The 57,671-nt window shown below is 34.1% G+C and carries 57 protein-coding genes and 2 tRNA genes (1 of these 59 running past the window's edge); 8 read left to right on the forward strand and 51 right to left on the reverse strand.

Annotated elements, in window-relative coordinates:
* Window positions 1-1,217: 1,217 nt before the first annotated feature.
* The 8 genes from LXH21_RS15380 to LXH21_RS15415 all read right to left on the reverse strand — a co-directional run bounded on the left by LXH21_RS15380 (window position 1,218) and on the right by LXH21_RS15415 (window position 6,023).
* Window positions 1,218-1,291: transfer RNA gene (locus LXH21_RS15380), tRNA-Thr, on the reverse strand.
* A 186-nt stretch (window positions 1,292-1,477) separates the two neighbouring features.
* Window positions 1,478-1,551, reverse strand: a tRNA-Thr gene (locus tag LXH21_RS15385).
* A 77-nt stretch (window positions 1,552-1,628) separates the two neighbouring features.
* Entirely contained in the window at window positions 1,629-1,895 is a 267-nt protein-coding gene (locus LXH21_RS15390) for a hypothetical protein (RefSeq protein WP_239867941.1), read from the reverse strand.
* 57 nt (window positions 1,896-1,952) lie between these two features.
* Window positions 1,953-2,915 carry a type I phosphomannose isomerase catalytic subunit gene (locus LXH21_RS15395; protein ID WP_239867944.1) on the reverse strand — a complete coding sequence of 321 codons (963 nt, stop codon included), beginning with the start codon at window positions 2,913-2,915 and terminating at the stop codon, window positions 1,953-1,955.
* Window positions 2,912-3,388, reverse strand: coding sequence for a peroxiredoxin (locus LXH21_RS15400; RefSeq protein ID WP_239867947.1), 477 nt, complete (start codon window positions 3,386-3,388; stop codon window positions 2,912-2,914). The genes LXH21_RS15395 and LXH21_RS15400 overlap by 4 nt, the downstream gene beginning before the upstream one ends.
* Window positions 3,388-3,798: a 6-pyruvoyl trahydropterin synthase family protein gene (locus LXH21_RS15405; RefSeq protein ID WP_239867950.1), complete on the reverse strand. Its 411-nt coding sequence runs from the start codon at window positions 3,796-3,798 to the stop codon at window positions 3,388-3,390. The genes LXH21_RS15400 and LXH21_RS15405 overlap by 1 nt, the downstream gene beginning before the upstream one ends.
* Before the next feature lie 55 nt (window positions 3,799-3,853).
* Window positions 3,854-4,381 carry an isopentenyl-diphosphate Delta-isomerase gene (gene idi, locus LXH21_RS15410; protein ID WP_239867953.1) on the reverse strand — a complete coding sequence of 176 codons (528 nt, stop codon included), beginning with the start codon at window positions 4,379-4,381 and terminating at the stop codon, window positions 3,854-3,856.
* Window positions 4,382-4,457: 76 nt separating this feature from the next.
* Window positions 4,458-6,023, reverse strand: coding sequence for an NAD(P)/FAD-dependent oxidoreductase (locus LXH21_RS15415; RefSeq protein WP_239867957.1), 1,566 nt, complete (start codon window positions 6,021-6,023; stop codon window positions 4,458-4,460).
* A 175-nt stretch (window positions 6,024-6,198) separates the two neighbouring features.
* Here LXH21_RS15415 and LXH21_RS15420 point away from each other — a divergent pair, with 175 nt between their 5' ends.
* From LXH21_RS15420 to LXH21_RS15430, 3 genes are all read left to right on the forward strand, one after another.
* On the forward strand, window positions 6,199-6,438 hold the full coding sequence (locus LXH21_RS15420) for a hypothetical protein (protein ID WP_239867959.1): 240 nt from the start codon (window positions 6,199-6,201) through the stop codon (window positions 6,436-6,438).
* 135 nt (window positions 6,439-6,573) lie between these two features.
* Complete coding sequence (locus LXH21_RS15425; RefSeq protein WP_239867961.1) at window positions 6,574-7,329, forward strand: DUF547 domain-containing protein; 756 nt, start codon at window positions 6,574-6,576, stop codon at window positions 7,327-7,329.
* 90 nt (window positions 7,330-7,419) lie between these two features.
* Window positions 7,420-8,328: a 1-acyl-sn-glycerol-3-phosphate acyltransferase gene (locus tag LXH21_RS15430; RefSeq protein ID WP_239867964.1), complete on the forward strand. Its 909-nt coding sequence runs from the start codon at window positions 7,420-7,422 to the stop codon at window positions 8,326-8,328.
* A gap of 1 nt (window position 8,329) precedes the next feature.
* On the opposite strand, the gene LXH21_RS15435 is transcribed toward LXH21_RS15430, so the two are convergent.
* From LXH21_RS15435 to LXH21_RS15450, 4 genes are all read right to left on the reverse strand, one after another.
* A complete protein-coding gene (locus LXH21_RS15435) occupies window positions 8,330-9,358 on the reverse strand; it encodes a VOC family protein (RefSeq protein ID WP_239867966.1) in 1,029 nt (342 codons plus the stop codon).
* Window positions 9,359-9,380: 22 nt separating this feature from the next.
* Complete coding sequence (locus tag LXH21_RS15440; RefSeq protein WP_239867968.1) at window positions 9,381-10,169, reverse strand: SDR family oxidoreductase; 789 nt, start codon at window positions 10,167-10,169, stop codon at window positions 9,381-9,383.
* Window positions 10,159-10,857: a TIGR04283 family arsenosugar biosynthesis glycosyltransferase gene (locus LXH21_RS15445; RefSeq protein ID WP_239867970.1), complete on the reverse strand. Its 699-nt coding sequence runs from the start codon at window positions 10,855-10,857 to the stop codon at window positions 10,159-10,161. Before LXH21_RS15445 ends, LXH21_RS15440 begins: the two co-directional genes overlap by 11 nt.
* Window positions 10,858-10,931: 74 nt before the next feature.
* A complete protein-coding gene (locus LXH21_RS15450) occupies window positions 10,932-13,127 on the reverse strand; it encodes an ATP-dependent DNA helicase RecQ (protein ID WP_239867972.1) in 2,196 nt (731 codons plus the stop codon).
* An 85-nt stretch (window positions 13,128-13,212) separates the two neighbouring features.
* Here LXH21_RS15450 and LXH21_RS15455 point away from each other — a divergent pair, with 85 nt between their 5' ends.
* The 3 genes from LXH21_RS15455 (at window position 13,213) to lptB (ending at window position 15,812) form a co-directional block, all read left to right on the forward strand.
* A complete protein-coding gene (locus LXH21_RS15455) occupies window positions 13,213-14,178 on the forward strand; it encodes a KpsF/GutQ family sugar-phosphate isomerase (protein ID WP_239867974.1) in 966 nt (321 codons plus the stop codon).
* Window positions 14,178-14,987: a twin-arginine translocase subunit TatC gene (gene tatC, locus LXH21_RS15460; protein ID WP_239867976.1), complete on the forward strand. Its 810-nt coding sequence runs from the start codon at window positions 14,178-14,180 to the stop codon at window positions 14,985-14,987. Before LXH21_RS15455 ends, tatC begins: the two co-directional genes overlap by 1 nt.
* 84 nt (window positions 14,988-15,071) lie before the next feature.
* Window positions 15,072-15,812, forward strand: a complete 741-nt coding sequence (gene lptB / locus LXH21_RS15465) for an LPS export ABC transporter ATP-binding protein (protein WP_239867979.1) — start codon at window positions 15,072-15,074, stop codon at window positions 15,810-15,812.
* Between the two features lie 88 nt (window positions 15,813-15,900).
* On the opposite strand, the gene LXH21_RS15470 is transcribed toward lptB, so the two are convergent.
* From LXH21_RS15470 to LXH21_RS15480, 3 genes are all read right to left on the reverse strand, one after another.
* On the reverse strand, window positions 15,901-16,281 hold the full coding sequence (locus LXH21_RS15470) for a PH domain-containing protein (RefSeq protein WP_239867982.1): 381 nt from the start codon (window positions 16,279-16,281) through the stop codon (window positions 15,901-15,903).
* 133 nt (window positions 16,282-16,414) lie between these two features.
* Window positions 16,415-17,278 carry a glycoside hydrolase family 25 protein gene (locus tag LXH21_RS15475; protein WP_239867984.1) on the reverse strand — a complete coding sequence of 288 codons (864 nt, stop codon included), beginning with the start codon at window positions 17,276-17,278 and terminating at the stop codon, window positions 16,415-16,417.
* A gap of 9 nt (window positions 17,279-17,287) precedes the next feature.
* Window positions 17,288-18,001: a CDP-alcohol phosphatidyltransferase family protein gene (locus LXH21_RS15480; protein WP_239867987.1), complete on the reverse strand. Its 714-nt coding sequence runs from the start codon at window positions 17,999-18,001 to the stop codon at window positions 17,288-17,290.
* A 182-nt stretch (window positions 18,002-18,183) separates the two neighbouring features.
* Between LXH21_RS15480 and LXH21_RS15485 the strand changes: the two genes are divergently transcribed.
* Window positions 18,184-19,254 carry a putative type IX sorting system protein PorV2 gene (locus tag LXH21_RS15485; protein WP_239867990.1) on the forward strand — a complete coding sequence of 357 codons (1,071 nt, stop codon included), beginning with the start codon at window positions 18,184-18,186 and terminating at the stop codon, window positions 19,252-19,254.
* A gap of 38 nt (window positions 19,255-19,292) precedes the next feature.
* Entirely contained in the window at window positions 19,293-20,438 is a 1,146-nt protein-coding gene (locus LXH21_RS15490; protein WP_239867993.1) for a lipoprotein N-acyltransferase Lnb domain-containing protein, read from the forward strand.
* Window positions 20,439-20,516: 78 nt separating this feature from the next.
* Here the strand turns inward: LXH21_RS15490 and LXH21_RS15495 are convergent, their stop codons facing one another.
* From LXH21_RS15495 to LXH21_RS15670, 36 genes are all read right to left on the reverse strand, one after another.
* Window positions 20,517-21,914, reverse strand: a complete 1,398-nt coding sequence (locus LXH21_RS15495) for an exopolysaccharide biosynthesis polyprenyl glycosylphosphotransferase (protein ID WP_239868443.1) — start codon at window positions 21,912-21,914, stop codon at window positions 20,517-20,519.
* A gap of 64 nt (window positions 21,915-21,978) precedes the next feature.
* Window positions 21,979-23,328, reverse strand: a complete 1,350-nt coding sequence (locus tag LXH21_RS15500; protein ID WP_239867996.1) for an O-antigen ligase family protein — start codon at window positions 23,326-23,328, stop codon at window positions 21,979-21,981.
* Complete coding sequence (locus LXH21_RS15505) at window positions 23,325-24,404, reverse strand: glycosyltransferase family 4 protein (RefSeq protein ID WP_239868001.1); 1,080 nt, start codon at window positions 24,402-24,404, stop codon at window positions 23,325-23,327. Before LXH21_RS15505 ends, LXH21_RS15500 begins: the two co-directional genes overlap by 4 nt.
* Window positions 24,401-25,519 carry a glycosyltransferase family 4 protein gene (locus LXH21_RS15510; protein ID WP_239868004.1) on the reverse strand — a complete coding sequence of 373 codons (1,119 nt, stop codon included), beginning with the start codon at window positions 25,517-25,519 and terminating at the stop codon, window positions 24,401-24,403. Before LXH21_RS15510 ends, LXH21_RS15505 begins: the two co-directional genes overlap by 4 nt.
* A 17-nt stretch (window positions 25,520-25,536) precedes the next feature.
* On the reverse strand, window positions 25,537-26,487 hold the full coding sequence (locus LXH21_RS15515) for a hypothetical protein (protein ID WP_239868007.1): 951 nt from the start codon (window positions 26,485-26,487) through the stop codon (window positions 25,537-25,539).
* A gap of 5 nt (window positions 26,488-26,492) precedes the next feature.
* Entirely contained in the window at window positions 26,493-27,494 is a 1,002-nt protein-coding gene (locus tag LXH21_RS15520) for a glycosyltransferase family 2 protein (protein ID WP_239868010.1), read from the reverse strand.
* A 138-nt stretch (window positions 27,495-27,632) separates the two neighbouring features.
* Complete coding sequence (locus LXH21_RS15525) at window positions 27,633-28,655, reverse strand: glycosyltransferase family 47 protein (RefSeq protein WP_239868013.1); 1,023 nt, start codon at window positions 28,653-28,655, stop codon at window positions 27,633-27,635.
* Between the two features lie 9 nt (window positions 28,656-28,664).
* Window positions 28,665-29,456: a glycosyltransferase family 2 protein gene (locus LXH21_RS15530; RefSeq protein WP_239868016.1), complete on the reverse strand. Its 792-nt coding sequence runs from the start codon at window positions 29,454-29,456 to the stop codon at window positions 28,665-28,667.
* Complete coding sequence (locus tag LXH21_RS15535) at window positions 29,443-30,993, reverse strand: glycosyltransferase family 2 protein (protein ID WP_239868019.1); 1,551 nt, start codon at window positions 30,991-30,993, stop codon at window positions 29,443-29,445. Before LXH21_RS15535 ends, LXH21_RS15530 begins: the two co-directional genes overlap by 14 nt.
* The gene (locus tag LXH21_RS15540) at window positions 30,990-32,138 is read right to left on the reverse strand and encodes a glycosyltransferase family 4 protein (RefSeq protein WP_239868022.1); all 1,149 of its coding nucleotides are present in this window, start codon (window positions 32,136-32,138) and stop codon (window positions 30,990-30,992) included. Before LXH21_RS15540 ends, LXH21_RS15535 begins: the two co-directional genes overlap by 4 nt.
* Before the next feature lie 10 nt (window positions 32,139-32,148).
* On the reverse strand, window positions 32,149-32,931 hold the full coding sequence (locus tag LXH21_RS15545) for an FkbM family methyltransferase (protein ID WP_239868023.1): 783 nt from the start codon (window positions 32,929-32,931) through the stop codon (window positions 32,149-32,151).
* A 1-nt stretch (window position 32,932) separates the two neighbouring features.
* Window positions 32,933-33,820: a hypothetical protein gene (locus tag LXH21_RS15550; protein ID WP_239868026.1), complete on the reverse strand. Its 888-nt coding sequence runs from the start codon at window positions 33,818-33,820 to the stop codon at window positions 32,933-32,935.
* 129 nt (window positions 33,821-33,949) lie between these two features.
* Entirely contained in the window at window positions 33,950-35,383 is a 1,434-nt protein-coding gene (locus LXH21_RS15555) for an MBOAT family O-acyltransferase (RefSeq protein ID WP_239868029.1), read from the reverse strand.
* Between the two features lies 1 nt (window position 35,384).
* Window positions 35,385-36,782, reverse strand: a complete 1,398-nt coding sequence (locus tag LXH21_RS15560; protein WP_239868032.1) for a CDP-glycerol glycerophosphotransferase family protein — start codon at window positions 36,780-36,782, stop codon at window positions 35,385-35,387.
* 164 nt (window positions 36,783-36,946) lie between these two features.
* Window positions 36,947-37,822 (reverse strand): N-acetylneuraminate synthase family protein, encoded by an 876-nt coding sequence (locus LXH21_RS15565; RefSeq protein ID WP_239868035.1) that lies wholly within the window; start codon window positions 37,820-37,822, stop codon window positions 36,947-36,949.
* A 1,074-nt stretch (window positions 37,823-38,896) separates the two neighbouring features.
* The gene (locus tag LXH21_RS15570) at window positions 38,897-40,054 is read right to left on the reverse strand and encodes an acylneuraminate cytidylyltransferase (protein ID WP_239868038.1); all 1,158 of its coding nucleotides are present in this window, start codon (window positions 40,052-40,054) and stop codon (window positions 38,897-38,899) included.
* 32 nt (window positions 40,055-40,086) lie between these two features.
* Window positions 40,087-40,965: a glycosyltransferase family 2 protein gene (locus LXH21_RS15575; RefSeq protein ID WP_239868041.1), complete on the reverse strand. Its 879-nt coding sequence runs from the start codon at window positions 40,963-40,965 to the stop codon at window positions 40,087-40,089.
* Window positions 40,965-42,113, reverse strand: coding sequence for a glycosyltransferase family 4 protein (locus LXH21_RS15580; RefSeq protein WP_239868044.1), 1,149 nt, complete (start codon window positions 42,111-42,113; stop codon window positions 40,965-40,967). Before LXH21_RS15580 ends, LXH21_RS15575 begins: the two co-directional genes overlap by 1 nt.
* Window positions 42,110-43,042, reverse strand: coding sequence for a glycosyltransferase (locus LXH21_RS15585; protein ID WP_239868048.1), 933 nt, complete (start codon window positions 43,040-43,042; stop codon window positions 42,110-42,112). Before LXH21_RS15585 ends, LXH21_RS15580 begins: the two co-directional genes overlap by 4 nt.
* 2 nt (window positions 43,043-43,044) lie before the next feature.
* The gene (locus LXH21_RS15590; protein WP_239868050.1) at window positions 43,045-44,136 is read right to left on the reverse strand and encodes a glycosyltransferase WbsX family protein; all 1,092 of its coding nucleotides are present in this window, start codon (window positions 44,134-44,136) and stop codon (window positions 43,045-43,047) included.
* Window positions 44,120-44,983, reverse strand: a complete 864-nt coding sequence (locus tag LXH21_RS15595) for a glycosyltransferase family 2 protein (RefSeq protein WP_239868053.1) — start codon at window positions 44,981-44,983, stop codon at window positions 44,120-44,122. Before LXH21_RS15595 ends, LXH21_RS15590 begins: the two co-directional genes overlap by 17 nt.
* 74 nt (window positions 44,984-45,057) lie before the next feature.
* Window positions 45,058-45,864, reverse strand: a complete 807-nt coding sequence (locus tag LXH21_RS15600) for an FkbM family methyltransferase (RefSeq protein WP_239868057.1) — start codon at window positions 45,862-45,864, stop codon at window positions 45,058-45,060.
* Between the two features lie 63 nt (window positions 45,865-45,927).
* Complete coding sequence (locus LXH21_RS15605) at window positions 45,928-46,959, reverse strand: acyltransferase family protein (protein ID WP_239868059.1); 1,032 nt, start codon at window positions 46,957-46,959, stop codon at window positions 45,928-45,930.
* A gap of 16 nt (window positions 46,960-46,975) precedes the next feature.
* Window positions 46,976-47,881, reverse strand: a complete 906-nt coding sequence (locus tag LXH21_RS15610; RefSeq protein ID WP_239868061.1) for a beta-1,6-N-acetylglucosaminyltransferase — start codon at window positions 47,879-47,881, stop codon at window positions 46,976-46,978.
* Between the two features lies 1 nt (window position 47,882).
* Window positions 47,883-48,662 carry a glycosyltransferase family 2 protein gene (locus LXH21_RS15615; protein WP_239868063.1) on the reverse strand — a complete coding sequence of 260 codons (780 nt, stop codon included), beginning with the start codon at window positions 48,660-48,662 and terminating at the stop codon, window positions 47,883-47,885.
* An 84-nt stretch (window positions 48,663-48,746) separates the two neighbouring features.
* The gene (locus LXH21_RS15620; protein ID WP_239868065.1) at window positions 48,747-49,469 is read right to left on the reverse strand and encodes a class I SAM-dependent methyltransferase; all 723 of its coding nucleotides are present in this window, start codon (window positions 49,467-49,469) and stop codon (window positions 48,747-48,749) included.
* A gap of 52 nt (window positions 49,470-49,521) precedes the next feature.
* A complete protein-coding gene (locus LXH21_RS15625) occupies window positions 49,522-50,388 on the reverse strand; it encodes a glycosyltransferase family 2 protein (protein ID WP_239868067.1) in 867 nt (288 codons plus the stop codon).
* A 1-nt stretch (window position 50,389) separates the two neighbouring features.
* Window positions 50,390-51,172, reverse strand: a complete 783-nt coding sequence (locus LXH21_RS15630; protein ID WP_239868068.1) for a glycosyltransferase family 2 protein — start codon at window positions 51,170-51,172, stop codon at window positions 50,390-50,392.
* A gap of 1 nt (window position 51,173) precedes the next feature.
* On the reverse strand, window positions 51,174-52,127 hold the full coding sequence (locus tag LXH21_RS15635; protein WP_239868070.1) for a glycosyltransferase family 2 protein: 954 nt from the start codon (window positions 52,125-52,127) through the stop codon (window positions 51,174-51,176).
* Window positions 52,128-52,140: 13 nt separating this feature from the next.
* Window positions 52,141-53,097: a glycosyltransferase family 2 protein gene (locus LXH21_RS15640; protein ID WP_239868071.1), complete on the reverse strand. Its 957-nt coding sequence runs from the start codon at window positions 53,095-53,097 to the stop codon at window positions 52,141-52,143.
* A 3-nt stretch (window positions 53,098-53,100) separates the two neighbouring features.
* The gene (locus tag LXH21_RS15645; protein WP_239868072.1) at window positions 53,101-54,009 is read right to left on the reverse strand and encodes a glycosyltransferase family A protein; all 909 of its coding nucleotides are present in this window, start codon (window positions 54,007-54,009) and stop codon (window positions 53,101-53,103) included.
* A gap of 13 nt (window positions 54,010-54,022) precedes the next feature.
* Complete coding sequence (locus LXH21_RS15650; protein ID WP_239868074.1) at window positions 54,023-54,925, reverse strand: glycosyltransferase family 2 protein; 903 nt, start codon at window positions 54,923-54,925, stop codon at window positions 54,023-54,025.
* Window positions 54,926-54,961: 36 nt separating this feature from the next.
* Complete coding sequence (locus LXH21_RS15655) at window positions 54,962-55,957, reverse strand: glycosyltransferase family A protein (protein WP_239868076.1); 996 nt, start codon at window positions 55,955-55,957, stop codon at window positions 54,962-54,964.
* On the reverse strand, window positions 55,945-56,760 hold the full coding sequence (locus LXH21_RS15660; RefSeq protein WP_239868079.1) for a glycosyltransferase family 2 protein: 816 nt from the start codon (window positions 56,758-56,760) through the stop codon (window positions 55,945-55,947). Before LXH21_RS15660 ends, LXH21_RS15655 begins: the two co-directional genes overlap by 13 nt.
* A gap of 2 nt (window positions 56,761-56,762) precedes the next feature.
* Complete coding sequence (locus tag LXH21_RS15665) at window positions 56,763-57,434, reverse strand: class I SAM-dependent methyltransferase (protein WP_239868082.1); 672 nt, start codon at window positions 57,432-57,434, stop codon at window positions 56,763-56,765.
* Window positions 57,431-57,671, reverse strand: the final stretch of a protein-coding gene (locus LXH21_RS15670; RefSeq protein WP_239868084.1) for a class I SAM-dependent methyltransferase. It continues 509 nt past the right edge of the window; 241 of the gene's 750 nt are visible here — the last part of the coding sequence; its start codon lies beyond the right edge, outside the window; its stop codon occupies window positions 57,431-57,433. Before LXH21_RS15670 ends, LXH21_RS15665 begins: the two co-directional genes overlap by 4 nt.

Raw genomic sequence — 57,671 nt, forward strand, 5'->3', positions numbered from 1 at the left:
GACTGAAGGTCTAGTGGTTATTTCTGAATCTCTCGATTCTATTACTCTTATTCTTTTGTTTTAAGATCTCTCTTAAAACGGCTGTCAATTCAATATGTCTAGGAACGTGTTCTTATCTTGTTTCTCGTTTCGTTATCATGTTAAACATGTTTCTCGAAGCGTGTGCAAAAGTAGAAAACTATTTCGTTTCTCGCAAGAAAAATTTAAAGTTTTTTTAAGAGATGAATCTCTTTTTCCTTATTCTTTCTTACCAGTCTTTCAAATAACTTTCATTGTTTTACCTCACTTAACTTTTATTCATAAAAAGTGTTCGATGAACTTCGTTTGCGGGGTGCAAAAGTAATTCGTTTACTTTAATCTCACAAGCTTTATTTGATATTTTTTTTTAGAAGAATTTCTTCCTTTATATCAGTATCGCTTGCCAGTGTGTCAGTGAACTTGTTCGTTGTTGCGGGTGCAAAAGTAGTGAGTCTTCACCGTTATTCAATACTTTTTCTTAACCTTTTTTTAATCTATTTTTTAATTAGCTGGAAAAGTGTAACTTGAGTTTTGATTGTTTTTAATTTTGTACGATTTTGGAGTTTATTTTAGTGGGTTTGGGTTAGTTTGCCCCACTACTCCATTGCAACATCGCCTATATATAGGTATCCGTTATTTGCATTTGCTGGGTTTATTGTGATTATTACCTCCATTTATTACAAACCTACAGCATGATTAAGTAGTTTTGATTTGACTTGACTTCGATATACAACTCCTAATAGGATCTAGAAAAATATTCTGGGGTTAGTTTCTGCTACTATATATAAAGGTACAATTATCGAATGCCTATATTTTGTTCTCCATGATACCAAACACTATACTTCTAAATAAACCAAATCTACTCTCTTAGCCCCGATAGAAGTGACATCCTGTTGTGTTGCGATAGCATAAACAACAGATACAACGGATAGCGGGACGATGCTTACTGACAAAAACTAATCTCTCTGCTCCTGAAAAGAAACAGAACTTAAAATCAACAAGATTAGACAAAAAAACAGATAGATTGATAGAAATACAAAACCAAGAAATGCGCAAGGCTTTAAAAACTTAAACCAACAAAAACAATCGACTGAAAAATTAAAAAGGAAGATGTCATAGATTCCAGTCCAGAAATACAACAAACTGACCTGACTAAAAACAAAAAAACCACCTAACAAAAGTTAGATGGTTTTACGATGAGCCGGCGGAGGGACTCGAACCCACGACCTGCTGATTACAAATCAGCTGCTCTAGCCAACTGAGCTACGCTGGCGTCTCATTTCGGGTGCAAATATAAGCATCATTTTGAAAGATGCAACAAAACGTTTAATTTTTTTTAAAATTATTTTTGAAGCCGCTTTTTAAGCATTACAGTATGATTAACTATCATAATAAAACAACAAACAAACAGTTTTAAAATAAAAAAACCACCTAACAAAAGTTAGATGGTTTTACGATGAGCCGGCGGAGGGACTCGAACCCACGACCTGCTGATTACAAATCAGCTGCTCTAGCCAACTGAGCTACGCTGGCGTCTCATTACGGGTGCAAAGATATACATGATTTTGAATTTACCAAAATATTTTTACAATTTTCCGTAATTTTATTGACTACAAATCGTTGATTTTTGCAATTAATTGATTTGCAGTTTGTTCCAATTCAACATTGATTTGTTTGAAATGTGCTTTTTTATTTTCAACGTTCTTAGCGTTCACTTTTGCGATCAAAACATCGAATGCAGCGATAGCTTCATCAATCAAATTGTTCGTTTCATCAGTTGGTTTTCCTGAAGTAGAAATTTCGAATAAATAAACTGCTTCAATAATATCACCTAAAACGTAGTTGATGTCTTTTTTTAAATTCTTAACGTTTGCCATTTTTTTTTTAATTTTAATTTGCGTGTGCAAAAATACACATAATCTTTCTATTCCCTACTATGAAATGTAAATTTCTAAAAGAGAAGCTTTTCCGCTTAATTCATAGTTCTTCAAACCAGCTGGAATAAGTACTGTGTTACCTTTCTGGAAGTTATACTTTTGATTATTAGCCGTAATCTCAAATGCTCCTTCGATACACATGTACACTGTAAAAGTTTCACCTGTCTTATCAATCGTCACAACACCATCCAAAGGAATTGAATTAGTCGTGAAATATTTACAATCAACAATTGTATTTGACTCATTAACGGTATCACTATAACTTTTAAATGTATCTACCTTATTGTAATTGATTGCATCTAAAGCCAAATCAACATGTAGCTCTCTGGTATTACCACTAGCATCTACCCTATCAAAGTCATATAGACGATAAGTTATATCTGAAGTTTGCTGAATTTCTGCTACTACAAGCCCTGCTCCTATTGCATGAACTGTGCCTGTCTCTAGAAAAAATACATCTCCTTTTTTTACCGCTACTGTGTCTAATATATTTAAAAGAGTTTTGTTCTCCAGATTTTCTACATACTCTTTTGCATTTGAATCTTCTTTAAATCCGACAATGATTCTAGCGTCTTCATCGGCTTGCATAATATACCACATTTCAGTTTTACCAAAAGAGTTGTGACGTTCTTTTGCCAATGCATCATTTGGGTGAACTTGAATAGATAAATCTTGTTTCGCATCTAAATATTTAAACAACAAAGGAAAGTCGGTACCAAATTTCTCATGTACATTTGTCCCTAAGATTTCATTTGGATTTACTTCAATCAATTCTGTCAATGATTTTCCAGCTAAGTCACCATTTGCCACTACACTTACATCTCCCTTCACATCAGATAACTCCCAACTCTCTCCTGTGATGTTAGAAGTAATCGATTTATTAAGTACTGTTTTTAACTTTTCTCCTCCCCAGATTCTTTCCTTTAAGATTGGCTCAAATTGTAATGGATAAAGATTCATGTCTTGTTATTTTTAATATTAATTAATTCTTTTACTTTCTGTAATGCTTTTGAAATATGATTTTTTCCTAAAACTGAATCGAAAATCATTTGAATTATTCCGTCGTCGTCAATAACAAATGTTATTCTATTTGACAAGAAACCAAAAAAATGTGAAGATACACCATATTTTTTCTTTATTTCCTGACTTTCATCAGATAATAAAAGAAAAGGTAGCTTAAATTTGTTTGCAAATTCTTGATGAGAAGCAACGTCATCACTGCTAACACCAATTACATCTGCACCTAGATTTTGAAAATCCTGATAACTATCTCTAAAGCTACAGGCTTGTGCTGTACAAATTGCGGTATTATTTTTTGGATAAAAGTAAAGCACTAAAACCTTTTTCTCTATTATGGATTGACTTTCAAAATTTTTTCCATGAATATCTTTCGAACTAAAATGGGGTGCTTTGTCGCCGACTTTTAAAATCATTATTCCCCTCTATAGGTTACAAAATTACGCGGTGTTTCATATAAAACAACTTCCAAATCAAATTCAAGTTGAATTCTTTTTCGAATTTTATTCCAGATCACGACGACAATATTTTCTGCAGTTGGGTTTAAATCTTGAAATTCGGGAACATCAATATTTAGATTTTTATGATCGAATGGATTTTCAACTTCTTCCTTAATGATATCTGCCAAGATTTTTACATCCATAACAAAACCAGTTTCGGGATCAATGGCTCCTGTAACACTCACGATAAGTTCATAGTTGTGTCCATGAAAACTAGGATTGTTACATTTTCCAAATATGGCATCGTTTTTTTCAAAAGACCAATCTTTACGATACAATCGATGTGCAGCGTTGAAGTGTGCTTTTCTACTTATTGTTACTTTCATATATAGGAATACTATTTTTTAAACAAACAAAACTTCCAATCTAAGGTAGCTTTAATTAGATTTTGTGATCTTCAAGAAAATGATAAAACTCTTCAAAAATGATTTTGAACCAGACAGTATAAAGTTCCGGATGATTTTTCATGTCTTCCTGCACTGCTCCGATACTCATCCATTTCCAACTTTCGGCTTCATCAACGTTAATATTTGGCTCTTCATTATAATGACCTATCATTACATGATCTAATTCATGTTCTGTTAAACCATTATCAAAAGGCGCTTTGTATATAAAGTGAAACAATTCTTTTAAATCGGTCTGAAAGCCCATTTCTTCAAACAGCCTGCGTGTTCCCGCTTGCAAATTTGTTTCACCTTCCCGTTGATGGCTGCAACAAGTATTTGTCCACAGTAATGGAGAATGGTATTTATGAGCGGCACGCTGCTGGAGCATGATCTCATTTCTATCATTTAAGATAAAGACCGAAAAAGCACGATGCAAGAGGGCTTTTTCATGCGCTTCAAGCTTTGGCATTAAGCCAATCTGTTCGTCTTTTTCATTAACTAATATTACATTTTCTTCTATCATAATTATTTTTAGCCTCACAAAAATACAAAAAGATCTGCTATTGTTTGAGGGTTACTAAAGGGATAACGAAATTTAACTATTGTTTATTTAGACTTTTTGCAATCATAAGTGCACATTTTTCACCATCAATCGCAGCAGAAATTATCCCACCTGCATATCCTGCTCCTTCGCCACAAGGATACAAACCCTTAATTTGAAGGTGCTCCAATGTAAGGCCGTCACGAGGAATACGAACTGGTGATGAAGTTCTGGATTCGGGCGCATGAAGAATCGCTTCATTTGTCAAATAGCCTTTCATCGATTTTCCAAATTCAGAGAATCCTTCTCTTAGAATCTGACTTAAAAAACCTGGGAATACCTGCCCCATCTCTACAGAAGTTGTGCCTGGGACGTATGATGTCTTGGGAATTTCAGAAGATACTTTATTCTGTACAAAATCGATCATTCGTTGTGCGGGAACCTTTTGACTTTCTCCTGCCAAATGCCAAGCTTTTTGCTCAATACTTTTTTGAAATTCCATTCCTGCCAAAGCTCCAAATTTTTCAAAAGGTTTGAAGTCTTCCAATTTTAATTCGATAACAATTCCCGAATTTGCAGTTGCCTGATCTCTTTTTGACGGAGACCAACCATTTGTCACTACTTCTCCTGGGCTTGTTGCACATGGCGCGATGACTCCTCCAGGACACATACAAAATGAGTACATGCCACGACCGCCCACCTGTTTCACTATACTATAAGGAGCGGGAGGTAAAAGTTCTCCTCTAAAATCGCAGTTGTATTGAATTTGATCAATCAATGATTGAGGATGTTCGGCACGCACGCCTAGAGCAAATGCTTTGGCTTCGATAAATATTTTCTTTCTATCTAATAGTTCAAATACATCACGAGCAGAATGTCCTGTTGCTAATATTAATTTATTAGCCAGTATAGTCTCTCCTGCTTGCGTAACAATACCTTCTATTTCATTATTTTTAGTCAATATATCTGTAACTCTTGTTTCAAAAAGCACTTTCCCACCACACGCTATTATTTTTTCTCGAATGTCTTGAATAATTTGCGGCAATTTATTGGTTCCTATATGTGGATGTGCCTCTACCAATATATCTGGTGTAGCCCCAAATGCCACTAACAATTCTAAAATGCGAGTAACATCACCTCTTTTTTTAGAGCGTGTATATAGTTTTCCATCAGAGTAAGTACCTGCTCCACCCTCTCCAAAGCAATAATTCGAATCTTCATTTACAATATGATCTCTATTTATCGCTTTCAAATCACGTCTACGCCCTTTGACATCTTTCCCTCTTTCTACAACAATTGGTTTTAAACCTAATTCTACCAATTGCAACGCTGCGAAAAGTCCGGCCGGACCTGCACCAACAACAATCACTTCTTGTGCATTAACAACAGAAGGGTAGTCTGGTAATTCTATTTTATTTTCTTGAAATAGCTCTCCCTTGGTGTAAACAGCCACTTTCAAATTGATCTTAATTGCTTTCTGACGGGCGTCAATAGAGCGTTTGAGAATGACAATATGCTGTAATTCGGCAAAAGGTATGTGAGATTTTTTGCTGATAAAATCTTTTAATAAAGAATCGTTACTGGCAATCTCTGGAGTGACTTGTATAAGAAGTTCTTGAGGCATTTTATGAATTGGTTACTTATTGCTTGTTAAATTTTCGAATTTCGAAAACAGCATGAAAGCACAAAAATAGTATATTGAATCGAATTTCTATTCTTTATAAAGAATTCCATTTTCATTATTTCACATAGCACTAGTCTTTGTATCTTTGATTTTAAAAATAATAGGAAGCATACTTATGTCTAGAAAAATAAAAATGATTTGGGATTTTCGTGGCCCTGCAAGTGAAAAAACTGCCGAACATCATGAAATTCATCTAAAAGAATACATAACAATTGAAAAAATTGAATTGAATATCACTGGCTTTGAAGTTAAGAATGAAATGCATGCGATTGCTTTTATGGTAGTAACTGATGAGCATATGTTACAAGTACGTGACAATTTGAAACCTCACCGAGCTGAATTGTATACTTTATAAAATGTGACTGTAAAGACGTAATAAATGTAGATAGATATGACGGTATAACATTTTGTAGAACCTATCTATCTTTACAATTTTAACCAAAATAAAAACCATAACAGTGATATTACGTATATTAATAAAAACACAATCATGAAAAATTTACTATCAGCTATATTGCTACTACTTATTATGCCTCTCGGTTTCTCCCAAACTATTGATTATGTAGGGATTTCAAGTAAACTTGTCGCATCTGCAAAAAGTCAAAACGGAAAAGAATCTGAATTGATGGATATCATTGCTAAGGCTGATGAAACTATTTTATTAGAGCAGTTAAAAAGTGACACCGAAAAGAAAGCTTTTTTTATAAATGTTTATAATGCCTTTACTAATATTTCTTTACGTAAAAATCCTGATCAATATAAGGATCGAGGTGCATTTTTCAAATCTGAACAATTTACTATTGCCGGTAACAAGGTGAGTCTTGACAATATTGAACATGATTTTCTAAGAAGGTCTAGCATTAAATGGAGTTTGGGTGCTTTACACAAAATTTTTCCATCTAAATTAGAACGTAAATTTCGAGTTGAAGATGTAGACTACCGCATTCATTTTAGCTTAAATTGTGGTGCAAAAAGTTGTCCTCCAGTTGGAATTTATGACGCAAAAAACCTTGATAAACAGTTGGACGCATCAACAGACAAATATTTAAAAGCAAATTCATCCTATGATGCGAAAACAGATAAATTAATTGTACCTGCTTTGATGAGCTGGTTTAGAGGAGATTTTGGAAATAAGAGAGGTGTTTGGGAAATTTGCAGAAAATTCAATATTATCCCAGAAGACGCTAAGCCTAAATTAAGTTATAAATACTATGACTGGACATTGGATATTGATAACTTCCTGTAGTACAATTGAACGATTTACAGATCACAAACTGAGTTAATTAAACATCTATCTAATTTGTATTACTTTTTTAAAACTGGAGCAAAACTTGCGTTGAAAATTTATTGTGGTAAGACCGTAGTACATTTTGATTCAAACACGTCATACGATTCTCCAAAGATAATAGCATCAAATCATCCCAATTCATTTTTTGATGCTATAGTCATCGCTGTTAACTATCCCAAACCAATCTATTTTTTGGCACGTGGAGATGCTTTTAAGAATCCACTTGCTGCGAAATTTTTAAACGCTATTCATTTAATTCCAATCTACAGATTAAGTGAAGGAAAAAGCAATTTAAGTAAAAATGAGGCAACATTCGAAAGATGCATATCACTATTTAAACAAAATAAAACCATTTTAATATTTTCAGAAGGTTTATGTGTCAACGAATGGCAATTGCGTCCTATAAAGAAAGGAACAGCTAGATTAGCATTGATGGCCTTGAAAGATAACATACACGATTTAAAAATTCAACCAGCCAACATCAATTACTCTTCTTTTACTAAGAACCCAAAAGATATTCTATTACATTTTAATAAGGAGTTTTTTATCGAAAGTGATTCTGACTTGAAAGAAAGTGTTTTTTATAACTCCTTTAATTCCCAGTTACGAAATGGAATTCTAGAAAAGATGATTTTACAATCTACAAAAGTTACTGTTCAACTATTCGAATTAAGAAAATCAGGATTGAAAAAGATCGGTCTTTCCGTACCAGCGCTTATTGGTTATGCTCTTAATCATTGGTTTTATACTATTTTTAAAAATATAACGCGTAAAAAAACCAAAAATACTGTTTTCTATGATTCAGTTCTTTTTGGTTTATTATTAATTTGCTATCCAGTGATGGTAACAATAGTGGCTATAATTGCAGGGCTGCTACTGAATTTTAAAATTGGGCTATTCCTATTTATTAGTTTTCCATTGACGGCATACTGCTATAGTGCTTATAAAGCAAACTGATTTATTTTACCTTACTAATTGCTAGTAATTTTATCATCCACTTTGGAAGAGGCTTTTCTATATTACGTTTTCTTAGATCCAAATACCATCCGATTTTTTTTAGTATTGGTACTTTGTGTGTTTCTACAAGCTCAATTAATGTGCCATCTGGATCTTCGATATAACAAAATCTACCCGATGCATTATCCATTTCAAAACTGTTACTACTATCCACAGAAAGGCTACAATTATTCATTTCTAAATGACTTTTTAGACTATCCATATCTAGTACATCAAAGCACAGATGTATAAATCCGCAATCTCCCCAATATCTATTTTCATAAATCTTTTTGGTTGCTTTATTTAATGCTTGCACCAATTCTATGGTAACATCACCCAACAACTCATTAAAAGCTCCTTTACCTGTAGCTTTCTTTCTTATCCCAACTTTCCTATAAGTAGTATTAAGTTCGGAATATTCAAAATCATATAAAACAACATCGAGTCCGATACAGTTTTTATAGAAAGCGAGCGATTTTTCCATATTACTTACACCAATGACTCCTCCTACTACGCCTCCTAAATCATGCAATCCAGTCTGAAACCAATTCTCAGTCGGAATGATCTTGAACTTATTATTGCAACTATCAGTAACCCAAAAGCAAATACCACTGTGTTCACAATTAATAATTTCTGAAACCTTTACATCTTTAACGGCAGATAATCTCGCATGGGATTTCGTAATGTCTTGCGATTTTAAAATAGCAGCATAGATACCTAAATCGCCAAAAGCTATTAGGTTGTTTTCTTCAGGAGTTCGGTCTAAATATTGCCATATCTCTAGACCGCCACCTCCTTGTAAGTTCATAGTTAATATCGCTTGTCTATTGTAAACTTTACCTCCTGTGTACTGAGTCATCAATCTTGCTTCGGCTTCATCATTAAAGATAAGAACGTCCATTCCAAACAAATGCTTGTAGGTATGCATTGCCTTTTCAGCGTTTTTTACTCCGATTCCAATTTGTTGTATTCCTGATAGATACTGATGCATTCTTAATTTAATTTTTAATCGATTACTGAACCCCTTTTTTATGGGCTATTTTATAGTATAAATTTGGAATAAACCACCATAGCCAAAATAATAATCTTTCCGCTTTTAAAATGTATATCACTTTTTTCTTTTTCAAAATTCCTGATATTATTTTTTTTACACAAAGATCAACTTCCATTCCAGCATCGCTATTTTCATCTGTATCTCCAAATCGCTGACCATCACCTGATAAAGCATTTTTTGATATATCTGTATTTATCCTACCAGGATATACGATAGAAACATGGATATTGGTTTTATAAATTTCACATTGTAATGTTTCTAAATATCCTTTAATGGCATGCTTTGATGCTGAATAACTCGACCGTAAAGGAAAGCCAATTAATCCAGCTATACTACTTATAACTGTCATACTGCCTGCATCCCGTTTAATAAAATGTGGAAGTATTGCTTGCGTTAAGGCTACAGGAGCGAAGTAATTTAAATTCATCAGTCGTTCGTAAACTCCCATTCCAGTATCTACTGCCATTGATCGCTGGCTTTGTCCTGCACTTTGAATTACAAAATCGATTTGTCCGTTTATTGCGATAGCATCAGAAACCAACTGAGGAATAGCATCTATTTTAAGTAAATCAAACGGTAAGATATCAACTTTAGAATTTGCTAACTCTACTTTTAACTGCTCCAAGGCTGATTTATTTGTAGCTGTCAAAATTAAAATTGCACCTTGCCGAGAAAGTTGGTAAGCAAGTTCTTTACCGATCCCAGAAGATGCTCCCGTGATCCAAACAATCTTATTCTTAAAATGCATTTTTTCTATAACTTAAAAGTTCTTTATATTTGGTCAACATTTCGTTTTGGGTTGCCCCTTTTTTATACATTTTAACAATTTCAAGATTTGCTAACTGGACAGTTAACCAAGAATTATCTACGTACTTACGTGCAGACACAAGTGTCGCTTTGGGAACTAATTTAAATCTTCCGTGTTCCCATATTCGAGCCAAGAAATCATAATCTTCCATTATTAGCATTTCTTCTTTAAATGTTCCGACTTTTTCCCACAATGCTTTGGTAACAAATATACTTTGGTCCCCACCACGGAAGAAAAGGTAATTAAATCGAGTAAAAAAAGCATTAAATTTTAATAATAGCATAGAATTATCAAACGTTGTTCTAAAACTGCCACAATCAAAATTTTTGCCAATAGCTTGTTCTATATCGGTGTAAAAACTAGGTATTGGTAAACTATCTGCGTGTAAAAAATAATAAACATCACCAGAAGCGTTTTTTACTCCATAATTCATCTGTCCGGAGCGACCCTTAATAGGCGAAATTAAAACTTGTGCACCTGCTGACCTTGCGATTGTAACTGTCTCATCAGTACTACCACCATCTGAGATAATGATTTCATACTTTTTCTCTCGAAGATTCTCTTTTAAATGAGAAATAATTGAAGCGATCGTTGCAGCTTCATTGTATGTAGGAATGATAATGCTCAAAAACATTTTTAACAGTTATAAATTTATATTTTTTCAAAAAAAAAAGAAGTTATATCAACTTCTTTTTTTTATTTCTAATTGGCTACTTCACTTATAAACTTAATACGCATGAACCGCAGTTCATCGATATCATAATCGCCATCAAATTCTTTAAGAGCGCCATCAATTTTATCTGACTCCGATTCCATGAAGTAATCGTAAATTTCTTCTTGTTGATCCTCATCAAGTAAATCATCAATCCAATATTTGATATTTAACTTGGTACCCGCATAAACGATTTGCTCCATTTCCTTAATTAAGGAATCCATAGTTAAACCTTTTGCCTTTGCAATATCATCGAGAGATAGCTTTCTATCGATATTTTGGATGATGTATAATTTATTTACCGAGTTGGTACCTGTAGATTTAACGACTAAATCATCTGGGCGAACAATATCATTGTCTTCAACGTATCGCGTAATTAAATTTACAAATTCTTTTCCGTACTTTTTAGCTTTCCCTTCTCCAACTCCATGAATGTTGACTAACTCTTCAACAGAAATTGGATATTTCAGAGCCATATCTTCTAAGGATGGATCCTGGAAAACTACAAAAGGCGGAACTCCAATTTTCTTCGCTTCTTTTTTACGCAACTCTCGTAACATGTTCATCAGATTTTCATCGATGGCTGCAGTAACTTTCGAAGCTGAAACTATCGCTTCGTCTTCCGTTTCATTGTATTCATGATCCTCAGACATCATAAACGATGAAGGATTTTTTATAAAATCCAATCCCTTGTCATTGATCTTTACAATTCCATAGGTCTCAATATCTTTTGCTAAATAACCTGCCACTAAAACTTGACGTAATAATGCCATCCAATATTTTTCGTCAAATTTATTACCGCTTCCAAAAAAGGGTTGCACATCTGTACGGTGCGCTTTGATCATAGCATTAACTCTTCCTATTAACGTAAATACGATCTCTTTGGATTTATAAATATGCCTAGTATCTCTAACTATTTCTAATAGCTTGACAACTTGATCTTGAGCTTCAATTTTTGTTTTGGGATTGCGTACATTATCATCCATGTCGGCACCATCTCCATTCTCGTCATCGAATTCTTCTCCAAAATAATGAAGCAAGAATTTCCTTCTCGACATAGAGGTCTCCGCATAAGCAACAACCTCTTGTAGTAAAGCAAAACCAATTTCTTGCTCTGCCACCGGTTTTCCAGACATGAATTTTTCTAACTTTTCAACATCTTTGTAAGAATAATATGCAAGGCAATGCCCTTCTCCACCATCACGTCCTGCGCGACCTGTTTCTTGGTAATAACTTTCTAATGATTTTGGAATATCGTGATGAATTACAAAACGTACATCTGGCTTGTCAATACCCATTCCAAATGCAATGGTTGCAACCACTACTTCTACATCTTCCATAAGGAACATGTCTTGGTGCTTTGCTCTCGTCTTAGCATCCAGTCCAGCATGATAGGGAACAGCACTAATACCATTTACCTTTAAAACCTCTGCTACTGCTTCTACTTTTTTACGGCTTAAACAATAGATAACCCCCGATTTCCCCTTATGTTGACGAATAAATCGAATGATGTCTGATTCTACATTTTTAGTTTTGGTCCGTACCTCATAATAGAGATTGGGCCTGTTAAAGGATGCTTTGAAAGTTGTTGCATCAGACATGTCTAAATTTTTAAGAATGTCTTCTTGCACTTTTGGAGTGGCCGTAGCGGTAAGTCCGATAATTGGCACATCTCCTATTTGTTTGATTATATTTTTTAAATTTCTGTATTCTGGTCGAAAGTCATGACCCCATTCTGAAATACAGTGTGCTTCATCTATAGCTACAAATGATATCGTAACACTTTTTAGAAAATTAACATTCTCTTCTTTCGTCAAAGATTCAGGAGCGACGTAAAGCAACTTTGTCAAACCAGAAGTTATATCTTTTTTGACTTGTGTGATTTCTGTTTTTGTTAAAGAGGAATTTAGAACATGCGCTACACCATTCTCTGATGACAAACTTCGAATAGCATCAACTTGATTTTTCATTAAAGCAATTAAAGGAGACACTACAATCGCAGTTCCTTCTCTTGTTAAAGCGGGCAATTGATAGCAAAGGGATTTACCTCCGCCGGTGGGCATAATTACAAATGTATTCTGCTTATTGAGCAAACTTTTAATTACCTGTTCTTGCAGTCCTTTAAATTGGCTAAAACCAAAATATTTCTTTAATTCCTTATGGATATCAATTTCGTTTGAATTCATTCTTTATTATATGGTATTTTATCTAAATTTGCACCTTATAAAGATAAACATTTCTTTCATAATTACAAATTTTAACCATTCTGTTTTGATAACAAAAGAAAATATATTGGCAATTGCCAAGAAAACAATTTTATCTGAAAGTGATGCAATTGCCAACTTAACCAATTTCCTTAATGACAGTTTTTATGACGCTACACAAGCCATTTTCAAGTCTAAGGGAAGGCTAATTGTCACAGGTATAGGTAAGAGCGCCATCATTGCACAGAAACTGGTAGCAACATTTAATTCAACTGGAACACCATCATTATTTCTGCATGCTGCTGAAGCCATTCATGGTGATCTAGGCATGGTACAAAATGAGGATGTGATTATCTGCATTTCTAAAAGTGGTAATAGTCCCGAGATAAAAGTATTAGTGCCTTTATTAAAGCGCTTTGGCAATACTTTAATCGCTATAACTGGAAATATGACTTCATTCTTGGCAAAAGGTTCTGACTTTGTTTTGAATACTACTGTAGACCAAGAAGCCTGCCCTATTAATCTGGCTCCAACCAACAGCACAACTGCTCAACTAGTAATGGGAGACGCACTTGCTGTTTGCCTAATGGAACTTAGGGACTTTAAACCCGAAGATTTTGCAGTCTATCACCCAGGTGGTGCACTTGGTAAGAAGCTCTTACTTAAAGTGAGCGATATGTTGGAGCATACACTAAAACCTATTGTAGCACCCGATGCTTCTATCAAGCAAGTAATTTTTGAAATTTCAGAAAAAAGGTTAGGGGTTACTGCCGTTGTAGAAGACAATCAAGTTATTGGAATTATTACCGATGGAGACATTCGTAGAATGTTGAGTGACCGCGATACTTTTGCCGATTTGACTGCAAAAGACATTATGACTAAAAACCCAAAATTGATTCAGTCTCAAACTATGGTTGCTGAAGCACTGAATATTTTAGAAGATTTTAAAATCACACAACTGATTGTTGTGGACGATAAAGAATACAAAGGAGTACTACATTTACACGATATTTTAAAAGAAGGAATTATATAATGGCAAAGAAAAACCTAAACGAGATGTCCTTTTTGGATCATCTAGAAGATTTGAGATGGTTATTGGTACGAAGCACAATTGCTATTATTATCATGGCAATATTAACTTATTTTATAAGTGACTATCTTTTCGATACCATTATTTTTGGTCCAACAAGACCCTCATTTTTCACTTATACATACATGTGTGAGCTATCACACCAAATAGGTTTTGCAGAAAGCATTTGCGTTACAGAGATGCCTTTTATCATTCAAAATACGGAAATGGAAGGGCAAGTAAATGTATTCATCTGGATTTGTCTTCTGGCTGGTTTTATTTTGGCTTTCCCCTTCATATTGTGGGAAATATGGAAATTTATTAGCCCTGCACTTTATGACAACGAGAAGAAAAACGCTAAAGTTTTTATATTTTTCTCCTCGCTACTTTTCTTCCTAGGAGTTCTATTTGGTTATTTCATCGTAATTCCGATGTCTGTAAATTTTGTTGCAACGTTTACAGTAAGTAGCGTCGTACTAAATCAATTCACATTAGACTCGTATATCGGTATGGTAAAAACATCTGTGATTGCTAGTGGTTTGTTTTTTGAGATGCCTATCATCATTTATTTCTTGACAAAGCTTGGACTTGTTAATCCGAAATTCTTGAGAGATTATCGCAAATATGCCATTGTATTGGTACTAATTATTGCTGCCATTGTTACACCACCAGACGTTGTGAGTCAAACAATCGTAGCGTTACCGATGTTATTAATTTACGAAGCTAGTATCTTTTTATCTGTGCTAGTACATAAGAAAGAAAATCAATCGTAACATATATTTATGATTAAATGCTGTAGTTTATTCGTTTATTTGTAATGTCTAAATACAGAAAATTAGAACACTCAAACATATACCATGATTTTAAGAGCTGATAATTTAATAAAAACATATAAAGGAAGAAGTGTTGTAAAAGGTATTTCGGTAGAGGTAAATCAGGGAGAAATCGTAGGTTTACTAGGTCCTAATGGAGCCGGAAAAACAACCTCTTTTTACATGATTGTAGGATTGGTAAAACCTAATGCAGGTAATATTTATCTCGACGATTTGGACATTACAGATTATCCTATGTACAAACGTGCTCAGCAAGGAATTGGCTATTTGGCTCAAGAGGCGTCTGTTTTTAGAAAACTAAGTATCGAAGATAATATCCTGAGTGTTTTGCAGCTTACAAAACTTTCTAAAGAGGAGCAAGTTGCTAAAATGGAAAGTCTTATCGAAGAATTTAGTTTGGAACATATACGAACAAATCGTGGCGACTTACTGTCGGGTGGTGAACGCCGTCGTACTGAAATTGCCCGATGTCTAGCGACCGATCCTAAATTCATTTTACTAGACGAACCTTTTGCGGGAGTTGACCCTGTAGCTGTAGAAGACATACAGCGTATTGTAGCGCAGTTAAAGAATAAAAACATTGGTATTCTTATCACAGATCATAATGTGCAAGAAACGCTGGCTATTACCGACAAAACCTATTTGATGTTTGAAGGTGGGATATTAAAAGCAGGAGTACCTGAAGAGTTAGTTGAAGACGAAATGGTGCGTAGAGTCTATCTAGGTCAAAACTTTGAATTGCGTAAGAAGAAAATTGATTTTTAGGCTTTCGTTATAAAAAAAAATTAAAAAGGTTCTGAGAAAAAAATATCTCAGAACCTTTTTTGCTATGATAAAAACTACTCGTACTCTTTTATTTCAGTACATGGGCTGCCAGTACATTGTGCACATCATAAACATTTACTGATTTATTAAATTGCTTTTTGATACTTGGCATTTGTTCACTCGAAACCCATATTTTCAATTCTGCATCCAGATCAAATGTTCCTGCTGTTTCAATACTAAATCTTGATATGCTTTTATATGAAACTGATTTGTATTCTATTTTATTACCTGTCAATCCTTGTTTATCTACTAGAATCAATCTTTTAGTTGTAAAGATAAATGTATCTCTAATTAGTTTAAATCCCAATTCAATTTGCTCTCCTTCAATTAGCAATTTGCCGTAATCTTTTTGCAAATCCTCTTGACTAACTGTACCCGCATTTCCTAATATTGCTGAAAAAATTCCCATCGTATTGTATTTTATAATAATCCTACTCCTTTGGCCTTTCGGTTACGCCCTGTCTTTTTTGGTTTCCAGTATCCATTTTATTTTCAAATATAAAACTTTTCTGTCATGAAGTACGATTTCGAATTAAAAAACATTAATCGACTGTAATAAACTGCAATTGTTGCAAATCACCATTGTAAATATTGACATCTACATTGCCGTCTATACCTGGTACCGACGCTTTTTCGGAAAACTGCCAGAACAGCCAATCGTCTTCCATTTCTTCTCGATAGAAGTTGTAGTTAGCTATCCAAAATAAGTAGTCACTGAACTCCTCTTTCAAGAAATCATCATAATATTTTTCTCCCGTATAAATAATTGGACGTACATGGTAGTGCTCTTCTACCCTAGTAAGCCAACGTTTAAGACCAATCTTTAATCTTTGTAATGACTGATTTTTCGGCAACCTTTCTATGTCCAAAACTGGTGGTAGATCACCTTTTGATAAATGAACTGTTTTTATAAATAGATCGGCTTGATCAATGGAGTTTTCGTTTGGACGGTAATAATGATAGGCACCGCGAATCATCTTATTCTTCTTGGAACCATGCCAGTTTTTTTCGAACTTTCTGTCAAGACGATCAGAACCAACCGTTGCCCGAATGAGAACAAAATGGACGGGATATGTTTTTTCAAGAGTGTCTACATACGACCATCTAATATTACCTTGGTATTCTGAAACATCGATTCCGACTGACTTTCCATCAATTTTCTCGAGTACTTGAATATTTCGAATATCAGAAAGTCGCTTACTCTCGTCACTCTCTGTCAATGCTTTATTGGACTTAAAACTAAAATAGTAAGCAATACCATCTCGATAATGGTAAAGTATTGCAAGCACTACAGTTACTATACATATGTACAAGAAAACCTTCTTTATAGTAGAATAAAAGGGACTGTTTTTCTTAGTTGTTTTTCGAATGGGAGTAGATCTCCTTCTTACCGTTTTCTTTCTCATCAAAGACAATTACTTCTTAATCCACTTGTTGTTGACCACTGATAGCAATACATAGAAGAGAATCGTTAATGCCACTCCGCCAAATTGAAAAAAGACAACAAATAAAAGTGAAAAAAGCAAAAATACGACTTGAAGAAGGTTGTCTTGTAGAGTAAACTTTTTTATTTTTAATGAAAATAGCGGGACTTCTGCATTAAGAATGTAAGCGCTACCAACAATGATAACCAACAAAAAATACTGATTGGTCATTAACTCTAGTAAAAATAAGGAGTCAGAATAATGTAAAACTAGCGGCAAACTTAAGATAAATAAAGCATTGGCAGGAGTTGGCAAGCCAATAAAGGAGTCAGTTTGACGGGTGTCTATATTGAAATTGGCCAATCGATAGCATGAACCTAATGTTACTATAAAACCTAAATAAGCAAACATAGGAAGGCTTGTGATTTCGTGTTGACTATCTTTTAGCATCATAAACATTACATAGCCCGGAACTAGACCACTTGTTACCATATCTGCAAGTGAATCTAATTGCAAACCTAAGGGACTAGCCACCTTAAACAAACGCGCAAAAAAACCATCGAAAAAATCTAGAAAAATTCCCAGGCAAACAAAATAAAATGCATACTCAAAATTAGATTCTGTTGCATAAACTAATGCAATACAGCCCGAAAGTAAATTTAATAAAGTGATTAAATTAGGAATTTGCTTCTTTATGGTGTGCATGATTTGATTTTTTATTTTGGACAAATTTAATACAATATGTGAATGAAAATAATCTTTTACACTATAGATTTTCAACAACTAATTGTTCTTGACCTTTTATTTACTGCTAAAAAGAAAGAAGCTCATTAAAAAATTATATTTTTGAAGAAAAATAATAACCGTTGCGTTTTAAAGCCAAGCAATTGAAGAATTTTCTATGTTTTCTTTTTATTTTTATTTGTGCTACCAATTATGGGCAAACTGTTAGAAAATACTCTAATGAGTTCCTTAACATTGGTGTAGATGCAGCTGCCTTGGGTATGGCCAACGCTGTTACCTCATCAACTAGTGATGTCAATTCTGGTTATTGGAACCCCGCAGGTTTAGTACATTTAGAAGATCATCAAGTTGCATTAATGCATGCTAATTATTTTGCCAACATTGCAAAATATGACTACCTAGCGTATGCTAGCCCTATAGATGACGAAAGCGCGTGGGGAATTTCATTAATACGATTTGGAGTTGATGATATCTTGAATACTACGGAGTTAATCGACAGCCAAGGAAACATTGATTATAATAGAATTAGTTTGTTTTCGACTGCTGATTACGCCTTTACTTTTTCATATGCTCGAAAATTACCCGTTGAAGGTTTTCAATACGGAATAAATGCCAAAATCATTAGACGTGTCATCGGGAAGTTTGCTAATGCTTGGGGATTTGGATTTGATGCAGGTGTACAATTTGAACGTAATGACTGGAAGTTTGGTTTAATGGTGAGAGACATTACGACAACTTATAATGTTTGGAATATTAACGAAAAAGAATATCAAAAAGTTTCTGAAGCCGTAGCAGGTCAAAATCAGGAGCTACCAGAATCAACAGAAATTACAGCTCCAAAATTGCAACTGGGTATTTCGAAGAAGTTTATCTTTCATTATGATTACAGCCTTTTGGCCGCAGCAAATATGAATATGCGTTTTGCACAGACAAATGATATCATCTCGACAAAATATGCAAGTGTTGATCCTGCTTTGGGACTTGAATTTGGCTATACAAATTTAGTCTTTGTTCGTGCAGGCGTTGGTAATTTTCAAAATGTAACCCAAATTGATGATACTGAAAAAGTGACTTTTCAACCCAATATTGGATTGGGATTTAAATACCGCGGTATTGCTGTAGATTATGCTTTGACTAATCTTGGTAATCAATCTAGTGCGCTCTACTCAAACATATTTTCGTTAAAAGTAGATTTAGGACAATTTAGGCGATAATAATAGAGCTACTTCGGCTTTAATAAAAATAAACAATAATGAAAACTACCCTTTTCAAATTCACCCTATTACTTACAATTCTTTGTACACTTAACTCCTACAACGTTTCTGCTCAAAATCCTATTTTGTCTCAAAACGCTAAAGTAAGTATTCTTACTTGTGGCACAGGAAATGAATCTTATTCTTTGTTTGGACATACAGCATTACGTATTACAGATGAATTAACAATGGTGGATGTAGTGTACAATTATGGTGCATTTGATTTTAATACTCCAAATTTTGTTTCCAAATTTGCCAAAGGTGATTTAGATTATTTTGCAGTTACACATCGCTTTGCTGATTTTATGGCAACATATATGTATGAGCAACGAAATGTATACGAACAGGAATTGGAATTACCTCTAGAGGTGAAACAGCAATTGTTTGAGAATCTCAACTCTGCTTTGACATCTGGAGAAAGTATTTATCGCTATAAATTTATCGACAAAAATTGTACGTCGATGGTAATTGATATTATTAATAAGACGCTTAGAGAAACAGCCGTTAGCAAAAGAACTCCTTCTATACTAACTTATCGTAGTATTTTATATCCTTACTTCGATAACCATTTCTATGAGCAGTTGGGAACTAGTATTATTTTTGGAACAAAAGTAGACGCTATTAGCGATCATATTTTCTTACCATTAGACTTAATGGAAAACCTGAAACTAGCGACCTACAAAGGACAAAAATTAGTTCAAACAGAAACAAAAACATTATTAGATTTCGCGCCCACCGCCTCTTTCTCTTGGTGGAATAATTTCTACAGCTACCTTATTGTTCTAGGATTGATAATTGTCTTGAATATAAAATTAATCAATCAAGTTTACTTTTTTATCATGGGTGCTATTGGTATCTTGTTTATTTCCCTAGGTTTTTATTCCGGTCACTTGGAATTGGCAAATAATTATAATGTACTATTGTTTAACCCATTATTGGTGCTTTCTTTCTGTTTTTATGGGCAGAAACAAAGAAAATGGTTGTATTACATTGCTTTGTTCAGCCTACTATTACTGCTTATATATATTATTGTTTTAATAAATAAAGCACACTTCTTAATCGTATTGCCGTTAATTGTTACAAATGCTTACTTATTGGTAAAATTATACTTGAAGCACAACAAACGTATTTCTATCATAATCTAAATTATGTTAAAAAAATTGTTTACTTGTTTTTAATAATTTCTGTAAGATACACATTATCTCCCTTTAATAATTATGACACTATTGACCTCTATAAAAGAGAACTGTAGTAATCGTTTTAAATGTGATATTTAGATCCAGAAAGAAACTTCTGTGCTTGATGTAGTATAAGTCATATTGTAACTTAATCAAACTGTCTTCTATATTCTCCCCATAAGAATAGTTTACTTGTGCCCAACCAGTTAAACCTGGTTTAATAATATGACGGGTCTCATAAAACGGCATATTTTTGGCAATTAGTTCCACAAATTCTGTACGTTCTGGCCGGGGTCCTATAATTGCCATTTCGCCTTTTAATACATTTACAAATTGGGGCAGTTCGTCTATCCTTGTTTTTCTAAGAAATTTACCAAAAGCTGTTATTCTGCTGTCGTTTAAGGTGGCAAATACAGCTCCCTTTGTTTCTGCATTCTTCACCATAGTCCGCAGTTTAAGAATTTTAAAAGGACGACCATCCTTTCCGATTCGTTCTTGATTGTACCATAAATTTCCATTATTCCCAATAGCATTCCCTATAAGGATAAAGGGTAGCAAAACCACTACCAAACCTAATCCAAGAGTAGCGATTATTAGCTCAATTATGCGAACAACAAATAAGTATAACTTATTGTGATTACTGCGACTAAAGGGGAAGAAGCGATAGAAGTCAGTTGACATGTGATGAACAGGAATACGATGTGTTTTGGATTCGTACACTTGCGTATATTCCCTAATAACTTTACCGGCTTCGAGCACTTTTATCAATTGGTGGTACAGCTCAGGAGCTATCCCATTGGTAATTTGAGAAGCAACAACTATTTCAGAAATACCTTGTCTTGTAACATATTCTACTAATTCTTTTTCTGCTATTTGTTTTATGTAGGGATGCTTATTTGTTATTACAATGTCTTCATGATCTGTAGCTACAAAAGCCACAATCTTGTAATGGGGATCAATATTCTCTAGTCCTTGAATCAATTCTTCTACTTGGCCCTCGCTACAGACTAATAGAGCATTTTGAGAAAAACGAGTTGATGCCAAAAACTTAACGTAGAATAATCGCCAGCTTAACAATACTGCTAAAAAAACAGAATAAAACAATAGTATTTGCAACCTATTGGATGGTAACACTGGAGAAAACAAAGGAGTTAATAAGTACACTAAAACGGTAGAAGAAACACAAAGCAGAGTACTCTTCAGAATTTGAAACTCATTACTCGCTGTCTGGATATTGTACATTTCAAAAACAATTCCAAATACATTTAGGTAAAAGACCAAAAGAATCCAACATACGTTAGAGGATAAAATCTCCTTAAAATAGATAACATCAAAAGACTCACCTACCACATAGATTGCAAGGATAACAAATATAGCATCAAAGAGATGTAAAATCGCCTTTCTTTCTGATATCTCAAAATGCATTTTACTTTGGGACATAATGTACTATTGGTTTTCGTCGCAATTTAGTTAATTTAGAAAGAACCTTTCATGATAACACAATTTTTTAATTATGCTCTTCATTTCTTGGTTTGTTAGGTATCAATTTCACATTTAATAATGCGAGACCATATACAAATGCAGAAACAGCTGTACGCATAGCAGCATGATTAATTGTCAAAAACCAAAAGGATAATAAGCAAAGTAAATAGAGATTAAAACCTTTCTCCAAATACAACGCCATTGGCGTTACTATTAGAATAAGTAAACCAAAAATTCCCAATAAGCCATGTTCGGCCATCATTCTTGTAATTTCATCATGCGATAAAACAAATATTCCTGACTTCTCTTTTCTTATTTCGACCCCTTTCCCTACGCCAACGCCAAACAGTGGATTATCAAGAAACATATCAATCTCACTTAATGCAATCATTTCTCTTCCCGTAAATTGATTTTCTTTTTCTCTACCAGCAGCATCTTGATTTGCATATCTCTTATTAATTAACCCACCTGTTTGAAAAGAGGTATAGCTCCAAGCTCCTAACATCACGGTGCCAATGATTATGATGATCAAACCAAGTTTTATTTTACCCGTACCATTTGCTTTGAAATACAAAGATAAAAGTAGGATGACAATCATCAATAAGCCCGTAATCATTCCACCTCTTGAGAAGGTTACCATTCCGCGATAGAAAAAATTAAACGCTATAATTAAATTAATAACAACAATAATTTTAGATTTTGATTCAAGTATAACTCTCGAAAAAAAGATAAACATTCCTAGACCAAGATATGTAGCAACTTGATTAGGTCCAAAACCACCTGAAGTTGCATAAGTAGATGCTGTTCCTGTAATAATATCCCGGATATTTGGCGTATAAAATATCAGGTAAATCATCGCACTAACGATAGGCAGACCTAAACTTAACATCAAATTATTAAATTGTTGCAGCGTAAAAACTCTCCTGTACGTGTATAATGCAGTAAAGGCAAGGCATAATGGTCCTGAAATATTAAAGGTAATAGCATTCTTAATATCGGTATCGAAGTCCAAAGCAAATGTTGACAAAATTACTCCAGGAATTAGTAAGACAATAAATAGCCAGTATATGTAACTTCTTTTTGACATCCCGCTGTATATTGCACCAATCAACATAAAAATCATTACGCCATATTTTGAGAATTCGTAGGTGATATTTCCATTCGTCATTCGCAATAAAAGCTCACTACCTACCAAATAGGCTGCTGCATAAAGACATTCATGATTTCTGTTTTTGGTTTTAACTATATAATAGATTCCGAGAATCAATCCTAAAAAGCCATACAATTTGGCTGTAAAAGGTATGAGGTACACCAGAAAACCAATTCCGACATGGATTAGTAATAAAATAATATAGTTTAATTCTTCTCTTTTCATTTCAATATTTTTTGAATCCAAGGCAAATAAACTTGGAGCGCACTCTCTTCCGAGTAGTGTTGTTGTACAGTTTCGTACAGTTTTTGACCCAATTCTTTTTGCAAACTTTCATCGGTAATCAAAGCAACAAGATAGCAGTGAAAACTTGTTGCCTCTTGATGTGGTACAACAAAACCATTTTCCCCTTGTGTGATGATACTCGGTATTTGTCCCACTGCTGTAGCAACCACTGGTAGTGCACTCCAACCGTATTCAAGTAAAGCAACGGGTAAGCCTTCTGAGGCTGATGTAAGAATTCCGATAGTGGCTTGCTTCAATAGTTGTGGTATCGCATTTTGACTGCCGTACACAAAAACATGCTGCTCTAACCCAACCTCTTTGATTTTGTCCTTCATTTTTTTCGAATACGCATCATCAAAATCTTTCCCAATCAAATGAAAGGTCCAGTCTCGGTGTGAAATCTTTAATTTTAGTGCAATATCAAGCAGTAAAAAATGATTTTTTTGTACGCGAAGATTGGCCAGACAGACAATACGTTTGCCCAAAACTCCTTTTAACGGCAATGGATTTGTTACCTTTTCTTCTGCAGCTGGAAAATTAGGAATATAAATACTATTTGCAAAATGTAGTTCGTCTTTTGCCCATTTTTTCAACTGCTGATTCACTGCTACTACACCATCAAAAAAAGGAAGCATCATTCGGAAAAGTTGCTTTTTTCGTCCTGCCAAAAAATCGCTATCTCCATAATGGTCGTGCCAAATCAGTTTGATCGAAGGACACACCAATTTGAGTAAAAAACCCGTGACTATAGAAGTACTATGAACCTGAATGAGGTCTACCTTATTATCTATCACAAACCTTCTCAAATTCCAGATTGCTTTTGGATCTGTCGCGCTTTGCTTATTCAAAAAAACATATGAAGTCTTTGCATCTAAATGTTGTAACAAAGGACCTTCTTTGCGTGTGGCTACAAGACCAGAAAAAGAAATCTTGTGTGCCAAAGCATTGGCATAGTTTACCGCCATACGTTCTGCTCCGCCGGTTTCTAGTGAATCAATGAGTTGAATAATTCTCATGGCAGTAGCAGTTTTTTAATTTCGTTTTCAAATCGCTCCAACGTGTACTGTTGTGACCAGTTGGCCGCTTTTTCTCTTTTTTCGACTAAAGCTATAGAATCTGTAAGCACATTTTCAATTGCAGTACAATCGTTTTCCAAATCCATTTCGATCAAAATTCCTCTTCCTCCATAATCTAGCATGAACGGCACACAGGATACTGCTGTGGCTATAGGTACACAACCCCAAAACATACCTTCGGCAATTGCTTTTGGCCAGCCTTCACTTGCAGAGGGCAGCATTACAAAATGGCTTTCCTGATAGGCTTCTTTGATGGTTTCTTTGTTTTTATTTCCTTCTAATGAAATATAGTTTTCTAATTTTTGGCTAGAAATATAGTTTTCTAAGGTTTGTCTTTCTATTCCTTCTCCATATAATTTCAAAGAAACAGCATGTCCTTTTGCTACTAATTTTTCAATCAATTGAATAGCATATAGTGGATTTTTGCCTTTGACCAAGGCACCTACAAATACAAATTGAAATCTATCTTGCTTATCAAAAAGACTTAACGGCTTTATTTCTTTTTCGGAATAAGTCGCTGTGAAGAAAGATTTGACATTGGCTGTAGCATTTTTCCAATCCCCATACACCAAAACTTGCATCTTTTGACTCCAAAAAGTACTACTCAAAATTTGTGTCTGCAATCTATAGGTCCAAGGCTGTTTTGAATTGGGATCCCAATTGCCCGCGTACTTGGCTGTTTTTATTTTATTCGGAAATAAAATTTGCACCAAACACCCCAAAAGCCCAATGTTTCCGGGACAACGTAAATGAATGTGATCTGCCTCGTCCATAGCTTTGTAGAGTTCCCAACAAATTTTCGGGAATTTAGTCACTGCTTCAATACTATTTTTAAGGCTTAAAATATCAAAGTTCTCTATGGGGATAAATGTAATATTTAGCTGTTCATAAGCCGCGGCTATTGGCGTTATCGAACTTGAGGACAGAGGAGCAACAATGATTAATTCTGCTACATATTTTGACCAAATATTCATTTCGTTCACATAGGGCGCATAGGCAAAAAAACGATTTTGCGCTACGATATGCGGGACATGTGTGACGATGAGGAATTTCATATGGTTTTTATTCGAATTTAAAATTTTGCTATTTCTCTCATTATATAGTGTATTTGTGCTTGAGGTGTACAGTGGGTATCAAAATATTTTTTCCCCTCAGAAGCAATTTTCTCATGATAACCTACCTCATCCAAGATGCGATCCAAAACATCTTTATAGTCCCTCGTCTCTTCGATAAAATGTATATTTTGCTGGTGTTTAAACTCCACAGGCAATTCAATTTTAAAAGGGAAAGACAAAACAAATAATCCTTGGTTTAGATATTCTGCCAATCGCCAACTAACGGCGTCACAAACTGCGGGATTGTTAAGCGCAATGAGAGATTGCGCACTTCGCTTAGAAAAAATTCTAGGTGAATACATAATCTTATTTACTTCTTCATCAAATCCTAAATTATTATTATCTGACCTTGGCACAAAACCTCCTTCAAATTTAATTCGAGCATCTTGTTTGCAAAAACGAATAAACTCAGCTCGTATTGTATTGGTATTTGCTTCCTTCTTCCATATATTCGACGAAAAAAAGACGAATCGACTGGTAACATTCTTGAATTTTTTATTTTCATAAGAAGGCCGTCTCCATTGAATATAAAGTTGACGCACCACTTCTTTAAATTTTAAGTATCTAAACAATTTCATTCCAAAAAGAGAAACGTAAAGCGAACAAATGGCTACCGGATAATGTGGAAATAATGGTTTAACTTTTTCTTGTGCGTACGATGGATGGTTTTTTAACTTGTTTGTTACGAAATACCAACTGCATAAATCATATAACTCTTGGACAACTCCAACGGGATCATCATTATCAATGATAACGATAACGCCCTTTATTTCTAAAATTGTGATGGGTTTATTATTGTATTTCTGGAAACGATTTTCTGGTTTATATTTTAACTTATAGACCTGTGAAAACCCAAGCAAATAATAGCTTGCATAGAAATTAGGAATATTTAAAACGGTAACAATCATTCTACTTAATTTTCAATTTTAGGTTTACTAATCAATAAGCTCCACCACCCAACTGTTCTACCCAAAGCTTCGGTAAAAGCAGCTTTCTTTTGACTGCCCGTTACCGCATTTGTAAATCGAATTATGGTCAAAACAATCGTAATGGCATGCCATTTGAATCTAGCTTCTACATTTGGGTTTGGATTTTTCACACGCCAGACGTACCAACCGTTTCGTACGACCATTTTACCGTATAGGTATTGATTGGGTCTGCCCGATGCATCATGATAATGATTTAATCTAGCGGCAGTATTCAAATAGAGTTGTCCTAATCTTGACGCTCTCAAACAAAAATCGGCATCTTCATATAAGCCATATCCTTCAAAATAAGTTGAGAAATGAATTTGATCAAACAGCTTCTTCCTAAACGAAGAAACGCCACCCATAAGCATTTCTACTTTATAGGTTTTATCACTTGGCGGCAAAAATCCAACATTGCGCCCATGTGAATACAACGATGAATAACCTGGAGGACAATTACTATCTATTCCTAATATTTTTCGAAGAATAAACCGGGAACCTTCTTTACAAGTCCACCCGTCATAATAAAACTCATTGATTTCTGGCTTGTAATTATCACCTACAAAATCCCATTTAATCTCATTGTTAATGTAGCCGCCTACACCCAAAGCATCTGGGAAATGTTGATACGTTTTAATTAACTGCTCAAAATAATCGCTTTCAAGTACAATATCATCATCCAAAAAACAAATGATTTCAGTTGTGTTATCCACCTTTTTTATACCGAAATTGCGCTGTTTGGTAAGGCCCCTATCTTCATCAGGGATCTTAAAATATTTTAATTTTTCGAATTTGTTTTTTGATAAAATTGTTTTGGTCTCTTCATTGGCCGCCCCATCAACGATGATAATTTCGTCAGGAAAAACAGTTTGACTTTGAACTGATTGCAATAATTTCAACAAAGGCAAAGGCCTTAAATACGTACAAATAATTAACGCTATTTTCATTGCCTAAGTTCCTTATTTAATATTAGCTGAAATTTTCGACCATTATCTATGATCGAATTGTTTACAAAAAATACAGCTTTTGTACTTGTATTCATTTTTATTTAAGCAAAGCCAAACGCCTTATGTGTTACTTTTTTTTTAATTTGACTCTAAGGTAAAGCGATCATAAATTGCTACAAAATACTCAATTCGCCTAAGCTTTTTGAGCCACAACTCGCGATTTTGCATTTGAATTTGCTCAAAATCGATTTCGGATATTTTATGATGGAAACCTAGTAATTGTTGTTCCAGTGAGTGTTCCTGAACCAAAACAATATGATTGTCCCAATTAATACTATTAATCAAAGGTAATCTAAAATCGGTATCAATTACAACTGGAATTCGCCCCATTGCAAGCGTTTCGTATAGTCGAACCGAAAAATTACCAACACCTCGTATGCAAAACACATAAGGATTATGCTCCATATTCTGAAAAAACTCTAACTTGAACTTTTTATGATCTTCTGTTTTATTTACACCTCCATGGTACTTTTTTCTCAATATAAAATCTGTTATGATATTGCTATTAACCATCAGTCTTTTTAAAAATTGATAGCGTTTGATACTTGACGGATAATAGGGCTGAAAATCAGTTTGAAGTTGCTTAGTGAATCGTTTACAATTGTACTTGATATAAACTAGGTACTCTTTGATTTTTTTTACTAAGGAATTATTTGCATTACCCACAAAACCTATTTGGATTTTATTATTTTTTGGGATCGTTTTAAAATCTTTTTCTAAGAACTCATATGGGTCTCCAATAAAAGAGGGCAAAATAAAAGTTGAATCGTTTAACTTGGAATGGAAACCACCTGTTCTAAATGTATTGACACGAGGATCTATTGTCTGTCCAAAATCTCCTGCAGTGTACACCCATACTTTTTTTCCTAGATCGAGAGCTGTTCCTATAAATTTAGCTAATCGAGGCTGTCCTTTTGCCGAATCGTAATGAGCTATATCTATAGGTACAACAGCTATATCGCATTCTTCAACTCTGTACACCAATTCAAATTTTTCAAGTAAATACTCATTGCGCACGTACCACAAGTCAAATAACAATGGAAATACTTGTTTCCTATACATCGGAATCAAAAACTTGGGATCTGTATAAAGCTTGAGCATAAATAGGATTTATTTAATTCGAAAATTTTTGTAGGTGCGCAGTCCTCTTGTAGTACTGTTATATCTTAAACATTCATAATACAAACGAAATGCACGAGCCATTTTTACTATCGGTTTATAAATTTGAATTTCTTTATTCTTTTTACCTGATTCATTTGCCAAAACGGAAACGCTACCCTCCACAACCATTGCAAAGGCTTTTTTAGTTAATCCGATTCTAGCCTTAGACTTTAAAATTCGAATCGCATATTCCGTTTCACCGTAACGCCCAGAGGTGTTCTCCAAATAATAATCATAGGTTTTATAAAAACTTTTTTTGACAATAAATGGATGATCACTATACTGGTAGTAATTGGTTTGAAAATTTTCAAACGAAAATTTCGGAATCAACTTTACATTTTCAGTCAAATGAATCAGTTTGTTAAATTTTACATTTGAGGTAAATCGAATCATGTCTACCTTATTAGTATGTAACAAATTTAAACATTCTGGCAAATAAGTACTTAAATCGGGCATCAAAATAAAGTCTTCTTGACAATAAACTATGTATTCGCCTTCACATGATTTTATACCTTTATTAATATTGGCTGCAAGTCCTTGATTTTGTGGAGCCAAAATCAACTTATCAATTGCATAGTCTTCTATTAATTTTAAATTGTCTTTTGAACTATAATCATCACTTACCACAATTTCATAACTTAATGCATCAAGATTTTCAATCGCATTAATACATTGCAATAAATCGTAGGGACGATTGTAATGTGTGATCAAAAAACTAATTTTTATACTATCTTTTTTCATCTCTTAATTTGCTAGCCCAATATTGACTCACTGCCCATTTTTGCCTAAACATCTTATAAAAATATAAGTAGTTCGTAAAATTTACTTTTGTAACTAATTTCAAAAACAAGATAATCTGATAACCATTTACTTGCTGCTTTGTAAAATGCTTTTTGTAGACAAACATTATGGTTGGCGAAGGTTTTGGTTGGATCAGCTCAGCGTCCCACAATTGCACAATAGGAGTTCTAAAACCACCCATGGGAGCTTTGAGATGCGTAATTCTCAAACTAGGAAAATAAATCACATCATGGCCATGGTTGCGCAATTGCATTCCAAAGTCGGTATCTTCTCCGTATCCAAATTCTAGCGCTTTATCAAAACGTATATTTTGCAAGGAAGATCGCTTCACGAAACTATTGCCCGAACCAAAGATTCCTGATTGATGAATGATGTTAAATTCTTGCACCTCCTCCTGTAAAATATAATTTGTAGTCACCACAGTGGTTCCGTATTGCGCTGCTTTGAGGAACATTTGTCCGATTAAATCGGCGTCAAAACGATTGTCATCGTCTCCAAGAAAAACCCACTCACTCGTTACTTGATCCAATGCCTGATTTCTTGCGTTGCATGCACCTGCTTGGTGTGTGAACGAATGCTTAATCACAAATGGCCAAGTTTCTGTGGTTACGTAATCTAAATCAGAGACACTTTTAGGATCTGGGTTCTGCTCTACTATAATCACGTTTTTTGGCAATACTGTTTGTTTGGCTAAGTCTTTTAGTACATCATACAAATATTTTTTTCGTCCAATGGTTGGAATGATAACATCAATTGTCGGACTGGTCTTATTTATTGTAATCTCGCTTTGTATGTCTATACCATCAAACGTAATTTTGGCACCCATTCGACTTTTGAAAAAGAAAGCATTCAAGAAAGGAAGTAATGGCAACCGTTTTTCGTAAATCAATAAATTAAGTAGTAATAGCAGCAACCAGCGTTTTTTAAAATGTTGCTTTACAAATCGAAATAAAGTAAATGTACATAATTTACTTGCTTCTTTTTCGACTTCTTTTTTAAGCAGTAAAGTTGGTTCTGAATAGCAAAAAAGACCTTTGGGCATCCCGATTTTGGCAACTGAATTCAAAAAATATTCAAAATTCTTGTCTGGTTTTACCTGTCCCGCGTACACTGATAAGGCAGCTGCGTGCATTACGCCTACATGAGTACTCATCATCCAAGTGGGATATTGCACCTCCTTATTGACTTTCAAAAAAGGTGATTGCTCGATATAGCCAATTGGGTTCAGCAAAAAAACATTCGATTCAACACTGTAACTCAACATCATTTTTTGATGGTGGCAGAGTAAATCAATTGCTTCCACATTCAGCTTGCTTGCAAAATCTTCCCCACACCAAACGATTTTGTCGTTAGGAAATTTCTTTGCCAACAGTAACATAGTTTTTGCGATGTTCCCATTTTCGACTTTTGCCAGAGTAGTATCTGCTACGCCTGCAATTCGAGAAATCTTGTTTTTATGATGGTAAATGATAATCATGAAGCACTGATTTCTTTGTAAAACTCAATATTTTGGATCACTATTTTATTAATGTCAAAATGTTCGCCCACATATTGCGCGGCCTTTTTTCCCATTTCTGCTCCAAGATCGGGACTTTTCAAAACCTCCACTATACGGTCGGCAAATTGCTGATGATCCCCCGGATGTACTAAAAAACCGCTCTCACCATCAACCATTAGTTCCTGTGCCCAGCCAATACTAGTATTGACTACAGGTTTTTGCAATGCCATGGATTCAATCGTTACCATCCCTAAAGTTTCGGCATAACTTGGAAACACACATACATTTGCTTGCCGCATAAATTCCTGCACGCCACTATACGCCACGGGTCCCAAATAGGTATAATTGGTTATATTGAACATTTTGAATTGTTCTTCTACTAATTGCCAAGTTGAAGAACTTTGCGTTTGAATATCCGGAGCATCCTGACCAATTAAGAATAATGTTGCATCAGGGTATTGTGCTGTTACCTTTTGCAAGATAATTGGTAATTCAAAAACTCCTTTTTTTCGAATAATGGTTCCAATGTATAAAATCATGCCGCGGTCAAAAGTAAGCGGATCTTCATTTTGAAAATGAGACAACTCAATTCCATAATGTATGGTTTTTACAACCTTTTTTTTAATACTAAACAATTCTGTTGAAAGATGAGCTGCATAATCTGTGGGTGCTATAAATGCATTTGCGCCGCGAGTAGCAATTTTCTCAAACCAAAAATTCTTTCGTTTCTGCTCCCGCTTTTCGATATGACAAAAATAAGTATCACTTCCATGAAACCGCATTACTACTGGAGTTGAAAATTTCATGAAGGCCGAAATTCCGGTCCAATCGGGTACTTCAATCAAGTCAATCTTATTTTTTTTGATGATCGAATTACAATAGTTTCGAATGTGTTTTCGATACCAAAACCACTTAAAAGCGCTGTAATTTTTATCCTCAATTAAATGAAACTGAATTCCGTTGTCCTCAAAAACCATGGCTTCTTTTTGAGCATACACAAAAACAGTAACCTTGACCTCTTTTCGAACCAAGGCCTCAGCCAAATTTTTGATACTCGTGCCCAATCCGCCAGAATTAGCGATTTTAGAATGTGGGTATTCGGGCGTGAGAAAAGCGATGTGCATGGGTAATTTTTTAACTATTAAATGTGTATCTGACATAAATATCTCCAAATTGTGTGTTTAGAAAATTTTCGTTTCTAATCAAATCTAGTATTGATGAATAATTGATCCAATTTGGTAATGCAAACTTCATGTTTTCTGTAATACAATAATTAAATTCTATTTTAGAATTATACAACTCATTTAAATAATACAAGCAATCTAATAAAGCTTGAACATTTTCTGGGACTGTATATTCTATAGACATCATATTTACAGGCTGTGACAGCCCTTTCAATACTTCTAATTCAAAACCCTCCACATCAATTTTTACAAAATCTGGTTTCCCGTAAACTTCAATTAAGTAATCGAGAGTAATCATTTCTACATCTCTTGTTTCGCTCCACTTAATATTGTCAAATCGGCCACTTTTCTTTGTAGAATTAATCCATTCAGTGGAAAACGACGATAGTATGTTAGCATTAGGCGCAATATGCATTTTCATAATCTCTTTTTTTGAACCTAAACCATTTTGTAAGAGAATAATCTTATTACCAAACTTTTTTCGTAGAAACTTTATGCATTCTACTTGAGGTTCCACAGCAATTATTGTAATATCAGTATCAATTATTGCTTCAATCCTGTTACCGAAATTAGCACCTATATCATAAAAAACACTATTAGGCTGTAAAAATTGAGAATAAAAAATACGTCTAGATACGAGATCTCTTCTTTCCTTTTGCGAAAGAAAGAGTGACTTTACAAGTTTTATATTTCCTATACCGAATAAAGATTTTGCTAAATTTTTTATGTTCATCTTAAATTTTAATTTTAAAAAAATCATTGATAATAACTGCTGTAAACTTTCGTGCCCCCATATCATTCATATGCCCGCAAGATGAAAAATATTTATCTTCAATAACAGCATTTTCGTAATTATAAACTTCAGGATAGGCTTTTTTTACTTTCTCGAAATAATTAATCCCTTTAGTATTTTCGCACATGGGTGTCATAATTGGTAGCAATCGGATGTTATGTTTTTTGCAAAGCAACTTTACATTTTCATAATATTTGTTGTGCGGCAAGGGCTTCAAATTGGTAATATCATTGCGCATTTTCATTTTCTTCTTGTTCCCCAACGGATAATACCCTTGGTTGTTCAACAAGGAAGTCGGCTCTTTGGTGAGTGTTTTGAATCCTTCTCTAAAGCCAATCTGAGAGTCGAATTTGATGTATCTGTAAAAAGGAATATAATACAAATAATTATAATCTGCTTCCTGTTCAAACTGCTCCCGAACCACCTCAGAATTGTGAAGGTAAGGCAAAAACTTGGACGCTACTCCATCGGCACGCTTATCATTAGACAAACTTAAATCGACTTCGATAATCAGGTTTTTAATCTCGTATTTCCGTTCCAACATCAATTTCAATAGTAAATCGGCTTCAAACAAATGCGAACCACTCATTCCATAATTAAAGGTCTTCAAACCTTTGTCTTCAAAAAGCTGTGACACAAAATGGTTGTTCGCCCGTGACGAACCCAAAATAACAACATCATACTTTTGCGCTGACGAGCTATACACTTGGTCTATTTTACCTCGACTGCTCGACTGTAAATAGATTTTCGTGTACGCCAAATCTAGTACCATCAATAGTACGATTGTTATGATAATTGTCTTTAAAACAAATAGTAAAAATTTCTTCATTGGTTGTTACTAGTTCACTCTACTTAATTTATATACCTATTTCCTGTCCTGTCGAGCGCAGTTGAGACACTCCTACATTAAATACCTCATCTCGACTACGCTCCATCTGACAAATAATTGTTACCACCATCAAAACTGAAAATAAATAAACTCTTTGTAATCCGAATACGTTCCTAAAGCGATGATAGCTAATAAGCAGACCGATAATTTTAAAGTTGCAAACTTTCCCGAAATGGGTTCGACCTGCGTTCTGTAACGCCATTCGACCAAAACAAATGCTAGGACCAAAATCAATAATTCAAAATTATAGCGCTCGTTGTCTAAATACTGCGATGCGAAAGTTCCTTTTGTGAAAATTCCTTTTAGATAAAGAACGGCATCTGTCACCGTTTTTGCCCGGAAGAACACCCACGCTACACACGACAGCAAAAAGGTGGATAATATGTTGATTATGGTTCGTACTGATTCCAAATTCCATGACAAAACAGGATTTTCAATATTGGTTCGATTTCGCTTGAGCAATAGCAAAGGCAAAAAATAGACGGCGTTGAGAAAACCCCAAACCAAATACGTCCAGTTGGCACCATGCCAAAAACCACTGACGACAAAAATGATAAAGGTGTTACGCACCTGTTGCAACTTGCTCCCTCTGCTGCCGCCTAGCGGAATGTACAAATAATCCTTGAACCAAGTGGACAATGAAATGTGCCATCGGCGCCAAAATTCAGCAATATCTCTAGAGAAATAAGGATAATTGAAGTTCTTTAGTAAATCGATTCCGAATAATTTTGACATACCTAATGCCATGTCCGAGTAACCCGAAAAATCACCGTAAATCTGGAAGGCAAAATAAATGGCTCCCAAAAGTAACGACAAGGAATTCATGCTGGTATAATGATCAAAAATAGCGTTGGCATACGTAGCACAGGTATCTGCAATCACTACTTTTTTGACCAACCCCCATACAAATTGGTAGATTCCAGCTTTTGCCTTTTCAAAATCAAAGCTGCGTTTCACCTTTACTTGCGGTAGTAAATGTGTGGCTCTTTCAATAGGGCCCGCCACCAACAGAGGGAAGTAAGACACAAAAAGGGAGTAATCAACAAAGTTGTATTCGGCTTTAATTCTTTTTTTATAAATATCAATCACATACGACAACCCGTGGAAGGTGTAAAACGAAATACCCACCGGCAAGACCACATCTAGTAAAAACGGACTGGATTGAAAACCTACCGAAGTCAACAATTCGCTCATCGAATTAGCAAAGAAGTTGTAATATTTAAAGATTCCTAGAAAACCCAAATTGACACCAATACTCAACCAGAACCAAAACTTTCGAGTGGTTTCTTTTTGGCTTTTCTCAATCTGAATTCCCGTGTAGTAATCCAAGAAAGTCGAAAAAACTAACAAAAACAGAAAGCGAAAATCCCAACAGGAATAAAAATAATAACTGGCAATGATCAATAGTAAATTTTGACTGCTTTTGTTTTTGTTAAAAACAAACCAATACAAAATAAATACAATGGGAAAAAATACCGCAAAGGCAAAGGAATTGAAAAACATCTTATCGTTGTAATATAGTAGTAATAGCAGCCCAAATATTTTCTGAAGCTTGCCTAGGTGTTTTAGACGCTACAATCTCAAACCACTTTTTCCCTTCGGATACGTTGGACAACTGACCGTCAAGAATTTGTTTGACTAAATTTTGCAAGTCTTTTTTATCAGTACAAAACACAGCCGCCTCTTGACTTGGCATACTTCTAAAATGGACATATTTGTAATTTTGTCCAATATCACGAATCCCTTTTTTCAATTGTGGTTGTTCATAATTATAGTAAATACAAGGCTTATCATGCGCTACAAAATCAAATACAGTTGAAGAGCATACATTGGTCACCAGTTCAGAATGTTGACAAACGTTGTACAACGCTTTCAAATCGGCTTTAGTGGGTAGAATCTCGTTCCAGTTCTTGCCATGAGGCTTCCACAAAGGATCTAGCGAAACTACCACATCTTTGTATTTGTCCAAAATTGCGTCATAGCGCGTACTGGTATCCACGGGGCACTTTCGATAAATAATACCTAGATTTTCACCCGCTGCATTCAAATTCCGAACGGCAATGGCAAGATCTTCCAAATAGTATTGATCCAGTGGCGAAGTCGTTTCATCATCACCCGAATAGCAAATGTATTTTTTGTTAATATCCAAATTGTTTTCGAGACAAAAGGCAGCTCTACTTTGTGACAAACTAGCATCAAAATGGGGTTCAAACTGCGGTGTTCCGGTAACAATCACTTGATTTTCTTTCACAAAAGGATAGTATTTCAGCACCTCCGCTTTCATCAAATCACTCCAAACGCAGTAGTAATCCGTTTCGATCAATTGCATCGCTTTGGGCACATTGTCCCAAGAATAGACAAACCCCAAAGTCGGAATTCCTAAATCCTGAGCCGCCAACAAAGCCCCAATCGATTGAGATGCGCGTTGGGTTGTACAAAAAACCAGATCGGGCTTGTGCTCCAACAACTGCGCTTTGCAATACTGGTATTTATCTGTAGCACGTTCAAGTGCATTAATGCGTTTTCGAATGCGAACAATCCCTTTTTCAGAAGAATTCAGTCCAATCATTATTTTCGAAAAAACGCTAATCAAACTATTTTTGACCCCCTTGTAACTAAAAGGAAATTTATAAGTCGGATACACATCATCACTAAATTTTTGTTGCGAAACATTCAACTCAATATGCTTGCGTATGCGGGTGTATATAGGAGTAAGTCGATGTATTTTGTGGTTTTCAATTTTAACCTCATCATATCCCAATTCGTCTTGCAACGAAAAAACAGTATTGTTCCAGTACACAATTTGATTGCCTTGTTGCTCGCCCAACTCCTTAAATTGCGTAAAAGCAAAGTTGCGAAGGCCAACACCATCAGGAAAAAAAACAAATATTTTTTTATTCATATTTTAATTCAAAAATTAACTTGGGCGTGCCACCATAATAAACAAGGGCTTACCGTTGCTAGTCTATACAAAGCCCTTCTTTATTATGCTGTCGGGCTATACGCGCTACTTTGGTAGCTAGCTCCTATCCCTCACGCGGTTGAGTGTATAAAAGTACGATTTGATTACCCTTTTTTATTCTTCAACTTATCACGTTGTACTTGCTCAATTGGCAAAATATCTGTAGCCTTAAACGAAAGTGCGTTGTGTACTGCTTTCAAATCTCTCGTTAACTTGCGCATTCCCATAGGTTCTAGCGAAGCTGCATGATCGGTTCCTTTCCAAGTTCTGTCAAGGGTATAGTGCCTTTCTATAATATTTGCTCCCAAAGTGTAGGCCGCCACATCGACCGCTATACCCAGATGGTGACCCGAAAACCCAATGTATTTCACCAAGTGCTCGTATTTTTGTTTCAGTATATTAATATCCAACAAACACACATCTTCAAAAGGCACAGGGTATCCAGAGGTACAATTGTAAAGAACCAAATCTAGATTTCTGTTCTTCGACACAAAAAACTGAACCAAATCTTCCGTTTCATTTTTTGTCGTCATTCCTGTCGAAATATGGATTTCGCCCGGATAGTTTTCACACAACCACGACAACATTTCATAATTATTATTACAAGCCGATGGGATTTTTATAAAATCGGGTTTTAAAGAAGCGATTTCCTTGGCCGAAGTAGTATCCCAAACCGAAGTAGAGTACACCATCCCGATCGACTCACAATATGATTTAAGTTCGGCATGTTGCGCTACATCAAATTCCAAAAACTCACGATGCGCACCATAAGTATCTCCGTATGAATTGTCTGTATTTGGGTGAGCCGCATTGTATTGCTCCTCCGTCAATAGCTCTCTATTATTTCGTTTTTGAAATTTCACCGCATCCACATTGCAAAAAATCTTCGCGATATGAATGAGTTCTTTCGCTATTTCAATATCTCCTTTGTGGTTGCAACCAATTTCGGCAATAACATAGGGTTTTTTATAGGTGGTCATGTCTTTGGGTTTAGGAAACAAAGAAAATTATTTTTATTTGTTTATTATAATTTAATGGCACAATTAACTTAAAACAACATCAGAAATTTTTCTAAAGAAGAAAGTGAGTTTCTACTTCCAAATTGTAAGACTTCAGCAACCTTAGTCGGACGATTGTTGTAGATTAAAAAATTTGTGATTCAATACACCTTGTCAGGCTGAGCCTGTCGAAGCCCCGTTCCAATTGTCTCTCACATACAAACCGCAAAAGCCTTCGACACCCTCAGGCGGACAACCGTAATCATTTGCAACTTTGTTAAATTTAAAAAAAATCACAAATCAATGCACCTTGTCAGGCTGAGCTTGTCGAAGCCCACGCTCCAACCGTCACACACATACAAACCGCATAAGCCTTCGACACCCTCAGGCAGACAATCGTAACCATTTATAAACTCGTTAAATTTTACAACAATCACAAATCAATGCACCTTGTCAGGCTGAGCTTGTCGAAGCCCACGTTCCAACCGTCACGAACATACAAACCGCAGAAGCCTTCGACACGCTCAGGCGGACAGTCGTAATCATTTATAAACTCGTAATCTTCGCACAATCATTATCGACAAAATAAAATCGTAAATCTAAACACCTTGTCAGGCTGAACTTGGCGAAGCCCCATTCTAACCGTCACACACATACCAACCGTATAAGCCTTCGACAAGCTCAGGCGGACAACTGTAATCATTTACAAATTCGTTAAATTTTACAATAATCACAAATCAAAACACCTTGTCAAACTGAGCATATCGAAGCCCCATTCCAACCGCCACGCACATACAAACCGCATAAACCTTCGACAAGCTCAGGCGGACAACCGTAATCAATTACAAAATCGTCAAATTTTACAATAATCACAAATCAAAACACGCTGTCAGGCTGAGCTTGTCGAAGCCCCGCACCAACCGACACGTACATACAGACCGCAAAAGCCTTAGACAAGCTCAGGCAGACAACATTAAATTGTAAAATAATTACAAATCAAAGCACCTTGTCAGGCTGAGCCTGTCGAAGCCCGTGTATTCACTACCATAATCCCAATTAATATCTTTTATTATATTTCATGATCACTTCACAAACTTCTCTGATAGCACCTTCAGCAGAAGGATTGGTAAGTACATAATCCGCATGACGTTTTACAATTTCAGTACCATTGGCTGGACAAAAAGACCAACCTACACTACAAATATTTGCCAAATCATTGACGTCATCGCCTACGTAGGCAACTTGACCTAAAGTCGCCTTTTTATCTTTTAAAAACTGTGTTAAGAAAGCATATTTATCTTTTACGCCCAAAAAGCAGTTTTCAATCTGCAGCTTTTTCATGCGTTGTCCTACCAGTTCAGAATTTTCAGAAGTCATGATGATTACCTCAACTTGTTGTTGCCTGATTATTTCAAGCCCCATTCCGTCTCGCATGTCAAAATACTTCATCATTTCACCTTCGGCACCATAATAAACACCTCCGTTGGTGAAAACCCCATCAACGTCTAGAACTAAATAATCAATGCGTTGGTGCGTTTTATTCTTCTGCAATCTATTCGCTAGCAACTGCTCCACAATTTCCCAATCGGTCGTACTGTCGATTTCGGTATAGCTGGCCTCTTCCATTTCGATCAAACCAATTTTACCACTTACTCTATTTTTCGATTGTAAAAAAGCGGCTTTTGTAGTCGCGTACACTGCGCCGTTTTCGACCAACAACCCATCAAAATCCTGACGGCGTGGTCGGTTGAATACATCATAATTTTGAGGTGTTCCATCTGCATTCCAAGTAAAACGATGGGTTTTTACCACTGTTATTGCCGAATCAAAACCTTCCTTTTCTACTTTATCCAAAACGGCATTGATGTCGGCCGCAGTTGTGAGTGGTGAGGTCGCTTGTAACAAACATAAAACATCGAAATCATTACTGACTTGTGTTGCAAATTCCAACAAAACACTTTCGGTCAAAGCCGTATCTGTTGCATTCTCGGCATTGCGAATCAGTACTTTTATTTTTGGATTCCAATAATATTCTTTGTTGATATAGTCTACAATGGATGTGTCATCTGTAAAAACAACTACCTCATCCAAATTTGAAAAAGCAGCTTCGCTTAAAGCCCACGAAAATAGAGGACGACCCAACATCTTCTTTTTATTTTTACTTGGAATTCCTTTGGAGTTTTTACGTAATGGAAGGATGGCTATTTTTTTCATTTGGTTTATTTTTTATTATCAAAGTAATTTTTTCAGTAGGGAATATTTTTTAAAGACTTCATTCGAATTTGAGTTGCTTTTTTTATAGGCCTTCTATATTTTCGGCTTTTAAAAAAAAAGATAAACATGTTACCCACTGCCTTACAATACAATTTAAAATACACAGTATCAGTCAGCGCGTACTTCCTGAAATTATGAATTAATAAGGTAGCCGTAATTTTGATTGGGTTTGGATCGTATACTAAAAACAATCGGAAAGAATTACGTAATTGCCTTTCGAAACGGAAATAATTTCTACCTTGAATATTTCTTTTTTCTCGATCTACTCTATGATTGACAACAATTGTATGATCATAAAAAATGTCATATCCCAGGTCCATTACTTCCATGGAAACTGCTGTTTCTTCACCGTAGATATCCATCCAAACTGGAAAACCATTGATGGCTTGATATACTTTTTTCAAAATAGCAAAACCGCAACCTATAAATTCATTGGTCATATAGGAATTGCTGTGCTTGGTTTGTAAACATGCTTCTTGATCTGACTTGTAAATACCCTTCACTTCTTGAAATGAAATAATACCTAGATTAGGATTTTCTTCGAAGTCTTTTTGAATACTCTTAATAAAATCTTGGCTTATCGGGTGAGCGTCATCATCCAAACCTATGAAAATTTCTCCAACTGCTTTTTTGTATAAAATCGCTCGCGCTGGTGAGGCGCTGATGCTTTCTTTTGAAACCGTCCACTGCACCCATGGGAATTGAGATTGCATTTTTTCGGTTGCAGCACAGCCATCAATAAATACTAGCACTTCATGACGCTCTTCATCTCTTATCTTATGAATTTTAGATAAGGTATACTGCAATTCTTTAGGACGATTTTTTGTAACTATTAAAAAAGAAATATCCATTATTTGCTATTAACGTTTTGATACAATGCTACTATTTTTGGTCGCATTAAATCTCTGTTGAAATTTTCTTGCACATACGCAACATTGTACGCTTGGGCTTGGGCTCGCATCGTCTCATTTTCTAATGCTTTTTTTATACATATTGCAATCTCAGATATACTGTAGGGGTCTTCGATTAGAAAACCATTTACACCATGTTTTATCACTTCTTCAGATACACCTCCTGGATTGGACTGAATCGGAAAAGCGCCCATTCCAATAGCTTCGACACTACTTGTTGGCAAACCATCTGAAATGCTATTAGCGAGATGAATGAGGCTTCGTCCCATAATTTTCAGCAAATCAGCATTGGCTATAAATTGCCCTCTGACATGAACTGTAACTTGCAGTTGCTTAAAAAAAGCAGAGCTTTCAATTCGTTCTTTTAAAATTGAATCAGCACTGTAAATAACAATTTCTAGATTATGCAACAATGAAGCAGGTAGACTTTCTATTGCATCAATAATTTGGATGGCCTTCCCTACGCCATCTTCGTATCCTTTTATAATAATTATTCTTCTTTCTTCTTGTGACGCAATATCACTCAATTTTATATCAAGACCACCATTGCCAATGTAATCTCCAAGAAATGTATTGGTAAATCCATTTTGAGAGGCAATCCTGTGATCACGTTTGCAGTCTGTGATCAAGTAATTTACCCTTCTTAAAAAACGATTTACTTTTTGTTTTGTACCCCCTAGCTCTTCATAGAAAAAAAGATCGCTCCCCCATGACGAGTAAACAAAGTCTATTGTAGGGTTTTCCTCCATTACTTTAAGTATCGGGAAACCTGATAATCGCATCTCAAAGCAATGCACAATATCGGGTTTAAATGTTACAAGTAAGTCCTTAAAAACGGCAGTCACATTGCGCTCGTTAATCTTCTGAATACTTTGGTACCACTTTGGCAATTTTGCTTTTAAGGTATGTCTAAAGGGAAAATCCCATTTTTGTTTCCAGCCTTTGCCTTGTGTCACCCAGTCGATACGATCCACTTTCGCACCGCCGTCTGTGATATCAAACCAATATACCTCGTAGCCTGACTCCTCCAATTGGTTGACCCATTGAAAAAAATGATGATTGGGTATCGAAACCATTAGTATTTTCATTTTTTCTTTATTGGAATTAAACTTTTATAAATAGAATGACAATACAATTTACTCAATTTTAACTTTGACGGACTCTTAGCTAATAATTTCAAATACACGATAAACCCATTGTGATAGGAACGCTCTCGATTATAGCTAGTCATTTGATCTCTTTGTCGTACTAAAATGCTACATGCAATACTGACTTGATGACGTGAAAAATTCGGATCTGAATGCATTTCTTCCAACAAGTCGATTAAGGTTTGCTGGAAAGCACTATTTTTTTTCATGTATTGTGCCGAGACCCCAATATCCATGCGGTAGACGGCAGTTATATCTTCTAGATATTGAATTTTGCCTCCATCTTTTAAAGTCCACAAATACGATGGCCAATCTCCAAAAGGAAATTTAGCTATCCATGATGGTAAAAAATGATCCTCTGACAAGGTGTTTCTGAACAATACCGAAACCGAATGGATGAAATTATCCAAAACCAAATCATCAAAATTCAAATCGGTTTTAGTTAAATGGTAGGTGTAATTTTTACAAATGCCAGTTTCGTATAATTTTTGAATGCCTGTGTACACCATGCTATAGTCACGCTGCTGCTCCAAAAAATCAACTTGCTTTTGTAATTTAAAATCATCTATCCAATAGTCATCTCCATCACATATCGCAATATAAGTACCGTCACACTCCTTTATGGTTCGCATATAATTGGCAATCAGTCCAATATTACGACCTAAAGACGGTAGTAATTTTATACGATTGCCATTGTTACGAGCAAATTCTTCACATATTTGTCTGGTAGCATCGGTACTGTAGTCCTCGCCAATTACCAATTGAATATTAAAAGTGGTTTGCTGACGCAAAATACTATCGATGGCTTGACCGATGAATTGCTCTTGATTGTAGGTGAGCATGAAGATGCTTACTGTAGGGTTTGGCATTTTTAACTTTTATCGCGGTTTTCAAGCACCTCTTGCGTAACTTCTAGATATTTCGACTTCCATTTCTGGCAAGGTTCCAAATGATTCCCTTCTGCCCATTCGTTCCATGCATTGATAAACAAAAAAGGTTCAGGAACCAGTTCCCATTTGTAGTTACTTTTAATATGGCTTAACCAAGCACCATATTTTTCTGGCGTTGAATCTTTTAAAATAAATGGATAATTTTCCTTTCTAGCCGCATTGTCCCACATCGGTGTAATTCCCGGATAAACCGCTGGACTGTATTTTAAATTCATTTGAACTTTGGAATAGGCTTCATAATCATGTACTACTAATTTAGCAGGATTGTAGATTCGGAGCAATTTTTCTACTTTAATTTTTAATCGTGTGGAATAACTCGCTTTTGTTGCTTGCGGTGTATCGGAATAACTAGGTTGAAATTCAAATGCAAAATCAAAACAATCAGGAACGATATCTAAATTTGATTTTCTGGCAAAACCAATATATAGATCCGGAAAACCAGCTTTTTTAACTTCATCTTTCCAAAGCTTTATTGTTTTCTCAATATCTGGAAATAACTCATATCGGTAAAGTATAAAAATAGGCTTACCGTTGACTTTAATATACCTTGAATCCTTGAAATATGTCAGCAAATGTAAAATATGGTTTAAATCATCTGCTTCTGAATAGTCTTGTCTTAACAAAACATCTTGTTCTGCTGATATCCATGTTCTGGTCCAGTTTTCATTCGCCCAACACAACATAAAAGGAAAATCTTCTTTGTCATTTTTTAGCTTTCTGTCTAAAGGCTCATGCAACAACCTTTTACCAGAGAACCAATAATGATAGTAACAAAAGCCATATATACCAAATTGCTTGGCCATGGCCTCTTGTGCTAATCTTGCATCTTCAAGTCGCAAGTCATAAAACCCTAAATCTGCAGGTAGGTGGGGTTGATAATGCCCTTCAAAACGTGGAGTTGCTTTTGTTACATTGGTCCATTCTGTAAAACCTTTGCCCCACCACTCATCATTTTCAGGTATAGGATGAAATTGCGGAAGATATATCGCGATCGGTTTAATTACTTTTGACATATTTGTATATAAAAGTTAATTTACTTTTTATTGCTTTTTTAATTTTTTTCAAAAGAGGTTCCGTATTTTTATTGACTATTTCTTTTTGCTTTATGCGGACAGCTTTCACTAATTCCTTTTCATTTCTCTCTTTAAAATAACTTAAAAGCACTTCAGACGCTTTAATAAAACCATCACGCATCAAAACATAATTTGTAGACATCGAACGTTCTCTTATTCTATAAAGAGCCAAAACATTTTTATTGTTTGTAATGTTTTTCGAAACATAGAATAACTGCGTCCAAAAAACCCAATCTTCGTGATTTGGAAGTGCCTCATTAAATAACAAACAATTTTCAACCACTAACGATTTTTGGAATAATACTGCATGACATGGAATAGAAATTCTATATTCCCAATCTAAAATAATATCCTTCTTAAAATTTACCTCAGAAACAAATGGGCTCAAATAGCGATGCTTTGCCAATTCTAGTATATTCCCATCTACAAAGGAGAAATAATCCGAAACTGATACTTGAGCATTTTCCAAATCTCTTAACTGACTTTCGAACTTATTGTGTTTTAATAAATCATCTGCATCCAAAAACTGAATATACTTTCCTTTTGCTAATTGCAATCCATTATTCCTTGCATTACTTAAACCACCATTCGTCTGGAACACGTACCGAAATCGCTCGTCAAGTGTACACCATTTCATAGCTACATCCTTTGAGCTATCTGTGCTGCCATCGTCTATTATTATACATTCCCAATTTACATAGGTTTGATTTAAGACTGATCTTAGTGTCTCATCTAAAAATTGGGCTTGATTATAACAAGGTATTATTACAGAAATTCTAGAACTCATAACTGGGATCAAATAAAGTCAATTTACGTAAAAATAAAAATTTAATACTGTTTGCTAAGTTCGATTATGACAACTTAAAGATTTTTTCTAACAGCAAAAATGCTTGACCAGTGTTTTGTGTCTTTCCAAACTAAAAAACCCTTTTTTTCTATAATTTCAATAAACTTCTTTAGATCATTATCTGGATCCAAATGCATTTCAATATTCATACTGTTAACACTGTCCATCCAACCTAAATCATGGGATTCAAGAATTGCTATTTCGGCACCTTCAATATCCATTTTGAGGTAATCTACATGACTTAATTCATGATTTTTCAAAATACTGTTTATGTTTATTGAATCTACCTCTACAAGATCATTACTCTCATTAGATATATTATCATTTACAATTGAATAAGCATCAAAATTAGAACTTGTTTTATAGGTAACTTTTGAATTCTCTATCCATACTGCTTTATTCACAACAAGTGTGTCCATGTAAAACTTTGTGTTGTGTTTTGCTAATAAATAATTCTCTTTATTCATTTCATATCCTATAATTTTTGCATTAGGATAAACTTGTTTCATGTGTACGATTGTGAGTCCTATATTGCTACCTAAATCTAAAATCACAGGAGCAGTTGGTATTTTGGATACATCAGGAGGCAAATGATACTGATCTTGCAAAACATAGTATACTACTTCTTTGTCTGTATAGTTTCTACGAATTTTAATTGAATGCAACCACCCTTTGGGTTTTAAAGATAAAAACCCTTTACCTTTAGTATCCTTATTTATTTTTGACAATCTATGATGATCTAAAATTGAAAATAGTGGATGTGGTTTTACAAATTTTTTTATGTCTCTATAAATTTTCTTGAAGATCTGAAATATAATCATGAATATTGTGGTTAATTTACTTGAAGATACTTGTTTAAAGCAGCTTTTCTTGATTGTTACTATTTATTTCTCAAATCTCCTTGTCTTGTACAATAATGCACGTTTTTCAATCAAATGCCAAGATAAATATCCAAGCACAACACTAATCAAAATAGAACTTACCAATAAGATATAGACTTTCAAATCAAATAAATATACCAAGATTTGTTGCACTGGAAAACTGTAAATATAAATACCATAAGACATATCTCCATATTTACCAAAAGTACTAAAAAAAGGCAGTTTAATAAAACCAATACTCAGAACTAAAACGGGAAACAGTACATGTTTTACAAGCTCATAATACTGAAAATAAACAGAGAAACCAATAATTGTTAAACTAGCCAAAAACATTTTTGGGTTGCAATACTTTTCAAAATTTACAGATGACAATAGACTACCCATCACAAAAAATGTCCCCAAATTAAAAAGAGGAAAACCCTGCAAATTTATTATTTTGGCTCCTGCAACTTTGTCTATAAAAAGGTTAAAAACAATATACATAAAGATAAAACAAACAAAAAGAAGTCCTCTCACCAATATTTGGTTTGCTTTGATAAAATACAAACTAGCCAAGGCTATGTACAAAAAAAATTCATACCGAATGGTCCATAAAGAACCGTTGATAGAATGGTAATAATTGGTATCAAAAACACCTTTAACAATTGATTGAAATGCAAATAAACTAAGATTATTGGCTAAATACGTATAATAATCGCGTTGATTAAAAATGGAATTATCACCAACATAAACAAACGGAATCGCGATCATCGTAATGATCAATGCTCCCAACAATCCAGGAAAAACACGAAGAACTCTTTTTTTAAAATAAGAGCCGATTGTAGTACTACGATCTAAACTTTGAAAAATAAAATAGCCACTTATTACAAAAAAACCGTTTAATCCAATGCTGGACCAGTTCAATTGACCATTGCTTATTCGTACTATCCATTGTGCATTCTCATCACTACCCGATAACGCATAGGAATGCGTAACCACCACAAATAATGCTAATAAAAAACGTAAAAAATGAAAATTATTTTCTCTGGTCATCATAGTGGAAACAACGTTATTAAACTTTGGTGATACCCGATGTTCTTTTTATTAGTTTTGACACTAAAGTATCTGAAAAAGGAGACGCTACTTTCCTAGCAAAAAAAGCTTCTGAAGAAATGATATTTTTAAAATCTGTTTCGTCCAATATCGAAGGGTTGCTCCCGTTCTTATAGTTCCAGTCAATAAAGCGTAAATTATTACTTTGAATTCGCTTTTTAAATTCAGAGTTCATTAAAATAGTTTGGAAAAAGAATTCTTCTGCGCAAAACGTATTTTCAAAACGTTTAGAAAAATACCAATTTGCTGCGACAAAATTAATAATATGTGCTACACAATCGCGCTCCAAAGACCACCAAGTAGAACCAGCATATAATTTTGGCATTTGTGCAGGCCAACTTCGCTTTATATTGTATTTCTTCTGCCAGTGTATCACTTTTTTCAGCAGTTTTTTTTGCCAAATCTTTCTCGAATTAAGACTATCATAAGGGCTGTAGTATTCCAGTCGATCTAGACCACCGTTTTCTTTACTCCATCCTGAGAATGGAATTGCAAAACAATCTATAAAAGCAGTTTTATTATCTTGAAAAAACATTCTAAAATCTTTGGTGCTCTTTATCGGGAAATCGGCACCGCTGATTAAATGAAAATGGCTGGTTTCTGGATTTTTGATTGCCATTTGACACAAATACAAAATACATTTTACATGATTGAATCCACCCCAGTTGACAGTATATTTCTGCGCCACAAGTGCAACGTTGTTCAAACCTATTAGATGATTTCTTTGCTTGTCCGACAATGCGCTTTTTTTATCGATATGAATAAAAATCTCAAAACCACTATCAAACTGATTAATTAGAACCTCGAGTTGCTCATAATTTTTGTAGGCCGTAATGAGTATGGCTTGTTTACTTGATGTCATCATCCTAAAATTTATTTGGTTTGTTCCAAATGAATTTAATCAAAAACAAAAACCTTTTGCCGTTGTACCACAGCGCTACAAATAAATTTTCAAATGCTGCCAATGTACTCCCTAACAAAACTTTAACAGCTTGTGCAAAACTTATATCTTGATGCCACAGTTGGTAATTACCTATTACGTCATTTTTGAATCTAAAGAAATTTTGTTCGGGAGTTCTGCTGATTTCGTAATGAAAAATCGAAGGAACAAATTCGATGTCGTACCCCTTTTCTATCACACGTTTGCTCCATTCTTTGTCTTCAAAAGTAGCGACATCGTTCCGAAAAGGATGTTGCTCCCAAACTTTTTTACTAAAAGCCGATCCCGAAAAAATCAATCCAGATTTATTAGGATCCATCTTTGCGGTGATTCCCAAGCTGTAATTTCGATAATCATTGGTACTGTGCAGGCAGCGCAAGCCCGCCAAATTGGAGTTGGCATCAAACTTCTCTTGGATTAAGGTAAAAAAATCATGGCTAACCGGATACGAATGCGCACTAAAAAGTACTACAATAGGACCAATAGCTTCTTGAGCAGCCAGATTGGCACTACCTCCATAACTGAACTTTTCGATCGTTACAAAGCGGGCGCCATACTTTTCGCAAACTTTTTGACTGTCATCAATAGAGCAATTGTCGATCACGATAATTTCATTAATCGATGCGCTATAACGTTCCGTTAGCACCTTTAGTAAAAAAGAAAGTGCTGGAGCTTGATTTTTATTTCGAATAACGACTGAAATCATTATTTATCTTTTACTAAATTATTTTAACTATTATAAATTTATGTCAATGAAGAATAATAGCTTATACTAGAACGCACATCAATTCTACTTAGTTATAAAACCATATAAACCAGAATACATTTGATTATTTTTAAATGGTGTTGTTACAATTTTATTATCTTTTTTAACTAAAGCTGCAATATATAGATTCAAAAAAGGTTTAACTACTTTTCGAAATTTTTCTGCAAATCGAAATTCAAAAAATAATGCAATTGACAATGCAAAATAATAATAATTACCTCCTAACAATTTTATGTTCGATTGGGAAAATTCAGCCTTTTTGAAATGTTCTTCTAAGGCAAAAGGCGTAAATCGATGGTAATCATAAGGTGCTTCATGTAAAGGCCATATAGATGGAACTGTAAAAAAGAAAACACCGCCAGGTTTCAAAACCCTTTTTACCTCCTTTAAAACCATAGCTGTATCAAAGTAGTGCTCCAAAAATTCTGTTGCCAAAACAAAATCAACTGAGGCATCTGGTAACGGAATCTCACTGCCGTTCCAATATAGATCTGGTTTAACATCATGATGGTATTCCGTAGGTTCTAAATCTACACCAATATACTGTTCTATACTTTCAGACATTAAAAAATCTTTATACGGCATAATACCGCATGCAAGATCAAGTACTTTCCCATGCAATAAAGGTTTTAATTCTGTAACTGCAGCCAACAATGATCTTCTTACCAAATAAGTAGAAATAGGCAACTTCTTGCTGCTTAGTTCTATAAACCAATCTTTTTTATACTTATTAATATCTTTTCTCATTGAAACCTATCCTTATTTAAATTCGTCCATCGATGTGACTTTTTATAAAAATCTATTTACTATTTTTAAAAATACTGTTACTGACCTTTTTTATAACTATAAAAGGTTTCATTATCAGTTTTCCAATTTTATATTCTAAAGAATTCCGAATCTCAATTTTCCCAAGACGATGTGTCTTGATGTAATAGAAAAGTACTTCCGCAGTATTATCAAAATGTTTAATGTATAATTCTTTATGTTTTTTAAAAATATATTCTGTATTGGCTTCGGCAGAATTATTAATTGTATCGACAAGCATAGACTGCTCTGATTTTCGATAGTAAAATAAAAATTCTTCTACAAATGTAAAGTTCCAACCTCTTTTTGTAATGTTAAGCCAAAACTCCCAATCTTCAAATCCTTTTATCATGCTTTCATCATAACCACCTACCTCAAGCCAACATTTTCTGCGATATAAAGACGAAGGCATTAATTGATTTTCAAACATCAAATCACGATAATGAGTACCAATAGTCTTGAATTCATGAATGATGTTTGAAATGTTATTTTTAAAAAAGTAGCGATAACAAGATACCACTCCTAAATTTTCATTTTCGGATAATACAGGCACTGTCTTATGCAGGTAATCTGGATGTAAAATATCATCTGCGTCCAAGGCCAAAATAAAGGCTCCTTCACTAACACTAATACCCGCATTCCTGGCAGATGGCAGGCCACCATTCTCTTTAAAAATATATCGAAATCTACGGTCTTTTGCTGTCCATTCTTTTGCAACTTTTTCGGTATGATCTGGACTACCATCATTGACTATAAAACACTCCCATTTTGTATAGCTTTGATCCAATACCGACTGCAGTGCTTCACTTAAAAAATGAGCTTGCTTGTAACAAGGAACTATTATTGATACTACTACATCCATCTCAAAATTTATTTAAAAAACCGAGTTTTATCAACATCTGTATTATTCTAGACCGTCTTAAATTATGAATGATAGTCAGGTTTTTTAACACATCATCTAAATCCTGCATGTATGCAACGTAATTACTTTTTAAAACTTGGTCTTTTTCATGATCAATAATACCTTTATTTTTGGGTAAAGAGCTAATTCCGTCAAAATAAAAAGTAGTCAAGGTTTTATCTACATGCAGGTATGACGCATTGAACCTACATATACTATCGATAAAAAATTTCCAGTCTGCTACAATTTTCAAGTTGTCGTCAAAATAGCCTACCGTTTTAAAAAGATCTTTTTTTATAAAAATAGAAGGATGTGGCAAATTGTCCTTTAAAAAATAAGCAAACGATAACGTAGCTGGATATTCCTTTAAAAAATTTTTATTTTCTCCACTGATAAACATATTAAAGTAAATCAAATCATAATTACTGACGTGATGAATATTTTTCTCCAATACCGTATTATTAAAAAAATGGTCTCCACTATTTAAAAAAAGCAAGTATTCTCCAGACGCTTTGGCAATGCCCTTGTTCATGGCATGGTATACGCCTTTGTCTGTCTCACTTACCCAATAGACAAAGCGATGCGCCTGACTTTTGATATAATCTGCACTACCATCAGTTGAACCTCCATCAATAATGATATGCTCAAAATCTTGGTAAGTTTGAGCTGCAACACTATTCAAGGTTGTTTGTAAACCTACCAGGTTGTTATAGTTGATGGTTATTATGGCGATTTTTCTTTTCAATTTACCTCTTTTTAATGTTGTAAATAAAAGGAAAAAGTAACTGCCTTTTTCTAACGACAGGAAAATACTTCAACCATAAAGGAGAAAATAAAATACGAGGGGTAGTTAAACAAAATTTAATCCAATACCAAGAATCAGTAAATAAGCTATTACCTTCTTTGAATTTAAAAAGCCATAAAAAATGCAATGTTCTGTCAATTTTTGAAAGAGCAATTTTATTCTCACAACTCCATTTAATTACTGATTCATACATTTTTATATTATAGATTTTATATATCTCGACTTGATCAAAAATATTTATATCGTGAATTCCTCTCATAGCCAAGGGAGCATCAATTATACCCGTACAAATTGAATGCTTAAGTGCTAGTTTGTATATAAAGTCAGAATCCTCAGCTACTTTCAAATTTTCATTAAAATACCCAACAGTATCAAAAACTTCCTTCTTAACAGTTAGTCCATTTAAATGCAAATACCCATATTTACTTGAAACTACCGCTTCAAATAATTCGTGAGGAGGTACAACCCTATTTATCGTATTTAACATAGGATTTTTTTTCTCTTGCTCTGAGGCTTGCCTATAAAATTGAAATCCTACTGCATTATAAACACCTTCGCATCCTGCATTATTTTTAAAAACCTTGCTATCATTAATAAACCTATTTTCTAAATAGTAATCATCAGCATCGAGAAATGAAATAAAATTGCCTGTTGCTTCTCGTATAGCTTTATTTCGAGTTGCAGATCGGCCTTTATTTAGATTACCCTCATGATAAAATAGTTTTATTTTGGCGTTTGTCTTTTGTAGTTTCTCAATTATTGAACACGTATCATCAGTACTCCCATCATCTACTACAATTACTTCATAAACTTCCGAATGCTGGGTAGCTGATGTAATCGCTTTTTCAATAAAACGCTCCACATTATAAGCAGGAATAATAACCGAGATACGCATTGCTTAAAATTAATTAATGGTTATTTTTATATAAAAAAGGAAATAAGCTTTGTCGAAATCTTATTACTGGAAAATATTTAATTGCAAAAATAGAAAACAATAGTGCTTTATTTGGTAAAAATAATTCCCCCCAAAAATAAGTGTTCTGCAATAGTGTCTTCTTTTGTTTCTCCTTGTTGATCCAAATTACATTTAGAATTTTATCATACACAGAAAATTCAACGTTATTGTTAGCGCACCACACCAATAATGAAACAAGCATCTTCAGCGTATTTCTCTTATACAACGCTGTGTCATCGAAAACATTCTCCTCGTGTACACCTCGAATGGCAACAGCGTTCGAAATTATACCGGCAAATAAATTGCATTTAATTGCCATCTTCCAAATTAGTTCAGTATCCTCTGCAACAACTAGATTTTCATTAAGATAACCTACGGCCTTAAAAACTTCTCTTTTAACAGTTAATCCATCAATTGAAAAATGACCGTATTTACCCGTTAACAGTGCGTCAAAAAGGAGTTCGGGTACTATATGCTGATTTATTGTAAAGAGATTATGCGTTTCACGTTCTAATTTGGTAGCTATTCTATAAAAATGGGTACCAATCGCATTATAAACACCTTCACAATTTTCATTTGATTGAAAAATCAAGAAATCATTTATAAAACGATTTTCAAGGTAATAATCATCCGCGTCCAAAAAAGCAATATAATTTCCTGTTGCATTTTGTAGCGCTAGGTTACGGCTAGCAGAACGCCCTTTGTTAACGCCATTAGGATGTTGAAAAATCTTAATTCTACTGTCTTGTAATTGCAATGCTTTGCAAATAGCCAAACTAGCATCTTGACTGCCATCATCAACCACCACTACTTCGGTTACTTCTGGTTGTACTAAGGCAGACTCTATCGCTTTGGCTACGAAACGTTCGCAGTTGTAGACGGGTATGATTACAGATACTGAATTTTTCATTGTTTATTTTTGAAAGACAATTGATCTAAACATTCTTCTTAAAAAACGAAAACCGTCATATACGCTACCCATTTTTATAAATTGAAAGAAAATCGAGGAAACAATCGAAATCGATATCATTTTTTGCTGTTTTAATAAAATACCTAATTCAAATAAAAATGCTATTATCTGAACTTTGGTAAAAGTATACTTTGATTTTAAACTTATTTTCATCAAGAATATTCGCCTAGCTTTATTCTTCAAAATACTATTATCTATTTTCCCAGATATACTTTCATCAGAAATCCTTATATACACTTCGGCATTATTAATAGTATACACAAAACCTCCATCTGTGAAATCAATCCACGCCATATCATCTGAATGCCAACCTAATGGGAAATCATGAAATTTATGTTTGATATAGCTGCTCCTTTTAAAAATATATTCTGAAAGTGAACTTCGTGTTTGTTTATTAAAATTCCTGAAGTAAGAATCTGTGCATAATTCAAATTCTGGATGCTTATAGGTTTCTGATAAAAATTCTCTTGATGAATCAATTATTCTAGAGGCAAATCTAAATAATTTTAAATCTAATTTTAAAACTACATGTAGGTTCTCATAAAAAGATGAAATAACATTAGGTCCCAATACATCATCATCACCCAAAATCATAAGCCATTCCTCATCCTGAGATAAACCAATACAACGTTCCCATTGCTGGGTTAATGAAACCCCTCCTAGGTTATTTTCAAATCGATAATATTCAAAATCAAACGCACCGTCATATTTTTGCAATAGTTCGGAAGGATCGTTTAGACTAGCATCGTCACCAATATATACTTTAAAACGTTGATCTTTTTGATTAGCTAAAGATTGTAACGTTTTTTCAAAAAAACTAATTTTATAAAATGGGATAATGATTGCGAGCATTACTATGACAGTATTAAGAAAACAAACGTTTAACAAACTTTATTTTAAACAAAAGATTTATAGTTTTTTTTAAAATTGAAACACTTCTATCATATTTAAAAAAAAGCAACTTTTGATTATCAAAATGTAACTGCCAAAATAAATTGGAATACATACTCTTATAAAACAAATACATTTCATTTAAAAAACTATTTTCATTTACTACAGTTGCCTGATTGTCATGCAAACGAAATGAGATTAAAGATTCGTTTATAAAAACTACATCGTAATACTTCATTAACCGATACCAAAATTCAATATCGAGAGATTGCTTTAATGTCGTTGAAAAAAAACCAATTTTTTCAAAAACCCTTTTGTTCAGTAAAACAGCTGTTGGTTCACCTATTTTATTTTGAGGGAAATTAAATAATTGTGGATCTCTCAAAAGCCTTCTTCCTTGTACAATTTCACCATCCAGAATTACATTTTGAGACCAATTAGTATGTAAATCAGCATATTGATCAATCCAATTTAAAACTTTAACATCTGTATTATCAAATATAAAATCACGTTTAGAATAAACCATCCCGATATTCTTGTTTTTTAATGCTTCGCCTACCATTTTTTCTACACAAGTCGGAGCTAGGACATCATCTTGAAATACAAATTTGATATACTCACCTTTAGCTTTTTTTATACAATTGTTCCAATTAGCACCTATACCAGTCGGAAAATGCTGAAAAATAGCAATACTTAATTTTGTTTCACATTGAAATTGATTAATTATATCGAGTGTTTTATCAGTAGAGGCGTCGTCTGAAATGATAATTTCTAAATTAGTATAGGTCTGTTTTCTTACTGATTCTAAGGCCTCCAAAATAAACAGTTCACCATTGAAAGTAGGAATACATATTGAAACAAGAGGTACGTTAAGCATCTGTATTTAATTTTACAAGTAAAAGCATTTATTATTTTAGCTGAAAAGTTTATTTAGTTTTAATTTAATATTCTTTTTAAAATTATAGTTTCGATAAAAAACATCTGATAATGTAAGTAATAGAAAATAACCTTTCAGATATTTACTTGTTTTAATAAGCAGAAATGCTTTCTCGTAAAGGGTGTGGTTTCTTATAATGTACTTATTTACTGTGACAATTCGTTTAAGATTTGTGACTCTATTTTCAATTAAAAATTGTATAATTTTAGACCTGACTTTAGTATTAATATCAAGTAGATTTACCCTTTCTTCTGAACCCTTGGCTAAAGCAATTACACTATTTTCATGATATCTAAAATTATTTAGTGATTGTGAAATAAAACAAATTTGTTTATTTACAATCAATTGAAAGTAAAACATCCAATCCCCGCAATATTTAAATAATGGGTCAGTATATAAGAGAGTCAATAATTGTGTGTCACTTTTCCTAAATAATACAGCACTAGCATTAGGTATAACATTTATAAAAATTAAGAACTTCTCTATAAACGAATTACCGTCCATAATAAAATCTTCTGAAAAAATATTTTGAGGATCTATTGGTTTTGTATGTTCCAGCCAACTTCCCATAACATTACCTGCGTGATCCATTTTATTTGACTGACAATAAACTAAAGATACTTTAGGATTACTTATAAATTTAAAAACCAATGTTTCTAAAAATACAGGATCAGCAGTGTCATCTGATTCAGCGATCCACACAAATTCACCGGACGATAATTCAATACCTTTCTGCCATTGCATAAAAGTCGATCCTGAATTCACTTTATTGAATAAACAATGAGTTACCTTAGTATTACAACTATATTTCAATAATATTTCCTTACTGTGATCTGAACTACAATCATCAAGTAGAATGACTTCAAAATTTTGATACGTTTGATTAAATACAGAATCTAATCTTTGAACTAAAAACTTCTCATGATTGTAATTTGGAATTATTATACTCACTAAAGGGTTTACTTTTTCCATACACGGTTTTTGATTCTATTAAATAAAACATATAACAAAGCCTTTGCAGATGCGTTTTTAACTAATCCTGAAACAATAGAAGTATTTTCATGTAACAACTGCACATAAGAGTTATGAAAATTTCTGGTATACTTTCTAGTTAAATAATCTTGATTAGACAAAAATTTTGACTCATCCATTTGCCGAATCATTGAATTACTAGAAACAAAATATTTAAAAGTAATTTCATTTAGATGTTGAAAATTAACGTTTATTAAACCTAATTTAATCCAAAAATCCCAGTCCTCATGCCCTTGAAAAGGCATATTTTCATCGTAACCACCTACTTCATCCCAAAGAGCTTTCCTATAAATAGCACAAGCATCAATATAATTGAAAGCTAATATCTTTTTAAAATCAAATTTATCTATTTTCCATACCCCAGTCTTCTCTCCAAAAAACGTAGCATTGCCATGTACAACACCTATAAATTGATTTGAATCAAGAATTTCGATAGCTTTGCGAGCAAAATCTTTTTCAACCAAATTATCAGAATCTAATGGTAATATATATTTACCATCCGCTTTAGAAATTGCAAAATTGCGAGTTTTAGCCAAACCTTCGTTTTTTTTCGAAAAATACCTAATGCGCGGATTTTTTTTTGACCAAGCTAACGATATTGTATCTGTATTATCTGTAGAACCATCATTTACCAATATAATCTCCCAGTCTATAAAACTCTGACTAATAACTGAAATTATCGTGTCATTCAAAGTTAGAGAAGAATTATAACATGGAATTATTATACTAAGTTTAGGGTTCATAATTATTTTTTTGCAATTACAACGTAGTTCATAGTATTAAAGTCATAGTAATATTTCGCGTCTAAATACGAAAACAACATGTTCGAATATTTCCTAAACACCTTTCTTCTTACTAAAAATTGAGGAAAAGTATGTATTACCATTTGACCAAATGTAGCCCATTTACCACCATTGGCTAGTGTGTGTACTAATTCAAATCCTTGCCTTTCAAATATGTGTTTTAATCCATGTTTTGTAAATCTAAAAAAATCAAAAGGTTCTTCATGTAAATGCCAGTACATAGGACCCGAAAGTATAATGTATCCGCCCGGTTTTAGTAATCTATAGATTTCGCTTAGCAACTTATTATGATCTTCTACATGCTCAATGACTTGTGTACAAATTATTGTATCGAATAAATTAGATTCTAACGGAATATCAGTTGCCTCACAAATGATGTCAACACAGTTTTCGCTAGATTGTGTGATATCACAACCTAAATATTCCTCGAATTTCCCACCAAAAAATTCTTTATACGGCTTATTTCCACATCCAATATCCAAAATTTTCCCTTTTGCATAAGTGTTAATGCCAAAAGTTAAATCTCTAATGAGAGGTTTATAAACTAGATAGTAATGATTTGAAATATCAACGTCTTCAGCATTTTTGAATCGATTTACACTCTTTTTTCTCATTTAAATTTTCTCAAAATTTTCTTAACTAAAGCTGCCACATAATTTCCACTTGTAACTGTATCTTTAATAAAATTATTTTCTTTATTCGTTTTATGAATTAAAAGTTCCTTATGAACTAAATCAAAACAGTTAAAGGTTTGCATTTTATAAATATCATCTTTTAAAACAGTTCCATTACGAACAAATAGAACCATATTTTGCCGAAACCACCATGAAACACTATCATTATCCCAAATC

Source organism: Flavobacterium algicola (assembly GCF_022399565.1).
In the GTDB taxonomy this organism is placed as follows: domain Bacteria; phylum Bacteroidota; class Bacteroidia; order Flavobacteriales; family Flavobacteriaceae; genus Flavobacterium; species Flavobacterium algicola.

What these genes read in the sequence shown, in the direction of transcription:
- LXH21_RS15390 (WP_239867941.1), bottom strand. Translation starts at nt 1,895, where the DNA reads ATGGCAAACGTTAAGAATTTAAAAAAAGACATCAACTACGTTTTAGGT.
- LXH21_RS15395 (WP_239867944.1), bottom strand. Translation starts at nt 2,915, where the DNA reads ATGAATCTTTATCCATTACAATTTGAGCCAATCTTAAAGGAAAGAATC.
- LXH21_RS15400 (WP_239867947.1), bottom strand. Translation starts at nt 3,388, where the DNA reads ATGATTTTAAAAGTCGGCGACAAAGCACCCCATTTTAGTTCGAAAGAT.
- LXH21_RS15405 (WP_239867950.1), bottom strand. Translation starts at nt 3,798, where the DNA reads ATGAAAGTAACAATAAGTAGAAAAGCACACTTCAACGCTGCACATCGA.
- idi (WP_239867953.1), bottom strand. Translation starts at nt 4,381, where the DNA reads ATGATAGAAGAAAATGTAATATTAGTTAATGAAAAAGACGAACAGATT.
- LXH21_RS15415 (WP_239867957.1), bottom strand. Translation starts at nt 6,023, where the DNA reads ATGCCTCAAGAACTTCTTATACAAGTCACTCCAGAGATTGCCAGTAAC.
- LXH21_RS15420 (WP_239867959.1), top strand. Translation starts at nt 6,199, where the DNA reads ATGTCTAGAAAAATAAAAATGATTTGGGATTTTCGTGGCCCTGCAAGT.
- LXH21_RS15425 (WP_239867961.1), top strand. Translation starts at nt 6,574, where the DNA reads ATGAAAAATTTACTATCAGCTATATTGCTACTACTTATTATGCCTCTC.
- LXH21_RS15435 (WP_239867966.1), bottom strand. Translation starts at nt 9,358, where the DNA reads ATGCATCAGTATCTATCAGGAATACAACAAATTGGAATCGGAGTAAAA.
- LXH21_RS15440 (WP_239867968.1), bottom strand. Translation starts at nt 10,169, where the DNA reads ATGCATTTTAAGAATAAGATTGTTTGGATCACGGGAGCATCTTCTGGG.
- LXH21_RS15450 (WP_239867972.1), bottom strand. Translation starts at nt 13,127, where the DNA reads ATGAATTCAAACGAAATTGATATCCATAAGGAATTAAAGAAATATTTT.
- tatC (WP_239867976.1), top strand. Translation starts at nt 14,178, where the DNA reads ATGGCAAAGAAAAACCTAAACGAGATGTCCTTTTTGGATCATCTAGAA.
- lptB (WP_239867979.1), top strand. Translation starts at nt 15,072, where the DNA reads ATGATTTTAAGAGCTGATAATTTAATAAAAACATATAAAGGAAGAAGT.
- LXH21_RS15470 (WP_239867982.1), bottom strand. Translation starts at nt 16,281, where the DNA reads ATGGGAATTTTTTCAGCAATATTAGGAAATGCGGGTACAGTTAGTCAA.
- LXH21_RS15475 (WP_239867984.1), bottom strand. Translation starts at nt 17,278, where the DNA reads ATGAGAAAGAAAACGGTAAGAAGGAGATCTACTCCCATTCGAAAAACA.
- LXH21_RS15480 (WP_239867987.1), bottom strand. Translation starts at nt 18,001, where the DNA reads ATGCACACCATAAAGAAGCAAATTCCTAATTTAATCACTTTATTAAAT.
- LXH21_RS15490 (WP_239867993.1), top strand. Translation starts at nt 19,293, where the DNA reads ATGAAAACTACCCTTTTCAAATTCACCCTATTACTTACAATTCTTTGT.
- LXH21_RS15500 (WP_239867996.1), bottom strand. Translation starts at nt 23,328, where the DNA reads ATGAAAAGAGAAGAATTAAACTATATTATTTTATTACTAATCCATGTC.
- LXH21_RS15505 (WP_239868001.1), bottom strand. Translation starts at nt 24,404, where the DNA reads ATGAGAATTATTCAACTCATTGATTCACTAGAAACCGGCGGAGCAGAA.
- LXH21_RS15510 (WP_239868004.1), bottom strand. Translation starts at nt 25,519, where the DNA reads ATGAAATTCCTCATCGTCACACATGTCCCGCATATCGTAGCGCAAAAT.
- LXH21_RS15515 (WP_239868007.1), bottom strand. Translation starts at nt 26,487, where the DNA reads ATGATTGTTACCGTTTTAAATATTCCTAATTTCTATGCAAGCTATTAT.
- LXH21_RS15520 (WP_239868010.1), bottom strand. Translation starts at nt 27,494, where the DNA reads ATGAAAATAGCGTTAATTATTTGTACGTATTTAAGGCCTTTGCCTTTG.
- LXH21_RS15525 (WP_239868013.1), bottom strand. Translation starts at nt 28,655, where the DNA reads ATGCTCAAGCTTTATACAGATCCCAAGTTTTTGATTCCGATGTATAGG.
- LXH21_RS15530 (WP_239868016.1), bottom strand. Translation starts at nt 29,456, where the DNA reads ATGAAAAAAGATAGTATAAAAATTAGTTTTTTGATCACACATTACAAT.
- LXH21_RS15535 (WP_239868019.1), bottom strand. Translation starts at nt 30,993, where the DNA reads ATGATTATCATTTACCATCATAAAAACAAGATTTCTCGAATTGCAGGC.
- LXH21_RS15540 (WP_239868022.1), bottom strand. Translation starts at nt 32,138, where the DNA reads ATGCACATCGCTTTTCTCACGCCCGAATACCCACATTCTAAAATCGCT.
- LXH21_RS15545 (WP_239868023.1), bottom strand. Translation starts at nt 32,931, where the DNA reads ATGAACATAAAAAATTTAGCAAAATCTTTATTCGGTATAGGAAATATA.
- LXH21_RS15550 (WP_239868026.1), bottom strand. Translation starts at nt 33,820, where the DNA reads ATGAAGAAATTTTTACTATTTGTTTTAAAGACAATTATCATAACAATC.
- LXH21_RS15555 (WP_239868029.1), bottom strand. Translation starts at nt 35,383, where the DNA reads ATGTTTTTCAATTCCTTTGCCTTTGCGGTATTTTTTCCCATTGTATTT.
- LXH21_RS15560 (WP_239868032.1), bottom strand. Translation starts at nt 36,782, where the DNA reads ATGAATAAAAAAATATTTGTTTTTTTTCCTGATGGTGTTGGCCTTCGC.
- LXH21_RS15565 (WP_239868035.1), bottom strand. Translation starts at nt 37,822, where the DNA reads ATGACCACCTATAAAAAACCCTATGTTATTGCCGAAATTGGTTGCAAC.
- LXH21_RS15570 (WP_239868038.1), bottom strand. Translation starts at nt 40,054, where the DNA reads ATGAAAAAAATAGCCATCCTTCCATTACGTAAAAACTCCAAAGGAATT.
- LXH21_RS15575 (WP_239868041.1), bottom strand. Translation starts at nt 40,965, where the DNA reads ATGGATATTTCTTTTTTAATAGTTACAAAAAATCGTCCTAAAGAATTG.
- LXH21_RS15580 (WP_239868044.1), bottom strand. Translation starts at nt 42,113, where the DNA reads ATGAAAATACTAATGGTTTCGATACCCAATCATCATTTTTTTCAATGG.
- LXH21_RS15585 (WP_239868048.1), bottom strand. Translation starts at nt 43,042, where the DNA reads ATGCCAAACCCTACAGTAAGCATCTTCATGCTCACCTACAATCAAGAG.
- LXH21_RS15590 (WP_239868050.1), bottom strand. Translation starts at nt 44,136, where the DNA reads ATGTCAAAAGTAATTAAACCGATCGCGATATATCTTCCGCAATTTCAT.
- LXH21_RS15595 (WP_239868053.1), bottom strand. Translation starts at nt 44,983, where the DNA reads ATGAGTTCTAGAATTTCTGTAATAATACCTTGTTATAATCAAGCCCAA.
- LXH21_RS15600 (WP_239868057.1), bottom strand. Translation starts at nt 45,864, where the DNA reads ATGATTATATTTCAGATCTTCAAGAAAATTTATAGAGACATAAAAAAA.
- LXH21_RS15605 (WP_239868059.1), bottom strand. Translation starts at nt 46,959, where the DNA reads ATGATGACCAGAGAAAATAATTTTCATTTTTTACGTTTTTTATTAGCA.
- LXH21_RS15610 (WP_239868061.1), bottom strand. Translation starts at nt 47,881, where the DNA reads ATGATGACATCAAGTAAACAAGCCATACTCATTACGGCCTACAAAAAT.
- LXH21_RS15615 (WP_239868063.1), bottom strand. Translation starts at nt 48,662, where the DNA reads ATGATTTCAGTCGTTATTCGAAATAAAAATCAAGCTCCAGCACTTTCT.
- LXH21_RS15620 (WP_239868065.1), bottom strand. Translation starts at nt 49,469, where the DNA reads ATGAGAAAAGATATTAATAAGTATAAAAAAGATTGGTTTATAGAACTA.
- LXH21_RS15625 (WP_239868067.1), bottom strand. Translation starts at nt 50,388, where the DNA reads ATGGATGTAGTAGTATCAATAATAGTTCCTTGTTACAAGCAAGCTCAT.
- LXH21_RS15635 (WP_239868070.1), bottom strand. Translation starts at nt 52,127, where the DNA reads ATGCGTATCTCGGTTATTATTCCTGCTTATAATGTGGAGCGTTTTATT.
- LXH21_RS15640 (WP_239868071.1), bottom strand. Translation starts at nt 53,097, where the DNA reads ATGAAAAATTCAGTATCTGTAATCATACCCGTCTACAACTGCGAACGT.
- LXH21_RS15645 (WP_239868072.1), bottom strand. Translation starts at nt 54,009, where the DNA reads ATGCTCGCAATCATTATCCCATTTTATAAAATTAGTTTTTTTGAAAAA.
- LXH21_RS15650 (WP_239868074.1), bottom strand. Translation starts at nt 54,925, where the DNA reads ATGCTTAACGTACCTCTTGTTTCAATATGTATTCCTACTTTCAATGGT.
- LXH21_RS15655 (WP_239868076.1), bottom strand. Translation starts at nt 55,957, where the DNA reads ATGGAAAAAGTAAACCCTTTAGTGAGTATAATAATTCCAAATTACAAT.
- LXH21_RS15660 (WP_239868079.1), bottom strand. Translation starts at nt 56,760, where the DNA reads ATGAACCCTAAACTTAGTATAATAATTCCATGTTATAATTCTTCTCTA.
- LXH21_RS15665 (WP_239868082.1), bottom strand. Translation starts at nt 57,434, where the DNA reads ATGAGAAAAAAGAGTGTAAATCGATTCAAAAATGCTGAAGACGTTGAT.